The organism is Adhaeribacter arboris (genome assembly GCF_003023845.1).
GTDB classification, from domain to species: domain Bacteria; phylum Bacteroidota; class Bacteroidia; order Cytophagales; family Hymenobacteraceae; genus Adhaeribacter; species Adhaeribacter arboris.
Window position 1 is genome coordinate 1,267,129 of the sequence record NZ_PYFT01000001.1, and the last position, 57,671, is coordinate 1,324,799.

47 protein-coding genes, 1 tRNA gene and 2 pseudogenes (2 of these 50 only partly in view) are annotated in these 57,671 nt (G+C 40.3%); 12 read left to right on the forward strand and 38 right to left on the reverse strand.

Annotated elements, in window-relative coordinates:
- The 5 genes in view from AHMF7605_RS05345 to mnmA are tightly spaced (at most 58 nt apart) and all read right to left on the reverse strand, a layout consistent with a single transcriptional unit that may run on beyond the window.
- Nucleotides 1–227, reverse strand: the 5' portion of a protein-coding gene (locus AHMF7605_RS05345; protein ID WP_106927171.1) for a TonB-dependent receptor. Its footprint begins 2,215 nt before the window's first position; 227 of the gene's 2,442 nt are visible here — the first part of the coding sequence; it begins with the start codon at nucleotides 225–227; the stop codon falls past the left edge of the window.
- 7 nt (nucleotides 228–234) lie between these two features.
- Nucleotides 235–894 (reverse strand): ribulose-phosphate 3-epimerase, encoded by a 660-nt coding sequence (gene rpe, locus AHMF7605_RS05350; protein WP_106927173.1) that lies wholly within the window; start codon nucleotides 892–894, stop codon nucleotides 235–237.
- Nucleotides 895–952: 58 nt separating this feature from the next.
- The gene (locus tag AHMF7605_RS05355) at nucleotides 953–2,629 is read right to left on the reverse strand and encodes a S8 family serine peptidase (protein ID WP_106927176.1); all 1,677 of its coding nucleotides are present in this window, start codon (nucleotides 2,627–2,629) and stop codon (nucleotides 953–955) included.
- A 6-nt stretch (nucleotides 2,630–2,635) separates the two neighbouring features.
- Nucleotides 2,636–3,373, reverse strand: a complete 738-nt coding sequence (locus tag AHMF7605_RS05360) for a hypothetical protein (protein ID WP_106927177.1) — start codon at nucleotides 3,371–3,373, stop codon at nucleotides 2,636–2,638.
- Nucleotides 3,374–3,384: 11 nt separating this feature from the next.
- Nucleotides 3,385–4,488, reverse strand: a complete 1,104-nt coding sequence (gene mnmA, locus AHMF7605_RS05365; RefSeq protein ID WP_106927179.1) for a tRNA 2-thiouridine(34) synthase MnmA — start codon at nucleotides 4,486–4,488, stop codon at nucleotides 3,385–3,387.
- 248 nt (nucleotides 4,489–4,736) lie between these two features.
- On the opposite strand from mnmA, the gene AHMF7605_RS05370 reads away from it, so the two are divergent.
- Nucleotides 4,737–5,360 (forward strand): phosphoribosylanthranilate isomerase, encoded by a 624-nt coding sequence (locus tag AHMF7605_RS05370; RefSeq protein ID WP_106927181.1) that lies wholly within the window; start codon nucleotides 4,737–4,739, stop codon nucleotides 5,358–5,360.
- 80 nt (nucleotides 5,361–5,440) lie between these two features.
- On the opposite strand, the gene trmB is transcribed toward AHMF7605_RS05370, so the two are convergent.
- From trmB to holA, 9 genes are all read right to left on the reverse strand, one after another.
- Entirely contained in the window at nucleotides 5,441–6,094 is a 654-nt protein-coding gene (gene trmB, locus AHMF7605_RS05375; RefSeq protein ID WP_106927184.1) for a tRNA (guanosine(46)-N7)-methyltransferase TrmB, read from the reverse strand.
- Between the two features lie 6 nt (nucleotides 6,095–6,100).
- A complete protein-coding gene (locus AHMF7605_RS05380; RefSeq protein WP_106927186.1) occupies nucleotides 6,101–7,393 on the reverse strand; it encodes a bifunctional folylpolyglutamate synthase/dihydrofolate synthase in 1,293 nt (430 codons plus the stop codon).
- Nucleotides 7,394–7,421: 28 nt separating this feature from the next.
- Nucleotides 7,422–8,297 (reverse strand): hypothetical protein, encoded by an 876-nt coding sequence (locus tag AHMF7605_RS05385; protein WP_106927188.1) that lies wholly within the window; start codon nucleotides 8,295–8,297, stop codon nucleotides 7,422–7,424.
- Nucleotides 8,298–8,308: 11 nt separating this feature from the next.
- Entirely contained in the window at nucleotides 8,309–8,710 is a 402-nt protein-coding gene (locus tag AHMF7605_RS05390; RefSeq protein WP_106927190.1) for an ExbD/TolR family protein, read from the reverse strand.
- 3 nt (nucleotides 8,711–8,713) lie between these two features.
- Nucleotides 8,714–9,409, reverse strand: a complete 696-nt coding sequence (locus AHMF7605_RS05395) for a MotA/TolQ/ExbB proton channel family protein (RefSeq protein ID WP_106927192.1) — start codon at nucleotides 9,407–9,409, stop codon at nucleotides 8,714–8,716.
- A 1-nt stretch (nucleotide 9,410) separates the two neighbouring features.
- A complete protein-coding gene (locus tag AHMF7605_RS05400) occupies nucleotides 9,411–10,856 on the reverse strand; it encodes an HU domain-containing protein (protein ID WP_106927194.1) in 1,446 nt (481 codons plus the stop codon).
- Nucleotides 10,857–10,867: 11 nt separating this feature from the next.
- Complete coding sequence (locus tag AHMF7605_RS05405; RefSeq protein WP_106927196.1) at nucleotides 10,868–12,553, reverse strand: TonB-dependent receptor; 1,686 nt, start codon at nucleotides 12,551–12,553, stop codon at nucleotides 10,868–10,870.
- Nucleotides 12,553–15,624, reverse strand: a complete 3,072-nt coding sequence (locus AHMF7605_RS05410) for a tetratricopeptide repeat protein (protein WP_106927198.1) — start codon at nucleotides 15,622–15,624, stop codon at nucleotides 12,553–12,555. The genes AHMF7605_RS05405 and AHMF7605_RS05410 overlap by 1 nt, the downstream gene beginning before the upstream one ends.
- Before the next feature lie 193 nt (nucleotides 15,625–15,817).
- Nucleotides 15,818–16,858, reverse strand: coding sequence for a DNA polymerase III subunit delta (holA, locus tag AHMF7605_RS05415; RefSeq protein ID WP_106927199.1), 1,041 nt, complete (start codon nucleotides 16,856–16,858; stop codon nucleotides 15,818–15,820).
- A 145-nt stretch (nucleotides 16,859–17,003) separates the two neighbouring features.
- Here holA and tyrS point away from each other — a divergent pair, with 145 nt between their 5' ends.
- Nucleotides 17,004–18,311 (forward strand): tyrosine--tRNA ligase, encoded by a 1,308-nt coding sequence (gene tyrS / locus AHMF7605_RS05420; RefSeq protein ID WP_106927201.1) that lies wholly within the window; start codon nucleotides 17,004–17,006, stop codon nucleotides 18,309–18,311.
- Between the two features lie 222 nt (nucleotides 18,312–18,533).
- Here the strand turns inward: tyrS and AHMF7605_RS05425 are convergent.
- Together AHMF7605_RS05425 and AHMF7605_RS05430 are read right to left on the reverse strand one after the other, a co-directional pair.
- A pseudogene (locus AHMF7605_RS05425) lies at nucleotides 18,534–18,701 on the reverse strand (histone H1); the annotation flags it as partial.
- Between the two features lie 106 nt (nucleotides 18,702–18,807).
- On the reverse strand, nucleotides 18,808–20,046 hold the full coding sequence (locus AHMF7605_RS05430; protein WP_106927205.1) for an aminotransferase class I/II-fold pyridoxal phosphate-dependent enzyme: 1,239 nt from the start codon (nucleotides 20,044–20,046) through the stop codon (nucleotides 18,808–18,810).
- 198 nt (nucleotides 20,047–20,244) lie between these two features.
- Here AHMF7605_RS05430 and accC point away from each other — a divergent pair, with 198 nt between their 5' ends.
- Nucleotides 20,245–21,744 carry an acetyl-CoA carboxylase biotin carboxylase subunit gene (gene accC, locus AHMF7605_RS05435; RefSeq protein ID WP_106927207.1) on the forward strand — a complete coding sequence of 500 codons (1,500 nt, stop codon included), beginning with the start codon at nucleotides 20,245–20,247 and terminating at the stop codon, nucleotides 21,742–21,744.
- 55 nt (nucleotides 21,745–21,799) lie between these two features.
- Here accC and bshB1 read toward each other — a convergent pair whose 3' ends face one another.
- From bshB1 to AHMF7605_RS05475, 8 genes are all read right to left on the reverse strand, one after another.
- Entirely contained in the window at nucleotides 21,800–22,516 is a 717-nt protein-coding gene (gene bshB1 / locus AHMF7605_RS05440) for a bacillithiol biosynthesis deacetylase BshB1 (RefSeq protein WP_106927209.1), read from the reverse strand.
- A 10-nt stretch (nucleotides 22,517–22,526) separates the two neighbouring features.
- Nucleotides 22,527–23,573, reverse strand: coding sequence for a M23 family metallopeptidase (locus AHMF7605_RS30905; protein ID WP_106927211.1), 1,047 nt, complete (start codon nucleotides 23,571–23,573; stop codon nucleotides 22,527–22,529).
- 288 nt (nucleotides 23,574–23,861) lie between these two features.
- Entirely contained in the window at nucleotides 23,862–24,797 is a 936-nt protein-coding gene (trxB, locus tag AHMF7605_RS05450) for a thioredoxin-disulfide reductase (RefSeq protein ID WP_106927213.1), read from the reverse strand.
- 151 nt (nucleotides 24,798–24,948) lie between these two features.
- Nucleotides 24,949–25,812: a sigma-70 family RNA polymerase sigma factor gene (locus tag AHMF7605_RS05455; RefSeq protein WP_026464485.1), complete on the reverse strand. Its 864-nt coding sequence runs from the start codon at nucleotides 25,810–25,812 to the stop codon at nucleotides 24,949–24,951.
- 245 nt (nucleotides 25,813–26,057) lie between these two features.
- Nucleotides 26,058–28,202, reverse strand: coding sequence for a polyribonucleotide nucleotidyltransferase (pnp, locus tag AHMF7605_RS05460; RefSeq protein ID WP_106927215.1), 2,145 nt, complete (start codon nucleotides 28,200–28,202; stop codon nucleotides 26,058–26,060).
- Nucleotides 28,203–28,318: 116 nt separating this feature from the next.
- Nucleotides 28,319–28,594, reverse strand: coding sequence for a 30S ribosomal protein S15 (gene rpsO, locus AHMF7605_RS05465; protein ID WP_106927217.1), 276 nt, complete (start codon nucleotides 28,592–28,594; stop codon nucleotides 28,319–28,321).
- Between the two features lie 106 nt (nucleotides 28,595–28,700).
- Complete coding sequence (locus tag AHMF7605_RS05470; protein ID WP_106927219.1) at nucleotides 28,701–30,113, reverse strand: LptF/LptG family permease; 1,413 nt, start codon at nucleotides 30,111–30,113, stop codon at nucleotides 28,701–28,703.
- 139 nt (nucleotides 30,114–30,252) lie between these two features.
- Nucleotides 30,253–30,648 (reverse strand): START-like domain-containing protein, encoded by a 396-nt coding sequence (locus tag AHMF7605_RS05475; protein ID WP_106933355.1) that lies wholly within the window; start codon nucleotides 30,646–30,648, stop codon nucleotides 30,253–30,255.
- A gap of 113 nt (nucleotides 30,649–30,761) precedes the next feature.
- On the opposite strand from AHMF7605_RS05475, the gene AHMF7605_RS05480 reads away from it, so the two are divergent.
- Nucleotides 30,762–30,835: transfer RNA gene (locus tag AHMF7605_RS05480), tRNA-Met, on the forward strand.
- Nucleotides 30,836–31,111: 276 nt separating this feature from the next.
- Here AHMF7605_RS05480 and rplT read toward each other — a convergent pair.
- The 9 genes from rplT to AHMF7605_RS05525 all read right to left on the reverse strand — a co-directional run bounded on the left by rplT (nucleotide 31,112) and on the right by AHMF7605_RS05525 (nucleotide 43,978).
- Complete coding sequence (gene rplT / locus AHMF7605_RS05485; RefSeq protein WP_106927221.1) at nucleotides 31,112–31,456, reverse strand: 50S ribosomal protein L20; 345 nt, start codon at nucleotides 31,454–31,456, stop codon at nucleotides 31,112–31,114.
- Between the two features lie 122 nt (nucleotides 31,457–31,578).
- Nucleotides 31,579–31,773, reverse strand: coding sequence for a 50S ribosomal protein L35 (gene rpmI, locus AHMF7605_RS05490; protein WP_106927223.1), 195 nt, complete (start codon nucleotides 31,771–31,773; stop codon nucleotides 31,579–31,581).
- A gap of 60 nt (nucleotides 31,774–31,833) precedes the next feature.
- Nucleotides 31,834–32,385, reverse strand: coding sequence for a translation initiation factor IF-3 (gene infC / locus AHMF7605_RS05495; RefSeq protein ID WP_106927225.1), 552 nt, complete (start codon nucleotides 32,383–32,385; stop codon nucleotides 31,834–31,836).
- Nucleotides 32,386–32,463: 78 nt separating this feature from the next.
- Nucleotides 32,464–34,404 (reverse strand): threonine--tRNA ligase, encoded by a 1,941-nt coding sequence (gene thrS / locus AHMF7605_RS05500; protein ID WP_106927227.1) that lies wholly within the window; start codon nucleotides 34,402–34,404, stop codon nucleotides 32,464–32,466.
- A complete protein-coding gene (locus AHMF7605_RS05505; RefSeq protein WP_158267454.1) occupies nucleotides 34,397–35,467 on the reverse strand; it encodes a tetratricopeptide repeat protein in 1,071 nt (356 codons plus the stop codon). Before AHMF7605_RS05505 ends, thrS begins: the two co-directional genes overlap by 8 nt.
- A gap of 395 nt (nucleotides 35,468–35,862) precedes the next feature.
- Nucleotides 35,863–38,355: a DUF5686 and carboxypeptidase-like regulatory domain-containing protein gene (locus AHMF7605_RS05510; protein WP_106927231.1), complete on the reverse strand. Its 2,493-nt coding sequence runs from the start codon at nucleotides 38,353–38,355 to the stop codon at nucleotides 35,863–35,865.
- Between the two features lie 218 nt (nucleotides 38,356–38,573).
- Nucleotides 38,574–39,353, reverse strand: coding sequence for a tetratricopeptide repeat protein (locus AHMF7605_RS05515; RefSeq protein WP_106927233.1), 780 nt, complete (start codon nucleotides 39,351–39,353; stop codon nucleotides 38,574–38,576).
- A 19-nt stretch (nucleotides 39,354–39,372) separates the two neighbouring features.
- Nucleotides 39,373–42,111 (reverse strand): DNA gyrase/topoisomerase IV subunit A, encoded by a 2,739-nt coding sequence (locus tag AHMF7605_RS05520; protein WP_106927235.1) that lies wholly within the window; start codon nucleotides 42,109–42,111, stop codon nucleotides 39,373–39,375.
- Complete coding sequence (locus tag AHMF7605_RS05525; RefSeq protein ID WP_106927237.1) at nucleotides 42,104–43,978, reverse strand: DNA topoisomerase IV subunit B; 1,875 nt, start codon at nucleotides 43,976–43,978, stop codon at nucleotides 42,104–42,106. The genes AHMF7605_RS05520 and AHMF7605_RS05525 overlap by 8 nt, the downstream gene beginning before the upstream one ends.
- Before the next feature lie 318 nt (nucleotides 43,979–44,296).
- Between AHMF7605_RS05525 and AHMF7605_RS05530 the strand changes: the two are divergent.
- The 3 genes and pseudogenes from AHMF7605_RS05530 (at nucleotide 44,297) to AHMF7605_RS05540 (ending at nucleotide 47,674) form a co-directional block, all read left to right on the forward strand.
- Nucleotides 44,297–45,444: pseudogene (locus tag AHMF7605_RS05530) on the forward strand (AI-2E family transporter).
- A 100-nt stretch (nucleotides 45,445–45,544) separates the two neighbouring features.
- Entirely contained in the window at nucleotides 45,545–46,018 is a 474-nt protein-coding gene (locus AHMF7605_RS05535; protein WP_106927239.1) for a ferritin-like domain-containing protein, read from the forward strand.
- A gap of 252 nt (nucleotides 46,019–46,270) precedes the next feature.
- The gene (locus AHMF7605_RS05540; RefSeq protein ID WP_106927241.1) at nucleotides 46,271–47,674 is read left to right on the forward strand and encodes an exonuclease domain-containing protein; all 1,404 of its coding nucleotides are present in this window, start codon (nucleotides 46,271–46,273) and stop codon (nucleotides 47,672–47,674) included.
- A gap of 182 nt (nucleotides 47,675–47,856) precedes the next feature.
- Here the strand turns inward: AHMF7605_RS05540 and AHMF7605_RS05545 are convergent, their stop codons facing one another.
- Nucleotides 47,857–48,927, reverse strand: coding sequence for a DNA topoisomerase IB (locus tag AHMF7605_RS05545; RefSeq protein ID WP_106927243.1), 1,071 nt, complete (start codon nucleotides 48,925–48,927; stop codon nucleotides 47,857–47,859).
- 161 nt (nucleotides 48,928–49,088) lie between these two features.
- Between AHMF7605_RS05545 and AHMF7605_RS05550 the strand changes: the two genes are divergently transcribed.
- The 3 genes from AHMF7605_RS05550 (at nucleotide 49,089) to AHMF7605_RS05560 (ending at nucleotide 51,762) form a co-directional block, all read left to right on the forward strand.
- Nucleotides 49,089–49,499 (forward strand): hypothetical protein, encoded by a 411-nt coding sequence (locus AHMF7605_RS05550; RefSeq protein ID WP_106927245.1) that lies wholly within the window; start codon nucleotides 49,089–49,091, stop codon nucleotides 49,497–49,499.
- Between the two features lie 218 nt (nucleotides 49,500–49,717).
- On the forward strand, nucleotides 49,718–50,539 hold the full coding sequence (locus AHMF7605_RS05555) for a M48 family metalloprotease (RefSeq protein WP_106927247.1): 822 nt from the start codon (nucleotides 49,718–49,720) through the stop codon (nucleotides 50,537–50,539).
- Nucleotides 50,540–50,610: 71 nt separating this feature from the next.
- Nucleotides 50,611–51,762: an App1 family protein gene (locus tag AHMF7605_RS05560; protein WP_106927249.1), complete on the forward strand. Its 1,152-nt coding sequence runs from the start codon at nucleotides 50,611–50,613 to the stop codon at nucleotides 51,760–51,762.
- 172 nt (nucleotides 51,763–51,934) lie between these two features.
- On the opposite strand, the gene mtgA is transcribed toward AHMF7605_RS05560, so the two are convergent.
- Nucleotides 51,935–52,654 carry a monofunctional biosynthetic peptidoglycan transglycosylase gene (gene mtgA / locus AHMF7605_RS05565; protein ID WP_106927251.1) on the reverse strand — a complete coding sequence of 240 codons (720 nt, stop codon included), beginning with the start codon at nucleotides 52,652–52,654 and terminating at the stop codon, nucleotides 51,935–51,937.
- 138 nt (nucleotides 52,655–52,792) lie between these two features.
- On the opposite strand from mtgA, the gene AHMF7605_RS05570 reads away from it, so the two are divergent.
- Entirely contained in the window at nucleotides 52,793–53,428 is a 636-nt protein-coding gene (locus AHMF7605_RS05570; RefSeq protein WP_106927253.1) for an LON peptidase substrate-binding domain-containing protein, read from the forward strand.
- A gap of 64 nt (nucleotides 53,429–53,492) precedes the next feature.
- Complete coding sequence (locus tag AHMF7605_RS05575) at nucleotides 53,493–54,692, forward strand: metallophosphoesterase (protein ID WP_106927255.1); 1,200 nt, start codon at nucleotides 53,493–53,495, stop codon at nucleotides 54,690–54,692.
- Here AHMF7605_RS05575 and AHMF7605_RS05580 read toward each other — a convergent pair.
- From AHMF7605_RS05580 to AHMF7605_RS05590, 3 genes are all read right to left on the reverse strand, one after another.
- Nucleotides 54,689–55,594 carry a diacylglycerol/lipid kinase family protein gene (locus AHMF7605_RS05580; RefSeq protein ID WP_106927257.1) on the reverse strand — a complete coding sequence of 302 codons (906 nt, stop codon included), beginning with the start codon at nucleotides 55,592–55,594 and terminating at the stop codon, nucleotides 54,689–54,691. The genes AHMF7605_RS05575 and AHMF7605_RS05580 overlap by 4 nt on opposite strands.
- A 210-nt stretch (nucleotides 55,595–55,804) precedes the next feature.
- A complete protein-coding gene (locus tag AHMF7605_RS05585; protein ID WP_106927259.1) occupies nucleotides 55,805–56,617 on the reverse strand; it encodes a M48 family metalloprotease in 813 nt (270 codons plus the stop codon).
- Between the two features lie 502 nt (nucleotides 56,618–57,119).
- Nucleotides 57,120–57,671, reverse strand: partial view of a murein L,D-transpeptidase catalytic domain family protein gene (locus AHMF7605_RS05590; protein WP_233218954.1) — the 3' portion only. The gene runs 249 nt beyond the window's last position; 552 of the gene's 801 nt are visible here — the last part of the coding sequence; its start codon lies beyond the right edge, outside the window; it ends in the stop codon at nucleotides 57,120–57,122.

Here is a 57,671-nt window from a genome sequence, read left to right on the forward strand (position 1 = left end):
ATGTACTTTATTACCAGAGTAATATCTTTTTCGGCGGGAGTTGTAATTTTAAATTTTCCGGCAGCATTCGTTTGACTGCCACTTGTTCTACCTTTCACAAAAACACTGGCGTATTCCAGGGGTGTTCCGGCAGCGTCAGTAACGATGCCGGTAACTGAGGCTTGTTGGGCAAAAACTAAAACGGGAAAAAATAGCCAACTCAGCCATGCGACCAGTTTTAGAGACATGGATATTTTAATAGGATGCTAAATTATGTAAATGAAGGATAGTCTGCAGCGGATCAGCAGCCTGAAAGACAAATGAACCGGCCACCAATACATTTGCTCCCTGCTCTACTAACAAAGGTGCTGTTTCGGTGTTTACTCCCCCATCTACTTGGATAAGCGCGTGCGCCTTTTTCGCTTGTATTAACTCCCGTAATGCGGCTACTTTAGCGTAGGTATGGGGTATAAATTTTTGCCCGCCAAAGCCGGGATTTACCGACATGATAAGGACCAGATCCAGATCCGTAATAATATCTTCTAACAAACCAACGGGAGTATGCGGATTTAAAGCAACACCGGCCTTGCAACCTGCACTTTTAATTTGCTCTATTACCCGGTGTAAATGCGGACAGACCTCATAGTGAACCGTAATGTTAGTTGCTCCTGCTTTTTGAAATTGCTCAATATACAAGTGGGGTTCCGCAATCATTAAGTGAACATCTAATGGTTTACGGGCATGTTTATGAACGGCTTCCAAGACCGGCAAACCAAAGGAAATATTAGGCACAAAACGGCCATCCATTATATCACAATGAATCCACTCGCCAGCACTTTGGTTTAGTAATTCAATTTCGGACTGTAAGTTAGCAAAATCAGCCGCTAAAATAGAAGGAGCAATAATTGGTTTCATGCAGCAAAGATAGGCACTTTGGTAGTACTACTCGGTTTATTTTCAATGAAAAATAAAGTCAGAGTTTCAAAAACCGGATGGTTTCGGAGCGGTTAAGGCTAGTAATAACGCAATGATACATACCCGGGGTAAGTCCGTTTATTTCAAAGGTAACAAATGTACGGTCGGTTTTAATTTTATCGTAATGGTAGGTAAACAAGTTCACTTCCTGACCAATAGCATTAAAAATTTTAATTTCGGTATTCTGATCGGCGTTTACCGGTATTAAAACGGTAAAATGATTATTATTCACCGGATTAGGAAATAACTTAAAACCGGCTCTATTCATTTCAGAATCTTGTTGGGCCAATAACTGCGCTCTTTTGAAATGCGGAATGCCAAACCCTAAACGGTTATCGGGTTGCGAAGCTTGTGAGCCCGATAATTTTAAATAATCCATTACCTGCAAATTGGTTAGCTGCCGATTGGCTTGCCAGAAACCAGCCGCCAAGCCGCAGATAATCGGGGCAGAGAAGGAAGTACCATTGGCCCGAATAACATTACCCGCCGGATTGATAACGGCCGCTTGCAAACCCTGACCGGATAGGTCCGGCTTAATGCGGGCATCCGCGGTAGGTCCAATTGAACTAAATACGGCTCTTTGCCCCAATGAATCAGTGGCGCCAATACTTAACACAGAATCCGCATCCGCAGGGGCAGTAATGTATTGCCAGGGATCATTGCCTTCGTTGCCGGCACTTACTACTACTAACATACCCGCGGCGGCCGCAAAATCAGCCGCACGGGTACTTATGGCTTTATCCCCGTTCATATCCTGGTACGAGTAATTGGTACTAGCACCATCAAAAAGGTTGTAACCCAACGAAGTTTGAATAATGTCTACCCCAGCGCTATCCGCAAATTCAGCGGCTAATAACCAGTTGATTTCTTCCAGTTTTTGTTCCCGGCTCACATCTTCGGTGATAAATAACGAATACTCTGCCTGCGGTGCCGTGCCGATAAAGGCTCCGGGTACATTAGCGGCTAATGTAGATAACACTTCCGTGCCGTGGCTATCTTTTTCAAAAACCCCCGTGTTTTTGTCCACGAAATCGAAAGTTGCTTTAAGTTTGTTATTCGTAAACAAGTGACTAAATGCCGGAACCCGGTTTACTCCTGAAAATCCGCCATCAAATACCGCAATACGCATGCCTTCGCCCCGGTATCCTTCCGCATGCATAGCCGGAACGCCAATCAATTTGGCTTGGCTATAAGACTCTCCGTATTCTTGCTGCGTTTTTTTGCGAGAAAAAGTTTCTTGCGAGTTGTATACTAAAAGAACTCGTTTCTGCCCGCTGGCGGAAGGATTTTTTTTCACTCGTAACCCTACGGTTTGCGTTTCTTTTACAAAAGGCAAAGCGGTAATTTTGCGGTAGGTACTCGTATCGCATTGTACTAAAGCTCCATTAAACCAGCGGGAGGTATACCAGACGCTGGCGCCATTTGCTTTTAATTGAGCTACGTACGCTGGGTTAACTGGTAAATCGCGCGAAACAACGGGTATTTGGTAGCGCAACCGCCGGTCAATTGCCGCTTTACCTAGGAATTTTTGGGGTTCCTGGGTCGAAAAAGGAGTATTGGCTTTATCTTTAAAATAGATAAAATATTTACTTAAACCGTTCGAACCCGGATTTATCTGGCTCCAGCCAACTATCGACCACAAAAATAAAAAACTAGCCAGAATCCAAATTTTCATTTAGTATTATTTAACGGAACCATGTTCCAGTAGTTTCTCAACTCGTTTCACTCCAGTAATGATGAATTGCTTTCCAACTTCGCAGCCATTTTGCCGATCCGGATCAGAACAGTAGTTAAAGGCAATTACCTGCTTATAAATTCGTCCCAAACCGTAAGCATAAACTTCAAACGCATCTTGCCTTTCAATAGCATTATCATTTAAGGTTTGTATTACTTTCACCGTATTTGGATACGTAATATTGTTTATGGAAAATGCTGCATTTTTGTCAGCAAATCCATAAAACTTTTGGTCTGAACTATTATTTACTCCGGATTGAGTAGTATAGATGTGGGCATTCCACTTTTTACCTTCTACAACCGGAAAAATAAATTTTACTACTCGTACATTATTTTGCGTTACTCGTACGTCGGAACCGGATTTATTAACTACGAACACCGAATCTGTACCCCATATTTCAGAAGTCTTATTTCGGCGAGAGCGAATAATTTTATACGTATCTTTATTCGTTAAGTCTTTAAAAATAGTATCTACCCGCTCTCGTACAAAATAGTTAATAGAGTCGCTGGCCTGATTGGCAAATTGGTTCTGGTAATGTGTTTCGATAACCTGGTAAATCCAATAATCTCCCACCTGCAAAGGATAATATTTCAATCCTAGTTCTTCCGGATTAGGAGCAATTTCTTCGGTGCAGCCGCCGAATACAAAACAAATTAAAAAGACCAGCCGGCATTGTTTTACCATTATCCGCAGTGCTAAACGTTATAACTGGCTTCAATCCAGCCTCCCCCAATTACGTCGTTGCCTTCGTAAAAAACTGCTGCCTGACCCGGAGCAATAGCGTGTACTCCCCGGGCAAATTGTACTTCCATTTTATCTTCTACTTGCTCAATTACCGCGTCAGTACCCGGATCGTTATAACGAACTTTCGTAACGGAAGCAGTTGGTTTATGCAATAAATCCGGATATTTACTTAGCGTTAGCTTCCCTACCCGCATGGCATTTTTAGCTAGGTCGTCGTAATTACCTAATATTACCCTGTTTTTATCTTTCTCGATTTTAGTAACATAAGCCGGAAAACCTAAAGCAATACCTAAACCTTTGCGTTGCCCAATGGTATAAAAAGGGTATCCTTCGTGTTTGCCTACAATGGTACCGTCTTCCAGCACAAATTCTCCACCAGCCACTTCGGTTTGCAAGGCGGGCACCCGTCTTTTTAAGAAACCCCGGTAATCGTTATCCGGAATAAAGCAGATTTCGTAAGATTCCGGTTTTTGCACCAGTTCCATAAATCCGCGTTCTACGGCCATTTGGCGGATTTCCGTTTTCCGCAGGTTACCCAACGGAAAAATCGTCCGGCTCAAACTGGCTTGCGAAATTCCCCACAGGGCGTAAGATTGATCTTTATTTTCGTCTAAACCTTTCGAGATAACAAACCGGTTATTTTCTTCCCGGATGTTCGCGTAGTGACCGGTAGCAATAAAATCGCAGCCTAATTTATCGGCCCGCCGCAACAAAGAATCCCATTTAATGTGGGTGTTGCACAATACACAAGGATTTGGGGTACGTCCGGCAATATATTCGTCGGTAAAATGATTGATTACGTAATCACCAAACTCTTCGCGGATATCAATTATATAGTGCGGAAAACCTAAAGAAACCGCAATATTACGGGCATCGTTAATGGAGTCCAGGCTACAGCAACCCGTTTCTTTTTTGTTACCCCCCGCGGAGGCATAATCCCAAGTTTTCATGGTCATGCCCACTACTTCGTAGCCTTGTTCGTGCAGCATTACGGCCGCCACCGAAGAATCGATGCCGCCGCTCATTGCCACCAAAACTCTACCTAATTTACTCATTATGAATAGTATGCTAAAAATTTAAATACATGCAATTGGTTGCAAATATACCAACAAGCTTTCACTAACATAAGTTTACGAATTGTTTTTAGAAGCTTATTGCGGCAAGAAGCAGAAATTTTTAACTAACCTTATACATTTTTAAGATAAAAACTTACTGATTTCCCAAATACTTACTTATTTTGACTTTAAAATACGTTAAAACAAATTTATATTTAAAACAATAGTTAAACCACCTCTTCTTCGTTATGGCTTTAATCACATCGGTAATTGTAAATAGTGTTAATAATTTGAGCGATGCCCGGTATTGTGCCGGAATGGGCGTAGATATGATTGGTTTTTGCCTCGACGAAAGTCAGCCAAACTATATACAATCCTCAGAGATAAAAGAAATTTCGGGTTGGGTAGCTGGGGTAAAGCTGGTTGGGGAATTTAAAAAATCTACCGTGGAGCAAATAAATTCGTTCGTTGAAACCTGCCAACTCGATTATGTTCAACTAGAAAAACAATATTTAATTGATGAAATTCAACAGATTAATTGTCCGGTAATCCAGCGGGCCCGCTTTACCAAAGATACCATTGAAAGTGAACTAGTTGAAGAAATGCATTTATATAAAGATCATGTGGCTTATTTTCTGATTTTCTCGGATGATTATCAAACAATTGACGAAACCAACATCCGGTTCTTACAAGATTTAGCCCGCGATTTTAAAATTATAATTGGCTTTGGTATTTCAAAAGAAAATGTTGCCAAGGTTCTTCAAAAAGTAAAACCTGATGGCATTGCCCTCCGGGGAGGACAGGAAATTAAGCCAGGACTAAAAGATTACGATAAGCTGCAAGAAATATTTGAAGAACTGGAAGAAATTTAGTCCACAGACCATTGTCGCAAATTATAGTATAGTATATTAGTTTTAATTTTCACTGTTGACTATCGACTTTAGTCTATGGTCTATCGACTAAACTGTAAGTATTTTATTGTTTGGCCTTCGGCCAGAAAGCGCTTTTCGTAAGTAGTTTGAATGCCAAGCGTATGATGTTGCAAGTCAGACTCATACAAATTAAAAGTATAACGCAGGTTTTTAGCTTCGCGCTTTTGCAACAATTCTAACGTGTATTGGAATAGATCTAAATCATCCGTTTTAAAGTGAATAAGACCTTCGGGCTTAACTATAGATTGATAAATATCTAAAAAACGAGCAGAAGTTAAGCGTTTCTTTTCATCTCCTTTCTTTGGACGTGGGTCCGGAAAAGTAATCCATAGTTCACTAACTTCACCGGGAGAAAACTGCTGGGATATTTGCTCAATGAAATTCCGGAGAAAAGCTACATTCGTTAGGCCTTGTTCTTGCGCCAACCTACTTCCTTTCCACAAACGGGAACCTTTTATATCAATGCCAACAAAGTTTTTATTCGGAAATAAATTTGCCATACCAATGGTGTAATCGCCTTTGCCACAGCCTATTTCTACAACCAAGTCGTGGTTATTATTAAAAAATTCTTCGTTCCAGTTTCCTCTTATTGTTTCAAAAATAGGTTTACCCGGTTCGATTACAATATTACTTTCGGCAATTTCTTTAAATTTTGTTAGTTTCGATCGAGCCATTCTATCTTATAAATCTTCTATTTCGGCAACCACAAAGGTACTACCCCCAATAAATATAACTTCGTTTTCTCGGACATTTGTTTTAGCGGCTTTTACAGCTTCGCTCACGGTTGCATAAGACTCTCCTTCTAAACCTATTTCGGCGGCCAATTTCATTAACTCATCTACCGGCAATGCCCGCGGGATTTGGGCCTGGCAGAAATAATAGCGGTAATGTTGAGGCAATAGCTGTAAAATCTCACTTACATCTTTATCCTTAACTGCTCCAAACACAAAATGAACTAACTGGCTCGTAGTAGTTGCTAATTGGCTTACTACCTGTTTTATGCCATCTACGTTATGACCAGTATCACAAATAATAAGTGGTTTTTCCTGCAGTATTTGCCAGCGACCTTTGAAACCCGTTAAGCTACGAACCTGGGCAAGTCCATTTCTCAGATTTTTTTCCCCAATATGGTAGCCTTGTTCTTGTAAATAATCTAAGGTAGCTAAAACTCCGGGTAAATTTTCGCGTTGGTAATTTCCCATTAAATCCAGCTCCAGATCTTCCCAAAGGATACAACCCTTCTCCCTTACCTGAAAACGTTGATTTTGGAAAGTTCGGCCATTAAAATTAACCTGAAATCGCTGGTCGGCGAATAAAATAGGAGCGCCTTCTGCGGCCGCTTTGTTAATAAAAACTTCCCTCACCTCGGGTTGCGTTTTGCTGATAACAACCGGAATGTTAGGCTTGATAATACCGGCTTTTTCTGAAGCAATGCTAGGTAAATTATCGCCCAACAAACTTTGATGATCGAGACCAATATTGGTAATAAGCGAAATTAAAGGAGTAATAATGTTGGTAGAATCTAACCGGCCGCCTAAACCCACTTCAATAATAGCAATGTCCACTTGTTCCTCCGCAAAGAATTTAAATGCCAAAGCTACCGTCATCTCAAAAAAAGATGGTTTGATTTGGGCAAATAAATCTTGATTTTTCACCACGAAATTTACCACATACTCCTTTGGTATGTCCGTACCATTAATTTTAATGCGTTCGGTGAAATCTTTTAAGTGGGGAGAAGTATATAAGCCGGTTTTGTACCCTGCTTGTTGTAAAACAGCTGCCAGCATGTTCGAAGAACTGCCTTTACCATTAGTACCAGCCACATGCACCGATTTAAAGTATTGCTGCGGATTATTCAAGGTATAACAAAGAGCTTCAATGTTTTGCAAGCCTTTATTAAATGCAATATTGCCGACGCGGTGAAACATCGGCAAATGCTGGTATAAATAAGAAAGACATTCCGGATAAGTCATTCCCGAAATTTAGTTATTATTGTTTTGATTATTTCGCCCGGATGATAAACCGAATTGTTCCGGTAGCTCCTACGTTAGCCGCCCCGGGTGAAGTACGCGTAAAGGTAGAACGATACACTTCGTCGCGGTATAATTTTTCTAAAGCGGGAGATACGTTACCACTCACTTTCACTACCGATTCCACTTCGCCGTCTTCGTTAATTTTGATCCGAAAAACCAATTCTCCCGTTTCACTGGAGGTATCGTTGGGTCTTGGTTCGCGGTCATAGCCCCAACCCGGCATATTTAAAGAGCCGGAACCACTACCACCCGTACCGGTTCCTGGTTTACCGTACAAAGCCTTCGAGTTTAACGAACCATTTGGGTCACCCTGATCCCCTACTTTTCCGGGCCGATCACCGTTGTTATTACCGGTAGCGGTATTGCTGCTACCAGCTACTCCGTTTCCCGTACCATTGTCTGCTTTAGATTTACCCGGATAAAGCGCTTTGGGCTTTTCTACTATTTTTATTTCCTCTTTGGGTTGTTCTACTACTTTAGGTTGTGGCTTCTCAATTACTTTTACATTAACCGGGCTTTCTTCATTAGTGGTGAGTAATTTTTCTTCCACCGGAGCCTCTTTTACTGGCTCGGGCTTAACTTCTGGTTGAGCTTCCCGGCTGGGTCGGGCTGGCGCCGGTCGACTATCCTCTCTGTTTTTAGATTCATTGGCGGGAGCTGTTGTTTGCACATCCCCAAATCCTTCGGCATCTAATCCGTAGTTAAGCACAATTCCGTCGCCACCGGATAAAGGAGGCTTAGGCTCGTGTAAAATTATTAAGAAAAACAATGCGAGCAACCCACCGTGAAACAGCAGCGTAACCAACAAACCGTATTTCCGGTAATCTTGTTCTTCTACGGTCATAGCTTTATCTCCTATCCTTTTGGCGTTTGAGTGGCCATTATCATTTTAATCTTCAACTTATTGCCTACTTCCAGAATGTTAACCAAAGTTTGTACGTTTAAGGAAACATCTACCCGTAAAACAACGGTCGGCTCGTCTATACCGGCTACAACAGCTCCTAATTCTTGTTCTAAATTATCCGGAGAAATCAAACTTCGGTTAATGTAGTACTCGCCTTTTTCGTTAACCGATAAATTTATTTGTTGTTTGGTTACCGATTTTCCGCTATTGGCACTCGGTAGCAACAACTTAATAACATTAGGATTTACCATAGTAGAAACTATAAGAAAAAATAACATCAGGAAAAACATGATGTCATTCATCGAACCCGTTTCTACGTGCGAGGTAACCCTTCTACGTCCGCGTAATTGCATACCTTAATTCTCCTGTAACAAATCGGTAAATTCGATGGCGTTGTTTTCCATTTTAAAAACTACCCGATCTACCATTAAGCTTAGATAATGATACCCCACGTGCGCAATAATACCCACAATTAACCCAGCGGCCGAAGTAACCATTTTAGTATACAAACCTCCCGAAATCTGGGCAATACCAAAATCGCCGGAAGCTGAAATAGCATAGAAAATTTTAATTACCCCGATAATCGTACCGATAAATCCTAACATGGGAGCAATACCAGCGATAATACCTAAAATACTAATGTTTTTCTCCAGTTTCGTTACTTCCAGTTTACCTACGTTTTCAATAGAAGTTTCTATGTCTTTTAAGGGTTGACCAATTCGCTTAATGCCTTTTTCAATCATGCGCGCAATCGGAGTCCGGGTTTGACCGCAAAGCAACAAAGCCCCCTGTAAGTCATGGCGCAGGATTAACCCTTTTACCTGGTTCATAAATGAATCCGGATTCTGCGAAGCTTTTTTAATAGCCACGTAGCGTTCCGCCATAATGTAAATGGAGATAATAGATAAAATTAAAATGGGAATCATTACCCAACCGCCTTTTAACAGCAGATCAATAAGTGATAATTCCGGATCTGCTTTTCCAGCCGCAGTAGCTACATTATTTAAAGTATCGGTGGTAGTGGTGGAAATTTGTAAGAGAAGAGAATTCATGTTAACGTTTAAGTATCCAGATAGTATTTCCGTATTTATTTTTTAATGCTGACAAGTTTTGTAGAGCCTGCTCCCGGGTGGGGTATTCTGCAATAGCAATTCGATATAATTCTGCATTCCCAGTTGGGGAGATAATCTTACCCGGTCTGCCTTTTTTCGCAATAACTTTCCGGTTACGTTCGGCGCTTGCGTAAGTAGAATATCCGTTCACAATAATGTAGAAACGCTCCGATTTGGCATTAATTGTAGCAGACTCGCCGGATTTAGCAGTACTTCCGCTTCGGTTTACATTTTTGGCGGCATCGGATGTTTTTGTGGTTACAGCACTAGGAGTTGCCGCCGATTTAACAGTATTGGTTGATTCAGATTTTGCTTTGGTGCCGTCTTTAGCTAATGCCGCGTTTATTTCGTCAATGGAAAAATTACGTTTTACCTCCTCCGACTCGGCGGTGGTATTAACTTTTTGAGGAGTTTTTGCCGGGGTAGTTTTGGGGGCAGAGGTTTTAGCGGCACTGACTCTTGCCGAAATAAGCACGGCCTCGCCCGGAGCAATACTTACTTTCTTAAGTACTTTTTGCTTTTGCTCTACCGTATTACTTGTTTTTGTTTCTTCTGAATTCTTGGCAAAAGTACTATTTCCCGCCTCCGTTTCTTTGTTGGCAGGAGTAGCGCTTAGAATATCCGCATCTATTTCGGTAGTTGAATTTTCGAAGGCATCTAAACTCGTTTCATCTGCAGGTATTGCAGCAACTATATCAAGATCGGTAATAGAATTATCAGGGGCAGATGGTTGTTCTGGTTCCGAAACTGACGAAACTGGCTGGTTATTCGACTGAAATAAGGTAATCGGATTAATAGCACTTAAATTATAGTCTGTCTGTAAAGAAAGTAAATAAAGACCCGTTATTATTACGCCACCAATCATTAATGCACCTGCTGCCTGGTAGTACCGGTAAATTGTATTCCGAAAACCTTTCTTAGTTTTAACCGGCGGTTCTTTGAGTAAGGTACGAAGAATAACGGGTTCAGATGCTACTATTGGTTTAGACACCAGCTCGGGCAAACCAAAGGCATCATTTAAATAGTTTTTGCTTTCTACGTACTCGAATATAATTTTACTTTCTTCGTTTAACCGGAAGATACCAATTCCTTTTAAATCGAAACGACGGCTACGGTTTAGCTCACGTTGCAATTCGTGCACAAACTGTAATACCTGCATTTGGGCTTGTTCCGCACTTAATTTATAATCATAAGCCAGAGTGCTGATTAATAAGCCGTCGTTTAATTTCAATTTTTCATTAAAAGCTATTCGTTTGGCCGGCGGCAAAAAAGTGTGGCGAATAGGATGAATTTTTGCCGGCTCGTAATGCGTAATCAAGCCGCCAAAATCGGGCATAATCACGCAATCGTGGTCAAACAATAATTTTTGAATATGTTCTAATACCATAAGCAAGGCTGTTAGAAAGAGTACGAAATACCACCAATTACATTCAGTCCTTTTGTAGGATAGTTGACGAAACGCTCATATTTCTTATTTAAAATATTATTAAGCATAACAAAAGTTGAAAACTTATCGGAGAACCGGTAATCGGCTTTTACATTTAAATCTACAATATTATCGGTCTTTTTCAGAACCTCATGAACAGCAGGATTACCTGTATTAGGTCGTGTAATTCTGCCGTAGGAGCTGCTAATATAGTAAAGTTCGCCGTTAAAGAAGAGCTTATTGTAAATATTATACGAACCAAAAAAAGTAGCCTGCGTAGCCGGGCGGTGATAAGGTTTTGCTAAACTCGCCGTTTTATATTGATTGTATTCGGTGCGGGCTCCCAACCGTAACTTTTCGGATTGGTTGTAAATTAATTCCCCGAAGAAGTTAAGAACATTGGTATTATCATTATCATAAACAATATCAAAGCGGGACGAATCTGTGGCTGAATTGTTAAAGAAGTATAAGTTACGGTAACTTAAATACGAAACCCGGGCCGTAAAACTTAAATTTTTACTTATGTTTCCCGTTAACCCGCCGTTCACATCTAAAGCTTTGTTTACATCGGCAATCTGTAAATTACTATTCAAATAAGGATTTTCCTGCGTTAACTGGTACAACGACGTACGTTGTAAATCGCCGGACAAATTTCCGAATAAAACCAGTTTATCATCTGCCACTTCATAGGCTACTTTTAACACCGGATAAAGGTTCATTTTTTTCGCATCATTCACTTTATCGCCGGTATAAGCCAAATTCACTCCCACACTGTAATCGAATCGATCGCCGTCTACTTCGTAGGCTGGTTTTAATTTAAAGAACCCGCGGGTAGTTTTACTCGAATCCTGGTAGGAAATACCAGAAAAATCGGCGGCGATATTAAACCGTGAAACAGTTGAAAGGGCATAACTTGCTCCTAAAGTTATCGCCACATTGCTTTCGCGTGCTTCAAAGTTGTCCCGGAAAATAGAGACGCCTACTCCAGCCTGGTATTGAAGCGGACTCTCCGTATTCTTATTATTCAAATAACCCTGCAGCGAAATACGATTAAATAATTGTTTGATAGAATCCTCTTTAACGCTCTCACTTAAGGGAGAGTATCCATAAAAATTATACTTATCATGACCATAGTTAAATTTGCCACCTATGGTTAAGCCACCGGTGTAGGATTCACCGTTAAGGCCAATGCTGGAGTTGCTTACGCCGGAGTTTGGAACAGGTCCTTTAGAAGAAGAGATATGACTAATGTTCGCTCCATACGAAAACTGCTCATCGCGGTTATTATGGAAATAACCTTTCACGTAGGGAGTACCATAATTGCCATAACCTAATTTCAGGTAATTTCCCGGTACTGGAGTTTGATCTTCAGGCTTAATGGTTAATACGCGCATGTTCAGGTTCAAATCCTGTTGGGCGAGCTTGTAATCCGTAAACTTATAACTTAAAGGAGTAACTTTTTTCTCCGGAGGATCTACTTTAAACTTTTCGAAGTTCCGGCTAGCTTCCGGTAACTCATTTACCCGGCTTTTTTCGACCACAATTTCAGCGTCTTCCAGTTTACCAGTAGTTTTTTGCGCCCAGGCAGGTGAGGCAATTAAGGTACAAATACCAGCTAATACCGCTAAGCCCGCCGTCTTCATTGTTTTATTTTTCATTATTTAATAGAATCCGTCAGAACGTTAGTCAAATTAGTTTTTGTTGAATCTTCTTTCTTCAGGCTGGTATTGGCACCAGGTTCTAAAGCCGCTAATTTAGCTTTGGCTTCTTCTACAATCTCCTGGTTAGGTGAGTTTTCAATAACTGAGTTAAGGGTAGCTTTGGCCTGGAATAATTCATTCGTAGCAATATAATTATCGGCAATTAAAATAAAAGATTTACCCAGCCAATATTCGTACGCCGAATAATTACTGCTTACTTTAAATAAATCACTCAAAGACTCTTTATACTTCTTTTGCTTATAATGGATTTCACCCACTAAATACTGCGCTTCGGCTCCATTCGCATCGGTAGCCGAACCAACCGTAGAAGATAATTCCGTTAAGGCTTGGTCCAAATTTCCGGCCGCATAAGAAGCTTTACCTTTGTAAAGAAGGGCTGAATTGTAGGCGTTAAGAGAAGCATTGCCCTGGGCGATTAATTCATCGGCAATTTTACCTGTATTGGCATAATCATTCGTTAAGAAATAACTTCGCATTAAACCCATTAAAGCATTGGACTGATCTTTTTTACTCGTCGCGATTTTGTTCAAACGATTATAATAAGTGATAGCCTCGGGATAATTTTTATTTTCAAATTCTAATTCTGCCGCCCGGTATATAGCCCGGCTTAGGTATTCGGATTTGCTTTCGGCAATAACCTCTTTGAAAGTAGTTAAAGCCGCTTCTTTATCATTATTTTTTAAATATGCATCGGCTAAAAAATAGCGGGCCTCCGGCGCGTAGGGACTGGCTGCATACGATTTTAAATAAGCTTCAAGACGTGGGATGGCCGGTTCATATTTTCCACTTAAGTACAACGATTTAGCTGCTTCAAATTCCACGCTTTCCAAGGCGCCACTCTGCGGGTTGGCGGCTTTAAACCGGGCTAAATAGGCATCAAACTCTTCGCTCTTATTCGTAGAAGCTAGGACTTCCTGCAAACTATACAAGGCACTTTGGGCTACTTTAGAAGAAGGATAATCGTTTAATATGCGTTTAAAATCCGCCAAAGCCTCGTTAGGTTTATTTACGTTGGAGTAAGCCACTCCTCTTTTGTGCAAGGCGTTTGGTAATAAGCGGCTATCCGGCCGGGTATCAATCAGGTTGGAAAAACCAGTTATAGAAGGTGCGTAATTTCCGGCTTCAAAATCTATTAAAGCTCTTTGGTAAGCCGCTTCGTCGGCGTATTGCGAACGGGGATAATTAGCAACTAATGTACGTAAACTTTCTATGGCTTGCTCCCGCTTACCCTGGAGACCATAAATAACGCCTTTTTGAAAAAATGCAAAATCAGCATCAGTGGCTTTTTGTTCAATTGCTTTATCGTACAAAGTTAAAGCTTGGCTGTAGTTCTTCTGGATATAATAACAATCGGCTAATCGGATGGTAGCATCGTTAATGTTAGAGGCATTGGCTTGCGCTCCGGCATCGCTGATGTAGGTTTTAAAATGCGGCAGTGCTTTATCGTATTGCTGAGTATTGTAATACGCGTATCCAATCCCATAACGGGATTTAACATAATAATCGGTTTTAGAAGCATTAGAACTTTTGAAAACCGCTCCGTAACTCGCAATGGCATCCTCCCAGAGTTGCGCAATGGATTGGGCTTCGCCTTTTAAGAAAAAGCTGGCCGCCCGGATTTCGCTGTTGTATTTATGTTCCAGAGATTTATTCAGGGCAGCCAAAGCTTCCTGAAAACGGCCATCGTTGAATAATTGCACCGCCTGAAAATAGGTAACCCGCTGGTACGTTTCGTTAATGCGCGCCGAACGGTTATTTAAAGACTCAATGTGCCGGACAGCATCGCCGTAATTACTCGTGTTTAAATACGATTCACTTAAAATATCATCGGCTTCGGATAGTAACTTTGATTGCGGAAATTTCTTCCGGAATTCACCTAAAGCGTTTATGGCTTCGTTAAAATTACCATTTTCGTAATTCAGCTGAGCGTATTTAAGGGTAGCCGATTCGGTTACCGGCAAGTCGAAGTTTACCCGGCGTGCCTGGTCGAAGGCCGCCAGGGCAAATTGCTTATTTTCTTCTTTCAAATAGCTTAAACCTAAGTGATAAGCAGCATTTTGCCCTAAAACTTCTTTCTGCGAGGCTACCGGCTGAAAATACTGAATCGCATTTTTATAATTATTGGTCTTGTAATTAGCGTAGCCTAATTTATACGCTACCGTATGGTCTAGTTTCTTTTTTCCTTTGGCGTAATCGGTAAAATACGTTAGGGCTTTTTTGTAATTGTTTTTCTTATAATACCCATCGCCCACTAAAATTCTAATTTCATCGGCATTTTGAGGTTCGGGCTGTTGTTGGAGAACGCGTTCGCCGTAGGAGATTACCTCATTGGTATTGCCTTCTTTATAATAAATCTCGGTAAGCATATAAGGTACAATCTGCTTATAAGCTTCGTTTTGCTCAGCAACTTGTAAATCTTTTTTGGCGCTGGCATAATCGCCGTTCCGGTAGGCTAAGTAGCCGGCGTAATAATTAGAGGCATACACGTAGTTATGATCCCCGGTCTTATTGCGGTCGAAAAGTACCTTTGCTTTATCAAATTGTTTTTGGGCAAAATAAGAGTAAGCTAACTTAAATTCTGCTTCGCGCAATTGCTTTTCGTCTAAGCTGGCGGAAGGAGATTTTTCTAAATATTCAATGGATTTATCGTAATCTTTTTTATTAAAATAAAATTTACCTAACTCCAGATAAGCAACCGAAGCTTTCGGATGAGCCGGGTAATTGGCCGCAAAATCTAAAATTAATTTTTCGGCGTTGGCATGCATTAAGTACAAGCCACTTAAGGCATAATAGTACTGGGCGTCAATAGTTTTGGTATTATCACCAATAAGACTTACGTACTGCGCAAAAGCTTGCTGAGCCGCGCCATACTTTTCCCGATCGAACAGTTCCAACCCTTCCTGGTAGTAGTGATCGGCGTGGGAAAATACCTGCGTATGCTGAGCTTCCGCCAAGGATGCCGTTCCTAAAAAAGCAAAGGTTATTAGTAAAGTTTGGAGTTTTTTCATGGTAAAAAAGATCCGGTTAATTCCGGCGCAGCACAATCTTAGATTCAAAATTAATAAAAACCGGCAATGCGGCGCAGCTTTTTTAGTTTTCCGGCAGTGCTATTTCATAAAAACTGCCTTTTGGGTGTGAAAGGATAACGGCGGAGCGGCACTAAAATTTTACTCTAATATTAAATTTTATACATATATCTCCTTAAACGAGTACTTCTTCCGGCACCGGATGTAAAATTTTAAAAACCAACTCCTGCATAATTTCTCCGTCGGTCATGTTGCCTCCTTCAATGCCTTTACTTTGTAAATCCGCTAACCGAATGTAATGGATAATTTGAGTCGTGCGATAATAATTAAAAGTACGTAAGGCTTGTATATATTCTTTTACCAGAAAGCTGCGGTTGCCCAAACTTTTGCTAATGGCCGCTTCTGATTTATCGGGAGAAGCGTGCAAACAAAGTAATTTAGTAAAAAAAGAAAAGAGTAAAGTTAAATTAGGAATAATGGGGTTGTTTTTAGGATTAGCCTCAAAATACTGAATAATACGATTGGCTTTTAAAACATTACCTTGAATAAGGGCGGTTTGCAGTTCAAAAATATTGTATTCTTTACTAATACCTACATTTTCCTGCACCATCCGTTCGTCAATAGTTTGCTCGGGTTTTAAATTTAAAGCTAGTTTATCGATTTCATTGGCTAGCCGCGAAATATCTGCCCCAATGTATTCGCTTAATAGTAGAGTGGCTTTAGGTTGTATTTGTAATTGTTTGGATTTTACGTAGCCGTTAATCCAAGTGGGCACCTGGTTTTCATACAACTTTTTAGTAGTAAGTAGTACAGCGTGTTTGTTTACCGTCTTTGCCAGCGATTTACGGCCATCCAACACCTTCAGTTTGTAACAAAACACCAGAATAGTAGAAGGCAAAGGATGTTGGAGATAGGCTTCGAGTTGTTTCATGCCAGATTCCCGGTCAATATCTACAATGGATTGAGCTTCTTTCACAATTACCACGGATCGCTCCGACATCATGGGATAACGTTTGGCTTGCAGCAGAATGGTACTAATATCTACGTCTTTACCGTACAAGATTACTTGATTAAAACCTTTTTCACTTTCCGCTAAAGCGTTTTGCTCAATGTAATTCGCGATTAAATCAATAAAGTAAGGCTCCTCGCCTTGCAAAAAATAAACAGGGGCGAACTGCTTATTTTTTAACTTCTGTAGTATTTCTTCGGCCGTCATACACAAAAATATGGGAAGCAGTAACAAGGAACAAGGAACAACTAATATCTTTGCGCCCGAAAATTACTTTTTTGGGACACTTCTTACCTAAGTAATTTTTTATCTGGGTTAATACCTATTCACTTATAATATAGAAGGCAATTGCATGAATCTGGTACAAGAATTAAAATGGCGCGGCATGTTTCACGATGCGATGCCGGGCACCGAAGAACAACTTACCAAAGAAATGACCACTGGTTACGTTGGTTTTGATCCTACGGCGGCCTCCCTGCATATTGGTAATTTAGCCACCATCATGTTGCTAGTACATTTACAGCGTTGTGGTCATAAACCTATTGCTTTAGTTGGTGGTGCCACTGGCATGATTGGCGATCCTTCGGGTAAGTCGGCGGAACGCAATCTACTCTCCGAAGAAACGTTACGCCAAAACCAGGAAGGAATCCGGACACAGTTAGAAAAATTCTTGGATTTCAACTGCGGAACTAACTCCGCCGAAATGGTAAACAATTACGACTGGTTTAAAGAATTTAATTTTTTAGGTTTTCTGCGGGATGTAGGCAAACACCTGACGGTAAACTACATGATGAAAAAAGAATCGGTGCAAAAACGTATCCAGGTAGAGGAAGAAGGAGAAGGTCGGGTAGAAGGTTTGTCTTTCACGGAGTTTTCTTACCAGTTATTACAAGGCTATGATTATTACCATTTGTATAAACACAAAAATGTACGGCTACAAATGGGTGCCTCCGACCAATGGGGAAATATTACCACCGGTACCGAATTAATCCGGCGAATGGATGGTGGAAAAGCGTATGCCTTGGTGGGTAAATTGGTTACCAAATCGGATGGCACCAAATTTGGCAAATCCGAGAGTGGTAATATATGGCTGGATCCAAATTTAACTTCCCCTTACCGGTTCTATCAGTTTTGGCTGAACCTGGCGGATGAGGAAGCCAAAAAGTTGATTAAAGTATACACGCTACTACCCAAAGAAGAAATTGAGGCTTTCATTCTTCAGCACGACGAAGCCCCTCATTTGCGTACTTTGCAGAAAGCACTAGCTAAAGAAGTAACTACCCGCGTGCATTCCGAAGAAGATTATTTGGCCGCGGTTCAGGCTTCCGAAGTTTTATTTGGGAAAAATGATATTAGTGCCTTACGTGCCTTATCCGAGGACTTGCTTTTGGCAGTATTCGAAGGGGTCCCCATTATCAAGGTAACCAAACAAGCTTATCAAGCGGCAGGTTCCGTAGTGGAATTCTTAGCCGATACTACCCACTTCCAAATTTTTGAATCGCGTGGTGAGGCAAAGCGCATGTTACAGAATGGTGGCGTAAGTATAAACCGGGAGAAAATAGCGGCATCTATTACAGATGTGAATTTTGAACTTCTCCAAGACAAGTATTTAGTTATCCAGAAAGGAAAGAAAAATTATTACTTAGTAGCGGTAGAATAGTTGGAGGGTTAGAAGTTGCAAGTTTCCCCTTGATATTGGATAATTCAAGAATTATGCTAACATATAGTACAACCTGCAACTGTACAAAAACAAAAAAAGTGGTCCCGTTGGGGCCACTTTTTTTGTTGGTTGGTGTGGAAAGTTCTTGAATTACTTTTTAGCTTTTGAAGTGCTTTTTTTAGCGCCTTCTTTAGCTGTCTCTTCAGATCCTCCAGCCGCATTGTTTTTCATGTCTTGAACCTCTTTTCTTAGGTCTTGAGCCAGATTTTTCAGTTCTTGCATCCCTTTTCTTACCCGGGTACCAGCTGCCGAATTTCCTTTTTCGTAGAATTTCTCGAAATCGCTCTCCAAAGACATTACTAAGTCTTTAACACTGCTAAACTTGTTCATTAGAGTTTTATTAGTTGTGGAACATATATATTTAATCGCTCTAATATACACAATAATCAATACGAAGCAAAAAAAAGGGCCTTTTAATAGAAATTTATCTTAAATATTAGACCGCAATAGCTGATTTGGAGTACAAACCTTTATCTAACTTCTCCGAAATGCGCTCAAAAGCCTCAATTGTTTCGTTTACATCTTCTAAAGTATGAGCCGCTGTTGGAATTAAACGCAGCATAATTACATCCTTTGGCACCACCGGATAAACGACAATGGAGCAGAAAATACTGTAATTTTCACGTAAATCTAAAGTAAGTTGGGTGGCATCAGGAATTTGTCCTTTTAAAATAACCGGTGTAACGCAGGATTGAGTAGTACCAATGTTAAATCCTTTTTCGCGTAAACCGTTTTGCAAAGCATTCGTAATTTCCCAGAGTTTATCTTTTAACTCCGGCTTACTACGCAATAATTCTAATCTTTTTAGCGCCCCTACTACTATGGGCATGGGCAATGATTTCGCAAAAATTTGCGAACGCATGTTATAGCGTAAGTATTCTATCACCTGCTCCGGTCCCGCTACAAAAGCGCCAATACTGGCCATAGATTTAGCGAAGGTAGAAAAGTAAACGTCTATTCCGTCCTGAGCTCCAAAATGTTCCCCGGTACCCGCGCCCGTTTTACCCTGCGTACCAAAGCCATGCGCATCATCCACGAATAAGCGGAATTTGTATTTTTCTTTTAACGCTATAATAGCGGGCAGGTTCCCTAAATTACCAGACATGCCAAATACTCCTTCGGTAATAACCAGAATAGCTCCTCCGGTTTCGCTGGATAGCCGGGAAGCCCGTTGCAATTGCTTCTCCAGGTTCTCCATGTTGTTGTGCGCGTAAACAAACCGTTTACCCTGGTGCAATCGTACACCATCAATAATACAGGCGTGCGACTCGGCATCGTAAACAATAACATCGTGCCGATTCACCAAAGCATCAATAATCGATACTACTCCCTGATAACCATAATTAAGCAACAAAGCATCCGGCTTCATCACAAAATCGGCTAATTCGGCTTCCAACTGTTCGTGTAAATTGGAATTACCTGACATAATCCGGGCTCCCATTGGGTAAGCCATGCCCCATTCAGCGGCTGCAACGGCATCAGCCTTGCGAACTTCCGGATGATTGGCTAATCCTAAATAATTATTCAAACTCCAGGTAAGCACCGGTTTTCCCCGAAATTGCATTCGGGGAGATATTTCGCCCTCTAATTTAGGAAAGGTAAAATAACCGTGTGCGTAATGCGAATGGCTGCCTAATGGTCCTCGGTTGGCTAACAGTTTGTCAAATAAATCCACTCTGTATCGTATTAAGTGATGGAAAAAACAAATTACTTTCTAACTTCAACCGGTAAATGTCCGGTTACTTTAATGCCCGCAAATTTAGAACTTAAATGTTTTATAAACAATCTTAAAACTAGAAGGAAAAAACTTATTTATTAATTCTATATACTAACTAGAGATTAAAGCCGAGAAAGTCATAATGTAATTAGCAGCATGAAGAAAATAAATAAAATATTAGTTGCAAACCGAGGCGAAATAGCATTACGCGTTATGCGCTCGGCCCGCGAATTAGGTATACAAACCGTAGCTATCTATAGTGAAGCTGACCGGACTGCTTTACACGTGCAATACGCCGACGAAGCCGTTTGTGTAGGAGAAGCAAAATCATCCGAATCGTACTTACGAGGGAATAAAATTATTCAAGTTTGCCGCGAATTGCACGTTGATGCCGTTCATCCAGGTTATGGTTTTTTATCGGAAAATGCAGCTTTTGCGCAAGCGGTTCAGGATGCGGGTATTATTTTTATTGGCCCTACTCCGGCTGCTATTGAGTTAATGGGAAATAAACTAGCCGCCAAAGCAGCCGTAGCGCGATATGCTATTCCCATGGTTCCCGGCACGGAAGAAGCTATTTCCGATATAGAAGCAGCCAAGAAAATTGTTCAGGAAGTTGGGTTTCCCATTTTGATTAAAGCCAGTGCGGGTGGCGGTGGTAAAGGTATGCGGGTAGTCTCGGAACTAGCCAGCTTTGAACAACAAATGCAACTGGCGGTAAGCGAAGCTACTTCTGCCTTCGGTGATGGTGCCGTGTTTATTGAAAAATATATTAGTTCGCCGAGACATATTGAAATCCAGGTTTTAGGTGATACACAAGGCAATATTGTGCACTTATTTGAACGGGAATGTTCTATTCAGCGCCGGCACCAAAAAGTAATGGAAGAAGCACCTTCTAGTGTTCTAACACCAGCCTTACGCGCGGAAATGGGTCAATGTGCCGTTAATGTGGCGAAAGCCTGTGAGTACGTAGGAGCTGGAACGGTGGAGTTTTTGTTAGATGAAAATAACCGCTTTTACTTCCTGGAAATGAATACCCGTTTGCAAGTAGAACATCCGGTTACGGAGCAAATTACGGGTTTAGATCTGGTGAAAGAACAAATTAAGATTGCGGAAGGGCAACCGCTCTCTTATAAACAGGAAGATTTAAAAATATACGGTCATGCCCTGGAATTGCGGGTTTACGCCGAAGATCCCCAGAATAATTTTTTACCCGATATTGGAAATTTAACAACTTATAAACGGCCGCAAGGTTTAGGAGTGCGCGTAGACGATGGCTTTGAACAAGGTATGGACATTCCCATCCATTACGATCCTATGATTGCCAAACTAGTTACCTTCGGCGCTAACCGAGAAGAGGCTATTACCAAAATGCTGCGGGCCATTGACGAATACCAGATTACAGGTGTGGAGAATACTTTAGCTTTTGGCAAATACGTGTTAGAGCACCCGGCTTTTGTTTCGGGCAATTTTGACACTAAATTTATTGAACGCTATTTTACCGCCGAGGATTTGCAAGCTTCAGCTAACCGTGTTGCCGAACAAGTAGCGGCTGTGTTAGCTGCTTGGCTGTACGACACGGCTAAACCAAAAGCTATGGCAACCACGAACAACTCTTCTGTAGTAAGCTCTAATTGGAAAAAGAATCGTACACGTTAAAAAGGCTGCTGTTTATTTTTGTTCAGCCTGTAATATTTAAATGCTTGTTAAGCAATTAAATTAAATCAAACAAATTTCGTATTCCAAGGTGTCGTTCTTTAGTAAAACCTTCACCGAAAGTAGTACCAATTAAATGACCCATATCGCGGCTGCGCGCTTCGATAAAATTTAAAAAATCCGGATTAGATATATACGTATTGGGTTCGACACTATTAGGATCATAAAATTGGGACTTAAAAGCTTTGATGGCTTGTAATTTTAAATCCCAATAAGGAGTAATATCCACTACAAAATCAGGTACCAACAAACGATCCTGAATGTAATGATAAACCGCTTTAGGGCGCCAGGCCATTTGCGTTGTATTATTTCCCTCGGTTTGAATTTGTTTCAAGCCCGCTAAAAAACAAGATTCCGATACTAAAATACTTCCGCGACCATGATCCGGATGCCGGTCGGTAATAGCATTGGCAATGACAATTTCGGGTTGGTAACGCCGTATCATTTTCACTACTTCTAGCTGGTGTTCCCGGTCATTCCGAAAAAAGCCATCGGCAAAACCTAAATTTTCTCTTGCGTGTAAGCCCATTAAAGAAGTAGCAGCAGTTGCTTCGGCTTCCCTGATTTCGGGAGTTCCCCGGGTTCCTAATTCTCCTTTGGTCAGGTCAACAATACCTACTTTTTTCCCGGCTTGTACGTGGGCAATAAGGGTTCCGGCACACGATAATTCAATATCATCCGGATGAGAGGAAAAAGCAAGAATATCTAATTTCATAGATTATAGTTTATTTTACCCGCAGCCTTCGGCCAGCTCGAATAGTAGTTCGGGCAGATATATGATTTAGCCGCGCAAGCTGCGACACGGAGATTCCGTACCGGCGAGCAATAGTACCTAACACTTCGCCACGTCGGACGGTATGGTAAACTGTTCGCCGCGCTCTATGTTTTTTTACCGAATTATAGTAATTAAATAAAGAAGCCGTTATTACAAAATCGTTTTGCAGCAAGCGATATGCCGGAAAATCATATAAGCGTTCCGGATCAATAGGATTACCTTGGTAACGTACTTCATAATGCAAATGCGGTCCGGTACTGCGCCCGGTACTTCCACCTTTACCTAAAAGTTGACCAGCTTTTACAAACTGACCTACATTCACCAGGGTTTTACTCATATGGCCGTACAAAGTTTCTAAACCATTATAATGCCTTACTACTACGTAATTCCCGTAACCCCCTCCATCCCAGGCGGCAATCCGCACCACTCCATCAAAAGCTGCTAAAACCGAATCACCGGTATCTAGGTCCAGATCAGTACCGTAATGCCACCGATATCCCCGAAAACCAAAATCAGAAGTAATAGGTGTGCTTTCAAGAGGCATCTTACTTAATCGATTACGCGCTTCATCAACCAACTTGATCGGCACAGCTTCTTTAATCTGGCGGCCATCCATCCGGTAAGGGTTTACACTTCGGGTATCCCAAATAGCGTAATAACCCGCAATTTTAATCCAGGAAGAATCAATTAAAACTTCCTCCGACATTTCCACGATGCTTTTTTCTCCCAGATCTAAGGTAGTGGTATCTTCGCTTACAATGGACAATCTTTTGGCCGGACTGAATATAGATTTACTAGCTTCGGATTTATCGTCTGGAAATTCCTGATACTCAATTAAAGTAGCGGTATCCGGTTTTACATACTGAATTTTTGGAGTTTTAATTTTAAAGAAATCTTTCGATTTTTTCTTTGGCGTTTGTGCCCAGCTTTCGCTAACGCCCAACAAAAGAAAGACTAGTGTTAGATAATATATAAATGCAATTTTTTTTGAAAACATTCGTGCTGTAAGTTTAGCAGTAACGTAGGGTAGTATTTAAATAACTCTTAAATAAACCTCATTATTGCTATTTTTATTGTGAGGAAGCAAACCATCACCTTTCTTTGATTTTATCAATTTTAAAACAAGCAATTAGCTTAGCATCTATTGAGATTTAAAGCAATATAAAATTGCCTTTATCTTTTCCAGTTTAGAAATACACCCAGTAGCATTAGTAAGAGTAAATGAAGGAATTTACGACCTAAATAATTATTTAGAAAAAGTTGACTTCCTTGTTTTACTCCATTCTTAATGTAATTCATTTGCTACCAGGTAGCGCTCTGCATCCAAAGCTGCCATACAGCCAGAACCAGCTGCAGTAACTGCTTGCCGATATACGTAATCCTGCACATCGCCGCAGGCAAATACCCCGTCTACATTGGTTTGCGAAGTGCCCGGAACCGTTTTCAGATAGCCATTAGCATCGTGGTTTATATACTTTTTGAAAATTTCGGAATTAGGTTGGTGCCCAATAGCCACAAAAAAACCTTTTACATCTAAAACCTGGTGTTCACCGGTAACAGCATTTTTGATTCGAACTCCTTCTACGGTGTGCTCGCCTAAAATCTCATCGGTTACCGAATTATAAATTAACTCAATATTGGGTGTTCTTTTTACCCGTTCCTGCATAATCAGGGAAGCCCGCATTTCGCTTTTCCGCACAATCATATACACCTTCGAGCATAAATTGGCCAGGTAAGTGGCCTCTTCGCAAGCAGTATCACCAGCGCCCACAATAGCTACATCCTGGCCGCGGTAAAAAAAGCCATCGCACACCGCGCAAGCCGAAACCCCACTGCCATTTAAACGCGCTTCTGATTCTATTCCCAGCCACTTAGCCGAAGCTCCGGTAGCCAGAATAACGGCATCAGCCAAGATCGTTTTAGAATCATCAATAACTACTTTATGCGGCTGTCCGGAAAAATCTACGTCCGTGGCAATACCATAGCGGATATCGGTACCAAACCGTTCGGCTTGTATCCGGAAATCTTCCATCATTTGCGGACCGTTTATTCCTTGAGGGTAACCCGGGTAATTTTCTACATCGTTAGTAATAGTAAGCTGCCCACCAGGCTGTAAACCTTGATACATAATTGGATTTAAACCTGCCCGAGCGGCATAAATGGCGGCCGTGTAACCAGCCGGACCAGAACCTATAATTAATAATTTTACTTTTTCTTCCATTTATAAAAGAATATTCAAATGCGGGGCAAAACTACAAAATAATAACAAATCAATTAGCATTTGTTCTAACCAGCACGGGTAAACCATAACAGATATAATGCAAAAAGCCTTAACATATTAGCTAAGGCTTCTTCCTATCAATTTAGAAAATCTAGCCTAAGTACGGCTTCAGAGCTTTGCTACGAGAGGTATGACGTAAGCGACGAATAGCTTTTTCTTTTATTTGACGTACCCGCTCCCGGGTTAAATTAAATTTCTCCCCAATTTCTTCCAGAGTTAAGGAATGTTCGCCGTTTAAACCAAAATACAAGGTAATAACATCGGCTTCTCGCTTGGTTAAAGTAGATAAAGCGCGTTGTACTTCTTTACGTAAAGAATCATTCATTAAACCGGTATCCGGCGATTCTTCATCTTCGTTTTCCAGAACATCTAATAAGCGGTTTTCTTCGCCTTGTACAAAAGGGGCATCTACCGATACATGGCGGCCCGAGATTTTTAAAGTGTCTACTACTTCAGAGGTAGTTAACTCCAGTACTTCGGCAATCTCTTCCGGGGAGGGTTCTCTTTCAAATTTTTGTTCCAGTTCCGAGAATGACTTGGATATTTTATTTAAAGAACCTACCCGGTTTAAGGGCAAACGTACAATGCGCGATTGCTCAGCCAAAGCCTGTAAAATTGACTGACGAATCCACCAAACGGCGTACGAAATAAATTTAAATCCCCGGGTTTCGTCAAAGCGTTTAGCTGCTTTAATTAAACCTAAATTACCTTCGTTAATTAAATCGCCTAAAGATAAGCCTTGGTTTTGATATTGTTTCGCTACCGAAACCACAAAGCGTAAATTAGCTTTGGTTAATTTTTCAAGAGCAAATTGGTCGCCTTCTTTTATTCTTTGAGCTAACGTAACCTCTTCATCAGGAGTAAGCAAATCAACTTTACCAATTTCTTGTAGATACTTATCCAACGATTGACTTTCGCGGTTAGTGATTTGTTTACTTATTTTAAGTTGTCTCATTAGAGTATATTGTAAATTATATTATTTAGTAATAAAGTGTTTTTCAGCGAAAAAGTTTAAATATGAACGTAGTATTTTTAATATTCTCTGATAAATTATCATTCCTTTATTATCAGAATATAATAAATAAAGCTAAATTCAAATTTTTACATTGATTAAGCCGAGGAACTACTCGTATTAAGTTAAACCAGAAAACGGTGGCCCCAGAAAGGAAACCACCGCCATACTAGAATAAGTTCGAATCTTTAAGAATTTGTTTGAGCTTGCTCGCCAGCTTTAGGAATTAACACTTTACGAGACAATTTAAATTTACCGGTTTTTTTATCTACATCTACCAGTTTCACTTTTATTTCTTCGCCGATCTCTAATACATTATCCATTGATTCTAAGCGCTCCCATTTAACTTCGGAGATATGCAATAAGCCATCTTTACCCGGCATGAATTCAACAAAAGCGCCGTAAGGCTGAATGGATTTTACTTTACCTACATAAACCTCTCCAATTTCCGGAACCGATACAATAGCTTTTACTTTACTTACGGCTTCGTCCATTGCTTGTTGGTTATTCGCAAAGATATTTACGTGGCCTTTATCATTTTTCTCTTCAATAACGATAGTAGCTCCCGTATCTTTTTGTATTTGTTGTACTACTTTACCGCCAGGTCCAATAATGGCTCCGATAAATTCTTTTTCAATAACAATATTATAAGAACGAGGCGTGTGGGGTTTATAATCCGCATTAGGTACCGCAATGGTTTTCGCCATTTCACCCAATATGTGCAAACGACCTGCTTTAGCCTGGGCCAAAGCTTGAGATAGTATTTCGAAAGAAAGCCCTTGTACTTTTATGTCCATCTGGCAAGCAGTAATACCATCTTTCGTACCAGCTACCTTAAAATCCATATCGCCTAAGTGGTCTTCGTCACCTAAAATATCGGATAATACCGCAAATTTACCACTTTCCTTATCGGTGATTAAACCCATGGCAATTCCTGATACCCCACCTTTTACTTTCACGCCAGCATCCATTAATGCTAAAGACCCCGCACAGACAGTAGCCATGGAAGAAGAACCATTTGATTCTAGGATATCGGATACAATCCGGATGGTATATGGGTTTTCTGTTTCCGATGGTAACACTTTACGCAAGGCACGCATAGCTAAATTACCATGGCCTACTTCTCTCCTACCCGGACCACGGTTAGGTTTTACCTCACCCGTTGAAAAAGCCGGGAAATTATAGTGCAGGATAAATTTATTAGAACCCGTAAACATGGCACTGTCAATCATTTGTTCATCTAATTTGGTGCCTAGAGTAACAGTGGTTAATGATTGCGTTTCGCCGCGAGTAAAAATGGCGGAACCATGTGTGGATGGCAGATAATTGATTTCGGACCAAATAGCCCGAATTTCATCTAATTTACGGCCATCTAATCGAATCCTTTCGTCTAAAACTACATTACGAACTGCCTCTTTCTCAATATCGTGGTAATAAGTTTTAAGTAATCCTAAATCAATTTCATGATCTTCGGGTAAAGCGGCAATATATTCATCAATGATCGCCCGGAAAGCAACCCGGCGTTCTGATTTTGCATTATTGCCCGATTTAGCTACCGCATATACTTTATCGTATACTTCGGCTTGTAAACGTTCTTTTAGTTCCGGGTCATGCGTTTCGTGCGAATATTCCCGTTTCTGCAGTTTGCCAACTTCTTCGGCTAATTCAACTTGAGCCTGGCATTGCAACTTGATAGCTTCGTGCGCAACGCGAATAGCTTCGAGCATTTCTTCTTCCGAAACTTCGTTCATTTCACCTTCCACCATGGCAATACTATCCGCAGAACCACCCACCATAATATCAATATCAGCTCGCACCAAGTCAGAACCTAATGGATTAATAACAAACTGTCCATCAATGCGGGCTACCCGAACTTCTGAAATAGGTCCGTTAAATGGAATATCCGAGACAGCTAAGGCCGCAGAAGCCGCTAAACCAGCCAAAGCATCCGGTAAAATATCTGTATCGGCTGAAATTAAATTTATTAAAATTTGAGTATCCGCATGATAATCGTCCGGGAACATAGGACGAAGGACACGGTCGACTAAACGGCTAATTAAAATTTCATAATCAGATAAACGAGCTTCACGTTTCAGAAAACCGCCGGGAATTTTACCGGAAGAAGCAAATTTTTCTTGATAATCAACAGATAAAGGTAAAAAGTCGGTGCCTTCACGAGCTTCTTTTGCCGAAACCACCGTAGCTAGCAACATCGTATTCCCCATTTTTACGACTACTGCGCCATCGGCTTGTTTGGCAAGTCTACCGGTTTCAATGGTTATTTCCCGGCCATCGGTTAAAGTGATTGTTTTATAAATAGCGTTATAAGACATATATTTTTATACTACATAAAAGGGCCGTCCGCCCTTTAAATAAATTTAAAATTGTAAAATAGCAGGCACGTAAAAAAGATTAGGGAATCCCTAAAATGAATTCCCTAATCTTTTTTTTATTTTCTGATACCTAATTCGTTGATAATGGCCCGATATCTTTCAATTTCGGTGTGTGACAGGTAGTTGAGTAATCTTCTTCTTTTACCTACCAGTTTTAAAAGACCCAAACGGGTAGAGAAATCTTTTTTGTTTTCTTTCAAATGCTCTGTTAAATGATTGATTCGGTGGGTAAACAAAGCAATTTGGGATTCAGCGGAACCGGTATCGGTTTTAGATTTTTGTAAGCTGTTCTTCTCAAAAATTTCTTGTTTCGCTTCGGTAGTTAATTTCATCGGGTATTATTGGCTTATTTATCTTTCTTTGTCGTTTCTATTAGGCGGCAAAGGTAAGTATTTTTTTAGATTTTTTAAAATTATTTAATTATATTCTTAACGTACACTACAACTTATTGCGTTTCAAGCGTAGAGTAAGTCGGCGCCAAAAATCAATCTCTAACAGACTAGAGTCGTTCCGGGCTTGGTATAAAAAAAACAGGCCAATTGGTAGTAAAATTAAGTTGGCTGCCCACATGCCTGCGCCTACCATAACAATTCCTTCGCGTCCCCATTTTTCCCCTAAAATGGTTAACACATAAAAAATAATAAAAAACAAAATGGATATGAGCACAGGCATGCCTAAACCACCTTTTTTGATAATAGCCCCGAGAGGCGCCCCAATCAAGAACATGATTACACAAGCTGCCGACTGCGTAAATTTTCGAAAAATTTCGATTTGATAATTATTACTTTCCCGGTACGTTACTTTCATTTTTTCGGTATAAGCGGTTGTAAAGCTTTTAATATTGCGGGCTTTATTGGTGGCCAAAGAAATTACGTTAGGATTTCTTTCGGGAAGTGGTCTTTTAGAGATAGTAGCAATTTTGGGTAGCTGCATTCTTTTAAGCGAATCCGCTTTAAAATACGCATAGTAGGGTCCCAAATTAGGAGCTACTAATCTACGCTCTTGGTTTAACTGCTTTCTTAAAGAATCCGTTACATGCCGAAGCTCTTTAATGTTTAACATCATCCGGCTACCTTTAAATAAATCTTCGCGGGTACGGTCGAGATTAAAGGAGGATAAATTAAAAAGCATTTTTTGCGAGGTAAAATTCTGCCGGACAAATCCCGCCTGAGTATTCGAACCCGTATTAGAAGCATCTTCGGCATAAATTTTACCATTATACAAATCAAAAGCTAAGTACTGCTCATTGAATTTAGTATACATTCTCCCAGAATCAGCCATAATAACACTGGTATTTCCTCGCCCGCTCGAATGATCATAAATCATTACCCCTTTTAAAATATCACCTTCTTCGCCTAATTTTTCGGTAACCTTAATACTGTAACCAGGAATACCATTGTAAAATATATTCTCCCGAATATCAAGTGAAGGCTTTTTCTGTCGAATATCCCAGAGTAAACTATAGGCCTTTAAGTTTGCTTTGGGCACAATTTTATTATTAAAGTAAAACGCACCCACACCCAGAAATAAAGTAAAAATAAAAACAGGGCGCAGTATTCGGATGAGGGATATCCCGGAAGTTTTAATGGCAGTTAACTCATGATGCTCCCCTAAATTTCCATAGGTCATGAGGGAGGAAATTAATACAGCCAAAGGCAAAGCTACGGGAGCCATATTCAAGCTGAAGTACATTAAAAGCTGGGCTATGACTAAAAAGCCCAAATCCTTACCTACTAAATCATCGAGGTATTTCAGCATGTATTGCGTAAGCAAAATGAACTCTACTACTGCAAACGTTAATAAAAAAGGACCGATAAAAGAGCGTAGTATGAGCTTATCTAATTTTTTCATATCAGCAAAGCCACTCTATATACCTTTCTATAATTTAAGTATACAGATAAATTTTTGTGATTAAGTTTTACAAGTAACAATATAGGTCAGTACTAATGATACTATACTAGTATTAGCTTTTTTAATGGTATAACGTAATTTAACCGCCTAAAATATCTCGTAAGCCTTGAATTAGGCCATCCCACATTTCATTCAGTTCTACTAAGTCTGTTTCATCTGAATAATCAATCACCCGGAGATAATGCTCTTGGGTAAGTTCACTGGTTTCAATGCAAAAATCCATATAACTGGGATCCGATTCGTGATGTTTTTGATTATTTAAGAAAACAAAACGCACCGACTTATTTGTTCGATGGCTGTTCATTTCGGCGTAATGGTTCTGATTATCCCAAATAAAATTAAAAATTTTATCTTCATTCAGCCGAACATCGTGGCAAAACCACTGTGCTAAACCTGAAGCAGTGCTTAAATACGGATAAATCATCCGGGCAGAAGCATTTATGGGGTATTCATTCGTATACTTAAATTTGCTCATAATCATAAGCCTAGAGGTATTCGATTAGGTACAGTAATTAAATCAAATTATTTTATTTTAAAAAACTTGCTTATATAATATTGTTATGTCTACATTTGCACTCCGAATTTCAAGGCGGGGTAGCTCAGTTGGTTAGAGCACAGGATTCATAACCCTGAGGTCAGGGGTTCAAATCCCCTCCCCGCTACTCCTAGCCCCTTTACTTTGTGTTTAGGGGCTTTTTTATTTAATAACGTTCAGCCTCTTCAAAATTTAACACTATTCTTACCAAAATTTTTAATTGATCACCTGTATAGTGAAGCAAAACTTAAACTTGAAAATCCATTCTGTTATTATAGATTATACTTATTAAGCTTCGTATTTACTAAATGTAAACCGAAAACTTTTAAAAAGAAAACAATATTCGGATAGCAAAAAAAAAGCTTAACCCGGGGTTAAGCTTTTCTTCCTTTATTTTAAAGTACTATCTTACTTTCTCGACAATACCCTTAAAAGCTTCCGGATGATTTAGAGCTAAATCAGCTAAAACTTTGCGGTTTAAGTTAACATTTGCTTTCTTTAAGCTACCCATAAATTGAGAATAGGATAATCCATATTCCCGGACCCCGGCATTAATACGCTGAATCCACAAACCGCGAAAATCTCTTTTCTTGGTTTTTCTATCACGATAAGCATATAATAAACCTTTTTCTACTGCATTTTTGGCAACGGTCCATACGTTTTTACGACGTCCGAAATAACCTTTTGCCAGTTTCATGATGCGCTTTCTTTTTTGTCGGGCGGCAACGACGTTTACGGATCTTGGCATTTCTTTAATTTTTTTGGAGAATGGTGATTTTTACAAATTCTTTAAAAACCAGGCCCCGGGTAATAAATAATTTAAGGGAAAGAAATTATTTAACCAATCTAAAACTGGCTAGTAAACTTCTCTTACAAGTTAAGCATTGCTTTTACGCGGCCCAGGTCAGCATCACTTACTAGACCAACATGAGTCAGGCTTCTTTTCTGCTTTGTGGTTTTCTTTGTCAGAATATGGCTTTTAAAAGCGTGTTTCCGCTTTATCTTGCCTGTTCCGGTCAGAGAAAATCTCTTTTTAGCACCAGATTTAGTTTTTACTTTAGGCATTTTATTTATTTAATTGTTGAAATTCTCTTCAATCTAAAGCTTACAATGTAAGCTTTACCGTTATTTTTTGGGCTTAGGAGCCAGGAACAAAAACATACGTTTTCCTTCCAGTTTAGGCATTTGTTCCACTTTGGCGTATTCTTCCAAAGCTTGCGCAAATTTGAGCAGCAGTAACTCACCTCGTTCTTTAAAAACAATGGTACGTCCCACGAAATGAACGTAGGCCTTTACTTTAGCCCCACTTTCTAAAAATGATTTAGCGTGTTTTACCTTAAACTCAAAGTCATGATCGTCGGTATTTGGGCCAAACCGAATTTCCTTCTGGACTACTTTCTGGGTCTTAGCCTTTAACTCCCGCTGCTTTTTCTTTATGTCGTACTTAAACTTAGAGTAATCTACAATACGACAAACCGGGGGTTCTGCTTTGGGAGATATCTCAACTAAATCGAGATTTTGCTCTCGGGCAATGGCCTGAGCTTGGGTAAGTGAATAAATGCCTGGCTGAATATTATCGCCAACCAACCGCACTTCCCGGGCCAATATTCGGTTATTAATCTTATAAGGCTCCTCAACGACCGCTCTGGGTCCGGGGCGTTTATTTGTAGGATTTATAGTTTTACTCGTTTAAGTTTAACAAATTACAATTAAGGTGCAAATATCGCATAAAAGAATATATTATAAAAATAAATTCTAGTTTTTGCTCAAAATATCCTCTACCATCGATTTAAAATTGCTGATAAATACATCAACGGTTAAATTCCCCATGTCACCAATGCCGTGCTTACGAACCGCAATAATACTATTCTCTTGCTCTTTCTCTCCTACAATAATCATGTAAGGAATTTTTTGCATTTCCGCATCCCGTATTTTACGACCAATTTTCTCATCCCGGGTGTCAATATGACCCCGAATATCTTCCTGCAGCAAGCGCTCGTACACCTGCTGGGCATAATCGTGGTACTTCTCCGAAATAGGTAAAATAGCAAATTGCTCCGGGCTCAACCATAACGGGAATTTACCGGCACAATGCTCTATTAATACCGCTACGAAGCGCTCTATGGAACCGAAAGGTGCCCGGTGAATCATAACCGGACGTTGTTTGGTGTTATCGGAGGCGGTATATTCTAATTGAAAACGCTCGGGCAGGTTATAATCTACCTGAATGGTACCTAATTGCCACTTTCTACCCAAGGCATCTTTCACCATAAAATCTAACTTTGGCCCGTAAAAAGCAGCTTCCCCGTACTCGGTGACAGTAGGCAGACCTTTTTCCTGAGCTGCTTCTATAATGGCAGTTTCAGCTTTCTCCCAGACTTCATCGCTGCCTATGTATTTAGACCGGTTAACGGAATCACGCAACGAAATCTGAGCGGTATAATCTTCGAAGCCTAAGGCATTAAACACGTAAAGCACCAAATCAATCACTTTGGTGAATTCTTGTTTCACCTGGTCGGCTCGGCAGAAAATATGCGCATCGTCTTGGGTAAAGCCGCGCACACGAGTCAAACCATGCAATTCCCCACTTTGCTCATACCGATAAACAGTACCAAATTCAGCTAAGCGCAAAGGTAAGTCACGGTACGAACGAGGTTTTACTTTGTAAATTTCACAATGATGCGGACAATTCATGGGTTTTAGCAAGAACTCCTCCCCTTCATTAGGAGTATGAATGGGCTGAAAAGAATCTTTACCGTATTTTTCGTAGTGCCCGGAAGTTACGTACAGCTCTTTAGCTCCAATGTGCGGTGTAACTACTTGCTGGTATCCGGCTTTCACTTGAGCCCGGCGCATAAAATTTTCGAGCCGTTCGCGCAAAGCAGTGCCTTTCGGCAACCATAAAGGTAAACCCATACCCACCTTCTCCGAAAAGGCAAATAACTCCAGTTCTTTCCCCAGTTTGCGGTGGTCGCGCCGCTTAGCTTCTTCCAGTTTTTCCAGGTACTCAGTTAAATCTTTCTGTTTCGGAAAAGTAATGGCATATACCCGGGTAAGCTGTTTACTTTTTTCATCGCCGCGCCAATAGGCGCCTGCTACGTTCATGAGCTTGGCAGCTTTTATGAAACCCGTATTTGGAATATGCGGTCCGCGGCATAAATCGGTAAAATTACCTTGGGTATAAAAAGTAATCGTTCCGTCTTGCAAATCTTGCAGCAAATCTAACTTATACTTATCGCCTTTTTCGGTGAAGTATGCTATAGCATCGGCTTTCGAAATTTCTTTACGTACATAGGGACTTTTTGCCCTAGCCAGTTCCAGCATTTTTTGTTCGATAGTCGCAAAATCGTCTTGCGAAAGCTGACGATCGCCTAAATCAATATCGTAGTAAAAACCATTTTCAATGGCGGGACCTATTCCGAATTGAACACCGGGATATAAAGATTCTAAAGCTTCCGCCAACAAGTGGGCGGAGGAATGCCAATACGTAGCTTTCCCTTCTGCATCGTTCCAGGTTAGTAATTGTACCGTAGCATCTTGATTTATAGGACGGTTAGCCTCTACAATTTCGTTGTTTACTTTAGCGGCCAACACATTGCGGGCCAAGCCTTCACTAATGTCGGCAGCTATTTCATAACCGGTTACTCCTGCTTCGTATTGTTTAACCGAGCCATCGGGTAAGGTAATATTAATCATTCTTTTTGCTTCGTAGTTTTTTATTTTCTTCTTTAGATTGCCGGCGTTCCCGAAAAATAGCTAGTAAACTATCTCGTTTTTGCTTTTCCTCGAAACGTAAGCTATCACGTCTGATTTTGTAAAGTTGATACATGGTGCGCCGCACGCCCCACATAGCTTTTATATTTTGTACATCTCGCTTATAAACCCATTGGTAATGCGGCAAGGCTTTCTCTAATTGCCCGGTTTTTTCGTAACTTTCCCCTAGAATGATATGCGACTGCGGCAAATTATCGGAATGTTTCAGAGATTTTTCTAATTCAGTGATCGCTTCCGGATATTTGTTTTTATTGAAAGCCAGCACCCCGACTCTTTGGTGGGCAAGATATAATAAAGAATCGTATTTTACCGCATTTCTATAACTTATGTAAGCGCTATCCAGTTTTTTTAGGTTGGTATAATACTCTCCTTGGTAGTACCACAAATAGGCGTTTGTAGAGTCTTGTTTTTGTCCTGCGCGCAAGTAATTTAAAGCAAAAACATCTTCTTTTCTAGCAAAATAAATCTTTAATAATTGATTATAGGCTTCAATTAAATCAGGGGAACGGCGAATAGCAGATTTAAAGTTGCGAATGGCTTCGGTGGTATCTCTTGTTTGAGCATAAGCTAAGCCCCGATAGAAATAAATATATTCGTTTTGGGGTATTTCTTCGGCGGCGTCGTTTAAATATTGCAAAGCCATTCCGTACTTTTTGCTAAAAAGATATAACTCGCCCAGGAGCACGTCTAAATCGGTACTTCGGTAATTTAAATCTTCGGCGCGGGTAGCCGCCGTAAGGGCAGCAGGATAATTACCCGTTTTCCGTAGAATTTGAGCCTTCCGAAAATAATATTCTCCTTTTTCTTCGTCCTGGGCAATGGCTTGGTTAACATCTTTCAGAGCCGCTGCGTCGTTATTGGCCTCTACGTAAAATTGAGCCCGTTTAAAATAATGGGCTGCATTCTGAGGATCCCGCTTAATAGCAGCGCTGATTTCTTTCAACGTAAAAGCTGGGTCGTACTTCACTTGGCGGAGGTCAATCATTCTATCTTGGCTTTGTTCCGGAGAAGAACAGGATAAAAGTAGAAGACCGCAAATTAAGTAAAGAAGTTTCTGCTGTAACATGCTGCCCCTTGAATCCATTGGTTATACCTGCAGCAAAATTATTAATTTTTAACGTTTATTAAGATACGTTTTCCTCGATATGTTGCTCCGAAATTAAATTAGGAAAGTAGTAAAACTATAATCACTAGCATCTTTAAAGGAGGTAAGAATAATGCTAGCTTTCATAGTAAGGCTTTTTGATTCTATTTTCTTTTAAAACTAAGTACTTTTAAACAGTTGGTTTTAAATTGCAAGGACTTTTATTCTTCCTAAATAGTATTAATGTATAAAGCATTTAAGATTATAATGCTAAAGAACTCCATTTAAAGAATTACTTATAGCTTAAACTGTAAAGAAAATTTCAAACCAAATTTTTTAACATCCGGATTCTGCAGATAAGTTAACCGGTGAAAAGCATCAATCCGTAAAACTTTAAAAATATTCTCTACGGCGTAACCCGCTTCTATATAAGGCGTTTCATTTAAAGTTTTAACTGGTTCCTGCAGCGTACCGTTTAAACCAATGGGAGCAATTATATCTTGATTTTCTTTACCTAAGCGGCCATATAATACATTAGATGTTCCTACTACCCGCCATTTTAATTTTTTGATTAAGGGCAAGCGATTAAACAGCAAACCTTCAAAGTATTGTTCGTAATGTAAGGAGGCGTAGGTATCGCTAGCAAATTCAAAATAATTCATCAGATTAAATGTTTGGGCGTAATAAAATGGGGTTTCGTTGCCCAAATGCATTTCCAGTAAAGGATAAGGCACCGGAGAATAAATTTTACCTGCTTCAATCCGATACATGGCATTTCCTAAACGGCCCATTACAAAATCGTGTTTTACGCCTACGTCCATTCGCTGGTAATCAACCGTGGAACCAAATAATCCCTTTAAACCTAAGGTGTATTTAAAGGTAAATACCGGCCAATGATTTGCTGATCCTAAACTTATCCGTTCGTTGTCGTTTTGTACAAATACCTCATTCTGAGCGTAGCGGGTGAAAAAAGTAATAGCCGAGCTGGAAAAATCCCGGGTTAAAACTTTGGGTTGTTCACCTTCTTGTCGGTAATAAGCAAAATCATAGTCCGGTTTAAAAATGCGGTTACTCAAGGAAATTCGCTGCGTTAATCCCGGAAAAATATCCCTTTGCAAATAGCTGCTTGTTTGGGTCACGTAAAAAGGCCGCCTTAAATCGCCAAACCTAGAAAACCCCGTTAAGAAATAGCTATCCGCTAATTTTTCCGACATTAAACCAACCCGTTCAATGTCTTCGCGGCGCGTAAATCCAATTTCACTCCATTTTTTACGAGAAATTATGTAACGCCCGGAAGCTTCGTACTTAACTCTTTTATCCATTGTACCGTAGGCGGCAAAGCCGCTCAATTCCCATTTATTACTAAAATCGGCGTTGGTTTTACCCCCTATTTGAAATCGATTTCCTTCCACGTTGTTATTGGCGTAGAAGTAAGGATAGCGGCCAATACTAACCGGACCCGCTTTAAAGTAACCGGTTGTTAGTACGGTAACAATATCGGTGAATCGTTTAATCCGGGGAGTGGCTTTAATAGAATCAATCAAAAAGTAAACCTGCTTCTCGGCGGTTGTCAAAGTATCGTGCCGATTTTGTTCCCAGAAACTTTCGGAATTACTATTTGCCTTTTGAGCTAAAATTATGGGTTGATCAAAGAAGTTAGACTTTTGCTCTTGATTGACCACAATGTTTTTGTAAGAAGTATTTATTTTAGCAATAATTCCGGGCCGTGTCTCACTAATCCGAGCCAGGTTCATTACAATTTCCGTTTTAGAAGGTAACCAAGTTCCTCCATCGGCAGGTAAAGCTTCCTGTACTAAATGGATTTTTTCAACAAAATTGATATTAGCTGCTTTACTAACGATGACATCAATTTTACGCAAGGCAAAAACTGAATCAGCTATCCAAATAATGCCGTTGAAAGCTAAATCCTGGGCGCGTTTTGGTTCTATTTTAATCTTGTAACACCGGGTTTTACCTATGTACACGCTATCGAGTAAATCATACTCATAGGCACTTTTCCAGCCGTCGGCAATGGGACTAATAAAATTTTTCTTTAAAACACTTACCCAGTTTTGGTAAAAATTATAATCCTGGTATGAATTACCAATTACTTGCGCCACTAAATTGCCATCCTGAATACCATAACCCGTCACTTTAGAGGCTTTTACAATTTCTTTGGTTTTACGTGGGTCGCGGTTATAGTAAAAATCAGAAACTGCCTCGGAAATAAAAAAAGGCAAAACTCTTTTTCCGTCTTCGCTCTGCATATACATTTGCGAATCTACTACCGCCGTAAGAGCCGACCGTAATCCAATTTTATTTTTTTTAGGACTTAGATTATCAATATCGAACTGCATTTTGGTGTATGCTTCGTACTGATAGGCCCTTAAGCGCCGTTTATCGTTGGTTTTCTTATGGTCAATTACTTGCCGCATAATGCGAAAAGCGGGATTTTCGCCGGGACGGATAACCACTTCCTGCAGATTTAAGGTACTGGCAATTAATTTAAAGTTAAGTTCCTGAATGGCTAATCCTCGTTTAAGAGCCTTAGATTGGGTACGATAACCAACAAAAGATACTGTTAAAGAATCCGGAAGTTTAGTAAGTTTGATATTAAAAGCACCTTTTTCGTCGGTGGTAGTACCCATGTTGGTGTTTTTGATATAGACGTTCACGAAGGGCAAAATTTCACCAGTAGTACCATCGGTTACTTTCCCAAAAATCCGATTTTGAGCCCGAACCGTTAGTACTGCGAAGCAAAGGATGGATATAATCAGAAACTTATACAAAACTCAAAGAATTTGAAGGCAAAATTAAATTCAAATATTTAAAATAACCTTATACTAGTTTATAAGTTTTCAACAAATCAGTAAATTTATTCACATGTTTATAAATAATTGGAATATAAGGATGAATATAACTAAAAATAACCATAACAATGGGTAAATTTCAACATAAAAAAAGCCGGTTTAATACCGGCTTCTGTATGTCAATAAACTTTTATTCATTAACTTGGGCTTAGGTCATTTAGCATGACTTTGCAGCGTCGGCTAAGTTCTAAATCATCAGAGGTAACGGGTTGCACTTGCAGGGCATTTTGTAAAATAGCAATACTCTGATCAATTTCTTTCATTTCGCGGTACACTATCGCTAAATCATAATAGTAGTTCAGGTTCTTACCATCTAGCTTTATTGCTTTTTGAAAGCAGTTAACCGCTTGGAGATTGCTGGCTTCCGACTTAGTACAGCCTTTAACTAATTTAGAAATGGTACATTCAAACACATTCATGTTCGCAACTTTGTAATGCCAACGGCCTAATAATTGCCATGCGCTGGCATAATTGGGGTTAGCTGCCAAAGCTTTGTCTAAATGCGATTTGATTTCTTTAAGGTTACTAATTCGCGCCTTTGTACCCGATACAAAAGATAAATTGGCAATAGCCAAGGCCATTACGTAATTAGATTCCGCACCTTGTTTTTTAATTTTTAAAGCTTTTTCCGCAAAGTCCTTCGCTAAAATAAAATGTTCTCCTTTTTGTAATTCATCGGCATAGCGTAAACCAATCCGGGAATGCAATAAGCTAATTTTATAAAGTGCTTCGTAATGTTCGGGATTAACTACTAAAACTTCTTCAAATTTTTGAAGTGCTTCGGCGTCTTTGTATTCACCTAATAGCTGATTAGCTTCCCGGACAAGTTCATCAGAGGTGTTGTTAGAGAAGGCCCGGAAGCAAATACACAGCAACACGAGCCACACCCCAATAGATTTGTTCCAGACCTTTATCATACTAGTAACTTTTATATACTTAAAATAAATTTAACTGTCGCTTCTTCGGTTTTACATCCAAAGTTGTATTATTTTGTTCTACGGAATCTATCAGAATCAGTTTGTCAGTATTTTTAGATTCACTTGGTACTTCTATCTGGTTATCAGACAAAGCAGTAACTCCCACGGCAGGTTTCACTAAACGTCGTGAGGCCAAATCTTTAACGGGTTTGGCGATAACTTCTTCTGAAACAGGTTTGATTAAGTTTATTCCGAATATTTTGAAGTAATTTAATTTATTACCGGTAGCTTTCCAACCTTTTACGTCGATAAATTCACTTAATAATATATTTTCCGTTTCTTTTTCCGATTTTTTATCCCGTTGAAGTTTAATTTCAATTTGGGGTTCCGGCTGCGTAGAAACAACTAACAACTTAGAACCTTTATTTTCGGAGATAAAAATAAACCGCTTGCCAATAGTGGAAGTCTCAATCTTAAACCGTTTCACATAAGTATTCTTATTTTCGCCATCAAAATGAACGGCTGAGATTACCCCTTCCGGATCAAACTTTTGAATTATTTCTATATTGGCCACATCGTAATGATTGGTCAGCTCAAACGAAGTTTGTTCATACGAACCATCTTTGTATACGACCAGAATGGTATCATCGGTATTAAAGGACCCAAGGTAACGGCCGCGCGATTCAGTATTTAAACGACCAATTACTTCATCGTAATATATTTCGCGCCCGCCCAAGGTAGACTCACCGCGGCTTTTTTGCATAATTTTTTTCACCGGGTACTTGGTCACCATATTTCCCATCGAACCTTTGCCTTTAATCATTAACTCGGCAAAGTCAAAATCAAACGTTTTTACCCGGGCCGTGGAGGCAGGCGTTAAGGTTATGTTCACTACCTCCGATTCGCTATTAGGATTGGCGGTTAAATAATGAACTTTAGTGCCTTTATTTCCTTTGGTTAAATCATATTCCTTATCGCGGGTAATACCGTTTACCGAAAAACGTTTGGCATACGAAATTCCGGAGGAGCCATCTACGTAAATCATGTTGTACACCATGTGTTCATCATTTTTGTTATAGATACCCGCATAAATAATATCCTTGCCTACAAAAGTTTTCTCGGCAATTTTAATTACCCGGAACTTACCGTCTTTGGTAATCGCAATAACATCATCCATATCCGAACAATCCGTTATGAATTCGGAGTTTTCATCTTTTTTCAGATTATAACCCACAAAGCCATCTACCCGGTTTACATACAACTTTTGGTTAGCAATGGCTACTTTCTGAGCCGTTATAACATCGAAAGTGCGAATCTGCGTTTTGCGGTCGCGGCCAGTGCCATACTTCTTCAGTAGATTCTCGAAGTAAGCAATAGAGAAGCGGATGATGTTTGCTAAGTTATCAGCGGTTTCCGCCATCTCTTCTTCCAGTTTCTTGATATATTCATCCGCTTTGAAAGAATCGAATTTAGAAATCCGTTTAATTTTTATTTCCGTCAGACGAAGAATATCCTCGGTCATAACTTCGCGGCGCAATAGTTTCTTGAAAGGTTTTAGTCCTTTGTCGATGGCTTCCAGAACCGCTTCCCAGGTTTCACATTCTTCTATCTTGCGGTAAATGCGGTTTTCGATGAATATTTTTTCTAGCGACGACATGTGCCATTTGTAGTCCAGCTCAGCCATCTTAATTTCGAGTTCGAGCTGCAATAAATCTACCGTTTTCTGGGTAGAAATTTTCAGAACTTCGTCTACGGTTAAAAAGTGAGGTTTATCCTCAATAATTACGCAGGTATTCGGCGACATGGAAACTTCGCAATCCGTGAAAGCATACAGCGCATCAATGGTTAAGTCGGGTGATACACCGGGTGGCAGTTGCACGTGTATTTCTACGTTAGCCGCGGTATTATCAATTACCTTCTTAATTTTGATTTTATTATTCTCACTCGCCTTTACGATGGATTCCATCAAAGCAGTAGTCGTCGTTCCGTAAGGGACATCGCGAATAATGAGCAAGGTTTTATCTACCTTCTCGATCGTGGCGCGAATACGAATCCGGCTGCCCCGGGCACCTCCTTTGTAGTCGGTTACATCAATCATCCCGGCCGTCGGGAAGTCCGGAAAAAGCTGCGTTGGCTTTTTCTTCAGCACGTCAATGGAAGCCTTAATCAGCTCCTTAAAGTTGTGCGGCATTATCTTGGTAGACAAACCTACCGCAATACCTTCTACCCCTTGCGCCAACAACAGCGGGAATTTAACCGGCAAGGTTACTGGTTCATTTTTCCGGCCATCGTAAGATGCCTGCCAAACGGTAGTATCCGGATTATAAACAACATCTAAAGCAAATTTAGATAAACGGGCTTCAATGTAACGGGCAGCGGCGGCACTGTCGCCGGTACGTACATCGCCCCAGTTACCTTGCGTTTCTATTAATAAATCTTTCTGGCCCAGATTTACAATAGCATCGCCAATAGAAGCATCGCCGTGCGGGTGATACTGCATGGTTTGCCCGATAACATTAGCCACTTTGTTAAAGCGGCCGTCATCCATCTCTTTCATGGCGTGCAGGATGCGGCGCTGCACGGGTTTTAAGCCGTCTTCAATGGCTGGTACCGCCCGCTCCAGAATTACGTAAGAAGCGTAATCCAGGAACCAGTTTTGGTACATACCATCCACGGCGGTAATTTCGTGGATCTTCTCCTCACCAGCAAACGGTTCTGCTCCGTTTAACAGGTTATCGTTTTCTGTATCGTTAAGCATAAACTTCCTCTTCTACGTCCTCAACAATGTCTTTTTCCACTTTGAGGTTATCAATAATAAAATTCTGGCGCTCCGGCGTGTTCTTACCCATGAAATAACTTAGTATTTTCTGAATGGAAGTTTCGGTATTTAAAATAACCGGTTCTAACCGAATATTATCGCCGATAAATCTTCCAAACTCGTCCGGTGAAATTTCACCTAAGCCTTTGAAGCGGGTAATTTCCGGGTTCTTGCCTAGCTTCTTCATGGCAGCCTGCTTTTCTTCTTCATTATAGCAATAAATGGTTTCTTTCTTATTGCGCACCCGGAACAAAGGCGTTTCCAGGATATATAAGTGGCCGTTCTTTACTAAATCAGGGAAGAACTGCAAAAAGAACGTTAGCAACAACAAGCGAATGTGCATACCATCTACGTCGGCATCCGTAGCAATAACTACCCGGTTGTAACGCAAATCTTCCAGGCTTTCTTCAATATTTAAGGCGTGTTGCAGGAGATTAAATTCTTCGTTTTCGTATACCACCTTTTTCTTTAAGCCGTAGCAGTTTAAAGGCTTCCCGCGTAAGCTGAATACCGCTTCCGTATCAACGTTACGAGATTTAGTAATAGACCCACTAGCCGAGTCACCCTCCGTAATAAACAAGGTAGAAAGCAGGTGCTTTTCGTTTTGCTCATCGGTAAAATGCACCCGGCAATCGCGCAGTTTCCGGTTATGCAAATTGGCTTTCTTGGCACGTTGGTTGGCTAATTTTTTAATCCCAGCCATATCCTTGCGCTCGCGTTCGCTTTGCTCAATCCGGCGCTTCATGGCATCCCACACCTCTTTATTTTGCCGGAGATAATTATCTAAATGCTCTTTAACAAAATCATTGATGTAATTACGAACAGACGGACTATCGGGTCCCATTAGAATAGAACCTAATTTGGTTTTGGTTTGCGACTCAAAAACGGGCTCCTGCACCCGAATACTTATTGCTGCAATAATGGAAGCTCGAACATCAGAAGCTTCGTATTCCTTTTTATCAAATTCTTTAATTGTTTTAGCAATTGCTTCCCGAAAAGCAGCCAGGTGGGTACCTCCCTGAGTAGTGTATTGACCATTCACAAATGAGTAATATTCTTCGCCGTATTCATTACCATGAGATAAAGCAATCTCAATATCTTCGCCTTTCAGGTGAATAATGGGGTAGCACAGAGCTTCTACATCCGTTTTATGGGATAATAAATCTTTTAAACCGTGCTCGGAATAAAATTTCTGACCGTTGAAGTTAATGGTTAAACCAGCGTTCAGGTACACGTAATTCCGGATCTGATTTTCCAAATATTCCGGAATAAATCTATAATTTTTAAAAATGGTATCGTCGGGCACAAAGGTGATTAAGGTACCGTTCCGTTGGGTGGATTCTATCACGGGATGATCATGCAACAACTCTCCCCGCTCGAACTCAGCCGTTTTAATTTGGCCATCACGAATAGATTGTACTTTAAAATAGCTGGCTAAAGCGTTGGTAGCTTTGGTACCTACTCCGTTCAATCCGACTGATTTCTGAAAAGCTTTGCTATCGTACTTACCACCGGTATTTATTTTACTCACGCAGTCGATTACTTTACCTAAAGGAATACCCCGGCCGTAATCGCGCACCTGCACCTTATGGTCCGTAATTTTTATTTCGATGGTTTTACCGTTGCCCATCACGTATTCGTCGATGGAATTATCAATAATTTCTTTTACCAGAATGTAAATACCATCATCCTGCGAAGAACCATCCCCTAGTTTACCAATGTACATACCCGGCCGTAGCCGAATGTGTTCCCGCCAATCTAAGGAGCGGATACTATCTTCGGTGTAATTATTTGTTACTTCTGCCATTCTTTCGGAAAAGAGTAAATTTTATAGAAAATTTTAAGTTAAAAGTATTGAAAAAAAGTATAACCCCGAAAAGCAGACACGTATAAGGCCTGTGGGTTATTAGAAAAACAATGCTAATTATATTGGCATTCTTAGATCAATGCTACATGTTGTACACTGCCCTTGATTAACTAAAACAAAGCTCAAGAGGTTCAATAAAACCTGGTAATTTCGTCTTGAGACTTCTTTTATTTAGCTATTGTAAAACTATTCAGTTGTTGAAATTAGCTAATTTTTCTGGAATTTACTATTTATTTATGCTAAAATTTTTACTAAATAATGGAAATTAATCTACCTAAATACTTTAAATACACCATTATCTTATTAGGATTAGTATTGCTCATCTGGTTTCTGCAAACCTTTAAATCCATACTAGTACCTATTTGCTTTGCCAGTTTGTTTGCCTTATTGTTGGTTCCTCTCTGCCAACGTTTGGAAAAGTGGCGTGTACCCCGGCCTTTGGCAATCTTAATTTGTATTGTGGTGGTAATTGCTTGTTTGGGTGGTCTTATATGGCTTTTATCGGCGCAATTAATCAGTTTTATACAAGAGTTAAATACCCTGTCGGATAAGGTAAACGAATATATTCAGAAAATTCAAGTATTTCTGCTCCAAAATTTTGGTATAAAACCCACCAACGGACGGGAGTTCATCACTAAAAACATCGGGACGCTGCAGCAAACCGGCACCACCATTTTAAGCGGAACTTTATCTTTAACCACCGGCGCCTTAAGCGTACTCACCATTATTCCCATTTACATTTTTTCATGCTTTATTACCGCGATCATTTCCGGCGGTTCCTGTTTAAATTTATAACCCGCGATAAACGCTCCACTTTAGTTACTACTATTGATAACATCCAGAAAGTAGTGGAAAGTTATATTTCCGGGTTAATAATAGTTATTGTAATTGTAGCCGTGTTAAACATGACCGGATTAATGATTATGGGCGTTCCGTATGCCGTATTCTTCGGAATTTTTGCTTCGGTGCTTACTATTATACCCTACATTGGTATTTTAATTGGCGCGGCGCTGCCCGCTTTATACACCCTGGTACAAACGGGCTCGCTGGTAGATGCTATTTTTGTAATTGGTATTTTCGCGTTTGTGCAGTTTCTGGAAGGAAATTTTATTACGCCCAATATTACTGGTTCTAAGGTAAGCATTAATCCTTTTGCGGCTGTACTTGCTTTAATAATCGGGGGTGAAATCTGGGGCGCGGCCGGTATGATTTTATCCATTCCCATCATAGCCATTCTTAAAGTATTGTTCGATGCGTATGAACCTTTAGAACCTTTTGGTTTCTTGTTAGGCGATATTAACAGCAACTCCGACCAACCGAATGTATTTTCGAAACTATCTAACCGGGTACGGACTCTTCTGAACCTGAAAAAAGAAAAAGAAGAACAAGATAAAGTTTCTAAGTAATAAAGTAAGTTGCCTTGATTTTAAAACTTAAAAAGTTATAAAACAGTATAGGTTAATAGTTTAAATTCTGATTATAACCTTTATCTTATTTGAAAAAACTATGAATGTGAATCAAGATGACAATCTAACTAGGGCAATTAACGACCTGGTAGAAACCTGTAAAGACGGCATGAAAGGCTACGAAACTGCCGCCGAAAATGTAAGCGATCCGCAACTAAAAACCGAGTTAAGCCACTTAGCCCAACAACGCGCGCAGTTTGTCAGCGAACTGGAAAGTCAGGCGCAGCAATACGGCATTAGCGCTCAAAACGAAACAACCATTGAAAGCGTGGCCATGGAAGCAGCGGGAGCCGTGCACCGGGGTTGGATTAATTTAAAATCTGTCATTGTCGGGAACAGCAATGATGCTATCCTGAGTGAATGCGAAAACGGCGATGCAGCGGCCCTGAAAACGTACGAAACGGCTTTAAATGCGCAAGGCTTACCGGCGGAAATCCGGGATATTGTAGAAAAGCAACACAGCGAAATTCTGGAGGCAAAAAACCGCCTAACTACCATGAAACGTTCGCTTTAACTTAAAACTTAAAACTTTAATTGGTAAGAGCAGCTGTGGTAGCTGCTTTTTTTATGGGTAATCCATCTTCCTTCCTGCTTTAAATTAAATCTTTCTGTTTTAGTATTTACTATTAATTTTAGTAATTTTAAACAAATCTTAGCATGAAAGACTTAGGTTACACTAAGAGTATCTACCAAATATTTGAAACTCTGCCCCTGTTAGCCGTTGTTATACCCCTATACGATTTTACTTAAACTAAATTTAGCTGCATTGTACGCTATAATAGATATCGAAACAACCGGAGGACAACCTACCCAGGACCGGATTACAGAGATTGCCATTTTTATTCACGATGGTAACCAGGTGGTAGATCAATATAATACCCTGATTAATCCGGAACGCCCTATCCCCTTTTTCATTACTCAACTTACTGGTATAACCGATGATATGGTTCGGGAAGCGCCGAAGTTTCACGAAATAGCAAAAGATATTGTGCAGCTTACCGAAGGTAAAATCTTTGTGGCGCATAATGTGCGTTTTGATTATTCCTTCCTTAAAAAAGAATTTTCCGACTTAGGTTTTAATTATCAGCGCAAGACCCTTTGTACCGTGCGCTTAAGCCGCTCGCTTATTCCGGGTTTGCCTTCTTACAGTTTAGGCAAGCTGTGTAAAAGCGTAGACATTGATTTACAAATGCGGCACCGTGCCATTGGCGATGCAGAAGCTACGGCTAAATTGTTCGATAAACTAATTAAATTAAACCAACCGGCCATCATTAACTCGGAGGATGCTTTACTGCCCAGTAACAAAAAGTTTTTCTCGAACGAGGCCCGCACTTCGTTGCTGCCGCCGGCTATTTCCAAGTCACAGATTGATGCTTTACCGGATGCTCCGGGAGTGTATTATTTTTACGATGAAACCGGAGAAATAATTTACGTTGGCAAAAGCATTAATATCCGGAAACGAGTTATTCAGCATTTTAACATTGACGTTAAAAGTAAAAAATCCATAGAATTTAAAAACCGGATTGCCGATATTTCTTATGAGTTAATGGGCAATGAGCTGGTGGCGCTGCTTTTTGAATCCGACGAGATTAAACGTTTGAAACCCCATTATAATCGCCAGCAGCGGCGCAGCGTTTTTAACTCGGGGATATATGCCTATTACGACCAGAATGGTTACAAGCGTTTAACGTACCAAAAGGTATCATCTACTAATCCACCCTTAATTGCTTTATCCAATCATTTTAAATCCAAAGATTTTTTGTTTCATAAAGTTGCTAAGTTTAATCTGTGTCAGAAACTCTGCGATTTGTATAAAACCAACGGCGCCTGTTTTGATTACCAGGTGCACCAATGCAAAGGAGCCTGCATTAACCAGGAACCACCCGAAGAATATAACGCCCGGGTGGAGGAAGCGATTGAATCGTTTACTTTTGAAAATGATGCTTTTGTGATTATCGGGAAGGGACGGGTAGCCGGTGAGCGTTCCATTGTTTGCATTGAAAACGGTCGTTACATGGGCTTTGGCTTCGTGGATGAAACTTTTAGCGCTTCTCATCTAGAGGATTTTAAAAGCGCCATTAAACCGTACAACGACAATAAAGATATTCAGCAAATAATTCGTGGTTATCTGCGCACCAAACACCGCGATAAGGTTATTATTTTTGAGTAAATGGTTGAAGTGTTGCTTTAGTGTTGGATTGATGAATTGTTAAAGTGTTAGATTGTTTGTCGTTATAGTGCTTACTTGTTAATTCAATCTTAAAAGTAAACTTTATTGCTTTCTTCATCTACCTATTTAACACTAAAGCAACCCAACAATTTATCAATTCATCAATATAACCATTCAACACTTCAACCATTAGGTAAGGCGCTTTTCAGCATTTGAATAACCATTTTTTCCGTCGAAGAAAGATACGGTTCGTTGGGTTGGTCGGCGTCGTGTTTTTTAAGATAATCTAATAATTGGTCGCTTTTAAATATTTCTAAAACCTGGGGATGCACGTAATATTTACTGCAAACGGCGGGCGTATTACCCAAGCCTTTGGCTACGGTTTTAAAAGCATTTTTTACCGATTTTTCCTTTTCCAGTTCCGGATTTTCGTCGAGTAATTTTTCTAGGCATTCTACCATTAAAACGGTCCCGCCCCAAGTCCGGAAATCTTTTGCCGTAAAATCGGCGCCGCTAATTTCCTGAATGTATTGGTTTACTTGGCCCGATTCTAAAGTTTGCCGCGTACCATCTTCGTCGTAATACTGGAAAAGATCATAGCCCGGAATATCTTTACATTTTTTTACTAATTTGGCTAAACGCCGGTCTTTAATATCAATTTCGTGACTTACACCTTTTTTACCCACAAACTGAAATTTTACCTGGTCGCCCTCAATGGCCACGTGTTTATCGCGAAGCGTAGTCAAGCCGTATGATTTATTTGCTTCGGCGTATTGGCGGTTACCAATCCGGATTAAAGACTGATCTAATAAATTTAAAACAATAGCCGTTACCTTGCGTTGGTTTAAGGCTTTAATTTGAATATCCTGTTCTATTTGCTGGCGAATAAGGGGCAACGTTTCACCAAAGGCAATCATGCGGCTAAATTTTGTAAGGCTCCGCGTATTGCGCCAATCCGGGTGATAGATATATTGTTTGCGCCCTTTTGTGTCGCGGCCCGTTGCCTGAATATGTCCGTTAGGCGAAGGGCAAATCCATACATTTTCCCAGGCGGGCGGAATGATTAATTTTTTTAAACGGTCCAGAATTTTAGGGTAAGTAATTTTCTCGCCTTTTTTATCAATAAACGTAAAACCCTGGCCACTTCTCTGGCGACTAAATCCTTTGCCGGTATCCGGAATATATCTTAACCCTGCTTCAACGGCTGATTGTTCCGGATCGGCGTATAGAACATGTACGTCTTTTTCTTCCATTAACTTTAGAGTAACTCGTTTACTTTACCTCAATTGGCTCATAAAAGTTGTAGGTAACATTTAAAACTTTATAAAAGTAAAGGAATGCAGCATAATGCGCGGCTTACGTAACTGTTTTGCTGTTAAAGCTTATTCATTCCATTCAATCAAATTATATAAGTATGACATACAAGGGAGCTTCGTTGTTAGTTCTTTTCTGGGGTATTATAAATCTCATCGGTGCAGGTATGGCGTATTATTTTATGGGTTCCTTCGCCCAGGCCATTGCCATACAGGGTTTGTTAAGCGGAATTTTGGGGTTTAGCATCGGGCATTTTCTGAACCGGGGAAGAAAACAGGCGTTTATTTTAGCTTTAGCCTCCTGCTTAATCTGCGTATTCCTTTTAGGTCAGTTAACTACCAATGCCTTTAATCAAGAACCAAATTTATTTTTCAGCGATGCTCTGGCAACCCAGCCCCAGGATATTTCTTTACTTGTTACTTCGGCAATGTTAACCTTTACCGTTTTGGTGCTTTTGCTTTTATTAATTTTTGCCCGGTCTATTTATGTCAGTTTCCGGAATGAAGTTTGAATTTTATTTTTTTTATCCTGCATATTAGCACAAGCCCGGTACGTATCCAAGATAAACGCCTCAACTCAAATTTGATAGCTTTATTTCTATATTCAAAAAGGAATAAGATAGCTTAGAATTTGTGTTTTGCTGCTCTATTTAGCTGGATAAAATGGCACAATTTTTCCATTATACTTTCTCACAATTGCCATTGTTTAAAATTCCAATTACTACTTTTTATGTCCAGAATTTTTCAGAAAATCACCTTTTTAGGCTGTCTTTTTGCTACCATAAGTTTAGGCGGCTGTACCCAAGATAAAAACGGCGACCGTTTAATTTTCTCCATTGAAGATGATATTAAATTGGGTGCCCAAGTCTCGCACGAAGTAGATTCTACTTACCTGGCCAAAGGACAATTACTTGACCCAACTAACCCTAAAAATAAAGTTGCCTACGACCATTTAAACCGCATTGTAAACAAAATTTTAAATTCCGGCAGAGTAAGCTACCGCACTGAATTTACCTGGGATACTAAAATTATTAAGGATGATAACGTACTAAATGCTTTTGCTACTCCCGGCGGACACATTTACGTTTATTCCGGTTTAATTAAATACCTGGATAACGAAGATCAGTTTGCCGGCGTATTGGGCCACGAAATTGCGCACGCCGATCAACGCCACTCAACCAAACAACTACAACGGCAATACGGGTTAACCTTATTACTTTCGGTGGCGCTCGGCGATAATCCGGGTACATTAACCCAGATAGCTACCAGTTTAACGACGCTTAAATTTGACCGGGACGCGGAAAGAGAAGCCGATGATTACTCGGTGGTCTATTTGAGTGGTACCAATTACTATGCTTGCAACGGCGCGGCCGGCTTTTTTGAAAAAATAATAAAAGAAAACCAACAAGGCCGCACCCCCGAATTCCTTAGTACTCACCCTGACCCTGGTAACCGGGTAGAAGCCATTAACAAAAAAGCTACCTCCGAAGGTTGCCGGACCCAGTTTTCCGGAGCAACTACCTACCAGGACTTTAAAAACAGCTTAAATTAACGGAGATAACCCAAATACTCCGTAACCGTAAATCCTAAGGAGAAATCTTCTTAGGATTTTATTTTTGGCACATGTCAGACTGGAAAAACAACTTCGTTCATTTTATTGGCCAGGTAGAAGAACAATTTGATGATCTTACTTTTAAATTAAGAAAGAGATTAAATTACTTTCATCCGGTACAAATTGTACCCTACCGCAGTTATGGTACCCCAAATCGTTTATACATCAAAGGTAGAGTACTCGAAGACAAAGGTATTGCGCAAGCTCAGGACAAAGATACGGTGCTGAATAACCTGCTGAACATGTATAAGCGCTTCGAAAGCGACGAGGTAATGAATGCCCGTTTAAAAATTGAATTTCAGGGCCAGGAGCACGAAATAGTTTCTGATAGAGAAGGGTATTTTGTATTAAATATGGAACCTTCTACTCCCTTGCAATTAGATAATATCTGGCACCCGATAGAAATAAAACTCTTGGATGCACCGGTCCCTTTTACGACCGATATCCACGCTATCACCGAAGTTTTAGTACCTCCCCCGGATGCCGAATATGGCATAATCAGCGATATCGACGACACTATTATCCATAGTAACGCTTACAGTGCCTTGGGCATGTCGCGGATAGTATTTTTAAATAATGCCCGCACCCGCTTGCCTTTTGCCGGCGTCTCTGAGTTTTACAAATCACTTCAACTCGGGCGAAATGGCAAGCGCAACAATCCGTTTTTCTACGTTTCCAGCAGCCCCTGGAATATGTACGATCTGCTAAAAGATTTCCTGGATTTAAATCAAATTCCGGCGGGGCCGCTTTTACTGCGTGATTTTGGTTTGATGCAGAATAAGTTGGTAGGTTCCAGTCACATGGGCCATAAGTTTAAAGAAATCCAGAATATTTTGCTTACGTACCCGAATCTTAATTTTGTGTTGATTGGAGACAGCGGCCAGGAAGATGCGAATATTTACCGGGAAGTGGTAAAACAATTCCCGGGGCGGATTTTAGCCATTTACATCCGCGATGTGCAGTTACCCGAACGCGAAAAAATAGCTTTAGCTGTTTCAGAAGATATGAAAGGTCACGAGGTTCCCATGCTAGTGGTTGATAATACCGTGGAGGCAGCGGAACACGCCGCCAAAATAGGTTTAATCTTCCAGGAAGCCATTCCGGCCATCCAAACCGACAAAGAACAGGACAAAGGCCATGAACCCGGTAAAGAGTCAGTTTAGTTGCTGGTTGTTGGTTGAAAAGTTGAAAGGTAGAAAGTTGATCCACGTTTAAAAATTTAGCCAAGGTTAAAATAAGTACCTTTTCAATAAAAGTGGCTTTTCAATAAAAAGTATCTATAAAATAACTTTTAACTTTCTAACCTTTCAACTTTCCAACCAACAACAACTAAATTCAAATAGCGTCTTGCATGAGTAGCTTAACGCTGGCAGTGCCGCCCATTAGCCGCATATTCCGGGTAACAAACCGGCGTTTTTTTAAGGTATACGAACTTGGCTTTTTTACGGAATATCTAATTGGGTTAGGTAATACCGACGCAATTAAGGCAGCCTGAGAAGCAGTTAAATTTTTGGCCGAAGTATGATAATATTTTCGGGCCGCGGCTTCAATCCCAAAAACCTGATCTCCCATTTCGGCAATGTTCACGTAAACTTCCATAATCCGGTGTTTGCTCCAAAAGACTTCAATGAGCATGGTAAAATAAGCTTCTACCAACTTCCGGATATAACTGCGGCCATGCCATAAAAAAACATTTTTAGCGACTTGCTGGCTGATGGTACTGCCGCCGGCAATACGTTTGCTTTTTAAATTTTTCTTAAACGCGCCTTTTATCGCTTTGTAATCAAACCCATCGTGAAGCATAAATAACTGGTCTTCGGCGGCCATAATCGCCAAAGGCACATTGGGCGACACCTCTTCCAAGGCTACAAAGTCGTACCGGATGTTTGGATTTACTTTATTTTTCTGGCCGGCTTTGGCGCGTCGTTCTATCATGTGCAGAGTAGCCGGGGGCATAAACCATTTATAAACCAGTACCCACAAAATACTCAGCACGAATAAAATTAACACCAACTTTAAAGTCAGGTCGCGAATCAGTTTCAGATTAATAGCCATTGCCCAAAAATACAAAGGTTCTCCGCTCCGAAATAATTAAATTTACCTTCTTTTTACTTCCTTTTTCGGGTTGTTCCTCTAACTTTCCGGGGCAGAGTTGGTTAAAACTGTAACAGGTTTTACGGCTTCCTTATTATTATGGCAAATTTTATTCCTTTGTTTCCTTTAAATATTGTCGTCTACCCGGGCGAGAAAATCAATCTGCATATTTTTGAACCTCGCTACAAACAATTAATTCAAGATTGCTTTGCAACTAGTAAACCATTTGGTATTCCGGCTTTTCTCAAAAAAGGAGTCAGCGAAATTGGCACCGAAGTTCATATCAACAGCATCGACAAAACCTACGCTAGCGGCGAAATGGACATTAAATGCAAAGGCGGCAACTTGTTCCGGATAATTAATTTTTACCGCCAGTTGCCTTCTAAACTATACGCGGGCGGCGAAATAGAAATTTTAACTGATTTGGATGATGAAGATCCCATTTTAAAGGTGCAAATTCAAGAGAAGATTCAACACTTATACGAAATTTTGGGGCTGGCTACCTTGTACATTAATTTGCCGGAAAATTTTAAAATTTACGACATTGCCCACCAATTAGGATTAACCTTGGAGCAGGAATACGTATTACTCCAGTTCCGGCGCGAAAGCGAACGACAGGAAATGGTTTTAGCGCATTTAATCGCTATTTTACCAGTTGTAGAACAAACGGAACGTTTAAAAGAACGGGTAAAGCTTAACGGTCATTTTAAAAACCTTATTCCGCCCAACTTTTAACAAATTTACAAGTACATCCATAATTAAATTTGTTAAACGGAGTAATCATTGAAAGCAGTGGAATATGCATCTACCAGAATATTTTTTACCGGCTTTATTTATTCTGGTAGTTATTATCGGGTTTTACGCGTGGTACCGCGAACGGCGGCAGCGCTATAAGCCTTATATTAAACAAAAAACCACTATATTTTCTACCGAATCGTATCCGAATCAGAAGCCGCAACAGGCTATTTGCCTGATTGGCGATACGGGTAATATCACCGACTCCAATAACGACCCCATCGTTAAGCTGCTTCGAACCTGGTTAAAGGAAAACCCGTTAAATGGTACCCTCATTTTTCTGGGTGATAATATATATCCGGTTGGATTACCGCCCATCGGGCATAAAACCCGTAACATCGCGGAAAAGCGCCTGAAAGTGCAATTAGATTTGGTGCGGGAATATCCGGGTCAGGTATTTTTTATCAGCGGTAACCACGATTGGAACAAAGGCCGGGCAAATGGCTTGGAGTACGTTTTACGCCAAGAAGAATACATTACTAAATACTTAAACCGGCCTCATTGTTATTTACCTTCTGGCGGTTGTCCTGGCCCGATTGTGCGGCATTTATCCGATGATATTATGCTGATTTTTATTAATACGCAATGGTGGGTGCAGAAGGGAGTCCGGCCTTTGGGTAAATCCTTTAATTGCAGCACACATTCCGAAGCGGATTTTTTTCAACAATTAGAGGATCTCTTAGTTCTTTACCCGCATAAACAAAAAATTATTGCCGCTCATCATCCATTGTACAGCAATGCCTTACACGGCGGTAAATTTACTTTAAAACAACACGTATTTCCGTTAACGGCCGCTCACAAAAAATTTTATGTTCCATTACCGGTAGCGGGCTCTATTTACCCGGTGTACCGCAAACTCTACGGACCGGAAGAAGATATGTCGAACCCGCGCTACCGGCGCTTACGCCGGAAACTTTTACATTTGTTTCAAAAGCATAAAAACATTATTTACGCGGCCGGGCACGATCATAACTTGCAATATTTCGCGCTTAAAAACAATCATTACCTGGTAAGCGGATCCGGATCCAAAACGGCTTTTGTGCAGAGCGGCGGCCGGGCTACTTTTGTGCACGAACATAAAGGATTTTTTGTAGTAGATTATTTCGATGCGAATACTATCTGGTTGAGCGCTCTGGAACCACCCCAACCAGGTACCACCGATAAGTACAAAATAGCTTTCCGCAGAAAAATAAATATTATTTAGTTCGTCTGCTCCACCGGCACCACAACCCGCAAACTTTTGGGCAGTAGCTTTACGTCAATTTTTTTACCTAACTCTACTACTTCGCCGTCGATTTGGGCCAGGGTATCGGTATAGTTATAAATAGTGGCCGATTTACAAGACAAAATGCGCGTATACTCCGATTCTTCCGGCGTTTCGGTATATAGGTTATACATTAACTTAAAAGCCGCCATTTTCGGGAAAGATTCAATTAAACAAATTTCAAAAATACCATCGTCAATAATTCCGTGAGGATTAATTTTAACGTTACTCCCAAAAGCATTAGAATTAGTAATGGTGAGCATAAAAGCTTCGCCTTCAAATGTTTCCTGATCTGTTTCGACGCGATACTGGTGGCATTCGTAATTTAAATACTCCTGAAAGGCAATTAAGGCGTAGGTTTGCGGTCCGCGCGATTCTGCCTCACTGTAACGGGCTACTACTAAGGCATTAAACCCTAAATCGCCAATGTGAAAACAAGGATGACCGTTAAGCTCTAAGGTATCAATGGCTTTAATGGTATGGTTACTCACCAAGGCCAAAGCTTCTTCCATGTTTTGCGGAATTCCCAGATCTTTTGATAAGCCGTTACCCGAACCAAGCGGAATAATTCCCAAAGGAGTGGAAGTATGATTAACTACTTTAGCGGCTAAACCAACCGTTCCATCACCGCCCGCCGCAATAATAGCATCCGGTTCATACGTTCGCACTTGTTGCTTTAATTTGGTAAAGTCCCCTTCGCCGGTAGTTTTATATACTTTATACTTTATCTGATGTTGGTGGCAATAATCTGAAATAGCCTTTACTAAATCACCTTTATCAACATCTCCTGATATTGGATTAATTATGAATAAGAGTTTATGAAAGGACGCGTTTGCCGGCATAGTTTTTACGGATGAACAAAGTAAGTATTAATACTAATATAAAACGAATTGGTTAAAGAAGCAGCTACTTTTTGCTTGATTTAATTGTAACACAAAAATTCTTATTACTTTAAACTACGTTGAAAATTGCTTCAAAATAAAAACCGTCCTTTTTATTTTATTAAGGACGGCTTTCAGAAAATGCAGCATTCTATTTACAGAAAATTAAAATTAGGGAGTTAAACCGGAGGGCAAACCGTTCGGAAATTCCTGGGTTATGGCTTGTTCAATTTTAACGATCCGGTTCTCCGGATTAGGATGCGTCTGAAAAAACTCCGGGGTACTGGAAGCGCCTCCCCGCGAAGAAGCCAAAATATTCATCACCTCAATCATAGACCGGGGATCGTAACCGGCGGAAGTAGTAAACCGAACGGCTAAATTATCGGATTGGAGCTCATCGTCCCGGCCGTATTTCAAGGTCATCAGTTTGGCAATGGCGGCCGCAGCAATGGGGCCGGCTACACTGCGCGGATTATCCGGGTCGTAAGTAGCGACTCCGGCTGCTCCCGCTAATCCTTGGGTTAACTTGGCTTTGGCTAATTGCTGTGCCGAATGCCGCGCCACCACGTGCCCAATTTCGTGCCCCAGTACGCCTGCTACTTGTCCTTCGGTTTTTAATTTACTCAATAGTCCGGCCGTAATAAATACCTGGCCTCCCGGTAAAGCAAAAGCATTTACGGTTTGCTCATCGGCTAATAAATGAAAATCAAATTGGTAGGGAGTTTTACCGGCATCGGTTTGTTGCACAATACGTTGGCCAATTTCTTTAACCCCGGCCGCTGCCTCCTTATCGGGATGCAAGCCACCGTACTGCGCCGCCATTTGAGGAGCCGCCTGCAAGCCTAAAGCAATTTCCTGGTCAACGGTCATGTCGATGTGCTGCATTTCGCCGGTAACGGTATTTTCCTCGCGTTTGCACCAGTACGTAACCAACGAAAAGCCCGCAATTAATAAAGCAATAATGTATCTTAATCCTCCTCTCATAGTTTTATTTTTGTTTTAGACAAACCTGCCATTTTAAAAGTAGTATTATTTAGTTGCCTTTTTTCTATTAAGAATGGATGCAAAATACTCGCAACTAATGAAACAAGCGCGTTCCAAATTTATACTAGTTTTCGCCTGGTATATATCCGTATAACTCGTAAATTCTGATTACATGAACGGCTTTTGTTGAGGATAGTTTCAGGAGATGCCACAACGCTCTCCTCTCGCTTTAATCAAGAATCCTGATCATTATTTCTTACATAATTACTTGACACATAAACCATTGTATAACATTTTATTTTTCAGTAAGCTACAATATTCTACTTTGGTTCGAGTAAAAGTTGCATTACCATCCTTTCTTAAATTTAAACTTTGCGGAAAATAAATTCTGGTTTTCTGTTTAAATTAAATTTCCCTATTGGCTAATTATAAAAATAAATTCCACAAAAAAGCCATTCTGAACTAAATCAAAATGGCTGTATTTTCGGATAAAAAAGTATACTTAACTGGCGCTTAAAGCGAAAATTTGCGTCGCGAAAGAATCAATGGCCGATGCTTCGGTAAGGAAAGGAGAAGAATAGGTTTTATCGGGTCCGTAAATGTACAAACAGGTATTATTTTTAATTTTATTAACAATTGGTTGCGTTTCTTTCATTGGTAAAGCCGGACAACCTAAACTGCGGCCTAAACGGCCATATCGTTTAATAAAATCAGCACTTACATAATCGGCCCCGTGAATAACTACTGCCCGGACCAGTGCATTGGTGTTAAAGTTTTGGTCCAGACCATTTAATTTTAAAGATAAGCCGTGTTTACCCTGATAGGTTTGAGCAGTTAAATAAAAACCCAGACTACTTTTAAAAGAATTAGGTTCGTTAGAAAAAGAGCGGGCAAATTCATCGCCGGTGCCTTTCCCGTGAGCTACATACGTGTTAAAAAGTAATTTTTTCTGATGCAAGTCTATTACCCACAAACGTTTTTGCCGGCTCGATTTACTAAAATCAATAATGGTTAAAATAGGTTTGATAGAACTGCCGGGTTTATGCTGAATATT

Bases quoted from the DNA above. Each gene is read 5' to 3' on its own strand.
- rpe (WP_106927173.1), bottom strand. From the start codon at position 894: ATGAAACCAATTATTGCTCCTTCTATTTTAGCGGCTGATTTTGCTAAC.
- AHMF7605_RS05355 (WP_106927176.1), bottom strand. From the start codon at position 2,629: ATGAAAATTTGGATTCTGGCTAGTTTTTTATTTTTGTGGTCGATAGTT.
- AHMF7605_RS05360 (WP_106927177.1), bottom strand. From the start codon at position 3,373: ATGGTAAAACAATGCCGGCTGGTCTTTTTAATTTGTTTTGTATTCGGC.
- mnmA (WP_106927179.1), bottom strand. From the start codon at position 4,488: ATGAGTAAATTAGGTAGAGTTTTGGTGGCAATGAGCGGCGGCATCGAT.
- AHMF7605_RS05370 (WP_106927181.1), top strand. From the start codon at position 4,737: ATGGCTTTAATCACATCGGTAATTGTAAATAGTGTTAATAATTTGAGC.
- trmB (WP_106927184.1), bottom strand. From the start codon at position 6,094: ATGGCTCGATCGAAACTAACAAAATTTAAAGAAATTGCCGAAAGTAAT.
- AHMF7605_RS05380 (WP_106927186.1), bottom strand. From the start codon at position 7,393: ATGACTTATCCGGAATGTCTTTCTTATTTATACCAGCATTTGCCGATG.
- AHMF7605_RS05385 (WP_106927188.1), bottom strand. From the start codon at position 8,297: ATGACCGTAGAAGAACAAGATTACCGGAAATACGGTTTGTTGGTTACG.
- AHMF7605_RS05390 (WP_106927190.1), bottom strand. From the start codon at position 8,710: ATGCAATTACGCGGACGTAGAAGGGTTACCTCGCACGTAGAAACGGGT.
- AHMF7605_RS05395 (WP_106927192.1), bottom strand. From the start codon at position 9,409: ATGAATTCTCTTCTCTTACAAATTTCCACCACTACCACCGATACTTTA.
- AHMF7605_RS05400 (WP_106927194.1), bottom strand. From the start codon at position 10,856: ATGGTATTAGAACATATTCAAAAATTATTGTTTGACCACGATTGCGTG.
- AHMF7605_RS05405 (WP_106927196.1), bottom strand. From the start codon at position 12,553: ATGAAAAATAAAACAATGAAGACGGCGGGCTTAGCGGTATTAGCTGGT.
- AHMF7605_RS05410 (WP_106927198.1), bottom strand. From the start codon at position 15,624: ATGAAAAAACTCCAAACTTTACTAATAACCTTTGCTTTTTTAGGAACG.
- holA (WP_106927199.1), bottom strand. From the start codon at position 16,858: ATGACGGCCGAAGAAATACTACAGAAGTTAAAAAATAAGCAGTTCGCC.
- tyrS (WP_106927201.1), top strand. From the start codon at position 17,004: ATGAATCTGGTACAAGAATTAAAATGGCGCGGCATGTTTCACGATGCG.
- accC (WP_106927207.1), top strand. From the start codon at position 20,245: ATGAAGAAAATAAATAAAATATTAGTTGCAAACCGAGGCGAAATAGCA.
- bshB1 (WP_106927209.1), bottom strand. From the start codon at position 22,516: ATGAAATTAGATATTCTTGCTTTTTCCTCTCATCCGGATGATATTGAA.
- AHMF7605_RS30905 (WP_106927211.1), bottom strand. From the start codon at position 23,573: ATGTTTTCAAAAAAAATTGCATTTATATATTATCTAACACTAGTCTTT.
- trxB (WP_106927213.1), bottom strand. From the start codon at position 24,797: ATGGAAGAAAAAGTAAAATTATTAATTATAGGTTCTGGTCCGGCTGGT.
- AHMF7605_RS05455 (WP_026464485.1), bottom strand. From the start codon at position 25,812: ATGAGACAACTTAAAATAAGTAAACAAATCACTAACCGCGAAAGTCAA.
- pnp (WP_106927215.1), bottom strand. From the start codon at position 28,202: ATGTCTTATAACGCTATTTATAAAACAATCACTTTAACCGATGGCCGG.
- rpsO (WP_106927217.1), bottom strand. From the start codon at position 28,594: ATGAAATTAACTACCGAAGCGAAACAAGAAATTTTTGAGAAGAACAGC.
- AHMF7605_RS05470 (WP_106927219.1), bottom strand. From the start codon at position 30,113: ATGAAAAAATTAGATAAGCTCATACTACGCTCTTTTATCGGTCCTTTT.
- AHMF7605_RS05475 (WP_106933355.1), bottom strand. From the start codon at position 30,648: ATGAGCAAATTTAAGTATACGAATGAATACCCCATAAATGCTTCTGCC.
- rplT (WP_106927221.1), bottom strand. From the start codon at position 31,456: ATGCCAAGATCCGTAAACGTCGTTGCCGCCCGACAAAAAAGAAAGCGC.
- rpmI (WP_106927223.1), bottom strand. From the start codon at position 31,773: ATGCCTAAAGTAAAAACTAAATCTGGTGCTAAAAAGAGATTTTCTCTG.
- thrS (WP_106927227.1), bottom strand. From the start codon at position 34,404: ATGATTAATATTACCTTACCCGATGGCTCGGTTAAACAATACGAAGCA.
- AHMF7605_RS05505 (WP_158267454.1), bottom strand. From the start codon at position 35,467: ATGATTGACCTCCGCCAAGTGAAGTACGACCCAGCTTTTACGTTGAAA.
- AHMF7605_RS05515 (WP_106927233.1), bottom strand. From the start codon at position 39,353: ATGATAAAGGTCTGGAACAAATCTATTGGGGTGTGGCTCGTGTTGCTG.
- AHMF7605_RS05520 (WP_106927235.1), bottom strand. From the start codon at position 42,111: ATGCTTAACGATACAGAAAACGATAACCTGTTAAACGGAGCAGAACCG.
- AHMF7605_RS05525 (WP_106927237.1), bottom strand. From the start codon at position 43,978: ATGGCAGAAGTAACAAATAATTACACCGAAGATAGTATCCGCTCCTTA.
- AHMF7605_RS05535 (WP_106927239.1), top strand. From the start codon at position 45,545: ATGAATGTGAATCAAGATGACAATCTAACTAGGGCAATTAACGACCTG.
- AHMF7605_RS05545 (WP_106927243.1), bottom strand. From the start codon at position 48,927: ATGGAAGAAAAAGACGTACATGTTCTATACGCCGATCCGGAACAATCA.
- AHMF7605_RS05550 (WP_106927245.1), top strand. From the start codon at position 49,089: ATGACATACAAGGGAGCTTCGTTGTTAGTTCTTTTCTGGGGTATTATA.
- AHMF7605_RS05555 (WP_106927247.1), top strand. From the start codon at position 49,718: ATGTCCAGAATTTTTCAGAAAATCACCTTTTTAGGCTGTCTTTTTGCT.
- AHMF7605_RS05560 (WP_106927249.1), top strand. From the start codon at position 50,611: ATGTCAGACTGGAAAAACAACTTCGTTCATTTTATTGGCCAGGTAGAA.
- mtgA (WP_106927251.1), bottom strand. From the start codon at position 52,654: ATGGCTATTAATCTGAAACTGATTCGCGACCTGACTTTAAAGTTGGTG.
- AHMF7605_RS05570 (WP_106927253.1), top strand. From the start codon at position 52,793: ATGGCAAATTTTATTCCTTTGTTTCCTTTAAATATTGTCGTCTACCCG.
- AHMF7605_RS05575 (WP_106927255.1), top strand. From the start codon at position 53,493: ATGCATCTACCAGAATATTTTTTACCGGCTTTATTTATTCTGGTAGTT.
- AHMF7605_RS05580 (WP_106927257.1), bottom strand. From the start codon at position 55,594: ATGCCGGCAAACGCGTCCTTTCATAAACTCTTATTCATAATTAATCCA.
- AHMF7605_RS05585 (WP_106927259.1), bottom strand. From the start codon at position 56,617: ATGAGAGGAGGATTAAGATACATTATTGCTTTATTAATTGCGGGCTTT.